This window comes from Nocardioides baculatus (genome assembly GCF_016735675.1).
Lineage (GTDB): Bacteria > Actinomycetota > Actinomycetes > Propionibacteriales > Nocardioidaceae > Nocardioides > Nocardioides baculatus.
The window spans coordinates 111,910-168,105 of record NZ_JAERSG010000005.1 but is presented as its reverse complement, the minus strand read 5'-3'; the positions used below and the strand labels follow the sequence as shown (position 1 = coordinate 168,105).

The window sequence follows — 56,196 nt, the reverse complement described above, 5'->3', positions numbered from 1 at the left end:
CGTGGTCGCGGTCAAGATCGTCCCGAAGAGGGTCAAGCTGTCCGGCGCTCCCAGCGCCGGCCTCCAGCGGTTCGTCACCAAGGCGTGCAACGACGCGTGGGGCAACGCCATCGGCGCCGGCCACAAGCAGGGCCACCTCGTCGTCTACACACGCTCGTGGTTCACCCCGACGAAGTCGCAGCTGGCCGCCGGCGCGCGCTGGGTCCGGTGTGACGTCAACGCGTACGACGACAAGCAGCTCGGCAACCTCCCGCCGGTCACGCCGTTCGTCGACGGCGGCATCGACGCAGGCGATCGCCGGTGCCTGACGGGCAAGCTCAACGTGGTCCCCTGCACGGCAAGCCACCAGTGGATCTCACGCGGGATCGTGAAGATGCCGGACGGCCGCTACTCGGTCGCGCGCCAGGACGCCTTCGCCAAGCGGCGCTGCCCCAGCGCGATCCAGAAGCGCGTGGACAAGCGGTTCCTCTGGTGGCGCGTGAGCGAGTCCTCGTGGAGGAGCGGCGAGCGCCACATCACCTGCTACGGCAACGGGGGCTGACCCTCCGGTCGCCTCGTGCGTGGCGGCACACGACACGGGGCCGCGGGTGGGTGGCGGCACACGACACGGGGGCCGCGGTGGGTGGCGGCACACGACACGGGGGCCGCGGTGGGTGGCGGCACACGACACGCGGGGCCGCGTGGGTGGCGGCACACCACATCGATTCGCCACGGATCCATGTCGTCTGCCGCCACCCAACGACGGCGGAACGTCGTCTGCCGGCACCCAACGACGGCGGAACGTCGTCTGCCGCCACCCACCGACGGCGTCACCAGGAGCCGGGGAAGCGTGACGACCCGGCGATCGACAGCAAGGAGACGCCGATACCGACGGCGACCGCGATGAGGAGCGCCTCGCCGAGGTGTCGAAGTCGCGGCACGAGAAGCAGCACCAGGCCCGTCACCGCGACGAGGAGCGGCAGCACCCAGAACGGGACGGCGTTGGCCGCCAGGACGGAGACGAAGGCGAGCACGCCGCCTCCGAGCGCGGCCTGGAGGAGCGGCACGGGGCGGGCGCCACGGGGCAGGCCGACCTCCGTGACGGCACCGGACATCGGCAGCTGGTCGGGTGCGAGCGCCCGCAGGAGCAGCGTCACCGTGGCCGGGTCGGTGACCACCACGACGTCGCGGAACCGGTCGGCCACGGCGTGGGCACGCACCAGCTGGTCGAGTCGGTGGCCGCGGTCGACGTCGGGGAACCGGACCGGCGCCAGCAGCACGTCCGGCACCGGCTCGACCCCGAGACCGCCGACGACCTGCTTCGCCTCGGCGGTCGGGGCAGTGAGGACGACGACGCTCCGCCCGAGTGACGACCTCAGGCGCGCGACCTCGTCGGCCCCCGCCTGGGAGCCCACCACGAAGATGCGCTGGTAGTCCTTCACCTGCCCGACGCTATCTGTGCCCTACTGTCCGTGGGCATGACCACCCGTGCTGGAGCCGTCGTCACCGGAGCGGGCCGCGGGCTCGGCCGGCTCATCGCCGGCCTCCTCGTCGACCGCGGCCACGAGGTCCTGGTGACCGACCTCGACGGCGAGGCCGCCGCGGCGGTGGCCGCGGAGCTCGGTCCGCGCGCCAGCGCCCGTGCGCTCGACGTACGCGACGAGGTGGCGGTCGCCGCGGCGTGCGACGAGATCGTCGAGCGCGCCGGTCGGCTCGCCGTCTGGGTCAACAACGCCGGCGTCCTCGTCACCGGCCCGGCCTGGGAGCAGGATGCGCAGGCCCGCCGGCTGATGCTCGAGGTCAACGCGCTCGGCACGGTCAACGGCACGGTCGCGGCCATCGAGGCGATGCGCGAGCGCGGCGGTCACGTGGTCAACATCGTCTCGCTCGCCGGCCTTGCGCCGGTGCCCGGCGAGGCGGTGTACGCCGCCTCGAAGCACGCCGCGATCGGGTTCTCGCTGAGCACGATCGCCGACCTGCGGCTCGCGAAGATCCGCAACATCGACATCTCGTGCATCTGCCCCGACGGGATCTGGACCCCGATGCTCCACGACAAGCTGGACGACCCGGCCGCCGCGCTGTCGTTCTCCGGCAAGCTCCTCCGACCCGAGGAGGTCGTCGAGGCGGTCGGCCGCGTGCTCGACCGGCCCCGACCGGTCACCACGCTCCCGCGCTCGCGCGGCATCCAGGCGCGGCTCGCGGCACTGTCACCTCGGGCAGCGGTCGCCGCCGCTCCCCTCGTCGTGGCGCGCGGGCGTCGTACGCAGCAGAGGATGCTGCGGGACCGCTGAGGCGGTCAGTCCTCGCGCGACTGCACGAAGCGGGTCACGAGCTGAGACAGCCCGATCACGGCGATGACCGCTCCCCCGAACGCCAGCACCTCGGCGACCGTCTGGGTCGCGGCCTCGCTCGAGTGCCGGAGGACGAGTCCACCCGCCAGGATCACCAGCCCCACCAGCACAGCCACCAGCGCCCGAGTCACGGACACCACGGTACGTCGGACTGGGTGAACCGGTGTGCACCCAGACGAGATCTTGACCGGTCCCTGACGCAAGACGGTCCCGGGCACCCATAGGGGTGTCGACGCGTATCAAAACGCCGCGCGAGAGGTACTGGCGCGGCTACGCTCGCACGACAGGTTCTCAAGCAATGGGGCTTCGACCGCGAGTAGTCACTCGACGGAGCAATGCCATGCACCCTGCCGCACGGAGAGCCAACCCGGCTCGTCACCGCCTCGAGGACCCGGTCACGCTGCGACTACGAGACGCAGGAGCCGGGGACCACGACGCGTTCGCCGAGCTGTACGACCTCATGGCCAGCCGGGTGCACGGCCTGGTCCTGCGCGTCGTGCGCGACCACCACCACGCCGAGGAGGTCACCCAGGAGGTGTTCGTCGAGATCTGGCGCAACGCTGCCCGCTTCGATCCCCTCCGCGGATCGGCCCAAGGCTGGATGCTCGCGATGGCTCACCACCGGGCGGTGGACAGGGTCCGGTCGCTCAGCTCCGCACAGCGCCGGGACGCCACCTGGCACGACGAGCAGGACAGCGCCACAGCCCTCGACGCGACGGCCGACCTCGCCACCGCGCGTCTGAACGCGTCGATGCTGGGCGAGGCGCTGGCGCTGCTTCCGGCGCCGCAGCGGCGGGCCCTGGAGCTGGCCTACCTGGACGGGCACACGTACACGACCGTGGCGCACCTGATGCAGGCGCCGGTGGGGACGACGAAGACCCGGATCAGGACAGCGCTGCACAGCCTGCGGGACCGGCTCCAGAACCCGGACCTCGTCACCGCGTGAGCCACCGGTGACGTCGAGGACCCGGCGTCAGACGGACACGGGACCGGTGGCGGCGTCCTCGCCTGCTCGGGCCAGCCACTCCAGGATCCCGGTCGTCCCGTCGGCGGCGCTCCTGCCGGGGGACTCGACCAGCATCTGGGCGATGTCGGCGACCTTGCGGTTCGCGAGCTGCGAGCACAGCCGCAGCCGCTCGAACGCCTCGTCGGCCGTGCAGCCCCCTGCCAGCATGAGCATGCCCTTGGCCTGCTCGATGACCGGGCCGGCCGCGGCCTTCCTGGCGAGGGCGACCTCCACGTCGGCCTGGGTCTCGTCGCGCCGCGCCTGCGTCAGGTCGATGTAGTAGCCCTGGATCTCGACCGTCCGGCCGTCCGGGTCGAGGAGCGACGTCCCCACGCTCACCACGGAGAGCACCTTCTTGTTGCGACGCACGATGCGGTGGTAGCAGCTGTAGGTCCCGCCGTCGCGGACCACGGCAGAGAAGACCCCTGCCGCGCGATCCCTGTCGTCGGGGTGCTTGTGGTGCATCAGGGCGCTGGTCGTGGGCGGGATCTCGCGCGGCACGTAGCCGTGGAGCTCGTAGAGCGCGTCCGACCAGTGCCACCGGTCGTTCACCACGTCGTACCTGAACGGGGCGACGATGCCGGGGGAACGTTCGCCGGGGAAGGAGTGGATGTCCACGGGCAGTCCGCGTCTCTCTCGTGGTGACCATCAGCCCGGTCCCGCGACGAGGGCTGGCTCGAGGATACAAGCGAGAGGTCCCGCCTGTCCCCGTGTCTCGAGGTCGCCGGCCGAGGACCCGGACGCAGAACCGCCCGCCGCCTGCTCTCGCAGGTGGCGGGCGGTTTCTTTCTGGTGGAGCTGAGGGGATTCGAACCCCTGACCTTCTCATTGCGAACGAGACGCGCTACCAACTGCGCCACAGCCCCAGGCGCCTCACGGCGCGACGCCAAGATACACGAGCGATTCAGGGCCGACCGAATCGGCCCTCCCCCTGATCGGTGCCGCGTCAGGCGCCGCTGGCCCGGCGGTCGTCGGCGTCGCGAGCGGTCTTGGCGGACTGCTCGGCGGAGCGGGCGAGGGCGGAGTCCTCGTCGTTGCGGCCGCTCGACCAGACGCCGGTGGAGTCGAGGTCGATCGTGGAGACCGTACGGCGCTGGGCGGCGGGCTTGCCCACGTAGGTCGGGAGCGTCGTGGGAACCATGTCCCAGCCGCCCGGGACCGGCGCAGCGGGCGGCGTGGCGACCACCGCGGGGGCCTCGACGGGCGCCTCCTCGCTGGGCTCGACCGGCGCGGCGGGGATGCGGGGCTGGGGCGGTGTCACCGGCAGCTCGCCGGTCAGGTCGCGGTCGTCGTCGACGAGCGGCGGGTAGCCGATCTCGATGGCGCCACGGGCGTCGCGCTGGCGGCGCTCGGCGCGCACGGAGACGCGGCACGCGACCAGCCACGCGACAAGGACACCGGCCGGGACGGCGACCCACGGCCAGGTGATGACCGAGGCGACGGCGAGGCCGACCACGACGGCGTTGGCGAGGGCGATGAGCGCGAGCACGTTGCGGCGGCGCTTGGCGGCACGGCGGGCGGAGGCGCGCTCGGTCGCGGGAGCCGTACGACGGGCGCTGACGGACGTCGTCACCTCGCGGCGTACGGCAGTGGTGACCGTGGCCACGGGCTCGACCGGCGCGTGCGCCTTGGTCTCGACGGGCGGCCGGAGGCGGGCGCGGATGGGCGCGACGACCAGGCGGGCGTTGCGGCGGTCGACCGGCTCTCGACGCGCGAGGATGCGCATCGTGTGCGAGAACTTCTCGACCGACCGGCTGCGGACCACCTCGTCGTGGTGCTTGAGGGCCTTGGGGATCAGGTAGACGGCCCACGCCACGGCAAGGGCGACGAAGATGAGAGCGCTCAGGTCCACGCTCGCAGCGTAGGAGCGCCGAGCACGAGCGGGGCGGATGTCAAGTGGTGTGTCGCAGAACTACTGGTGTGACTGGTGTGTTTACAGTCTCGCGGCGATCCCCTCGGGGCACTCCTCGACGGTGACCGCGAAGACCCGGTGGTCGCGCCACGCGCCGTCGATGTGGAGGAAGCGCGGCGCGTAGCCGACCTGCTCGAGGCCGAGCTTCTCCACGACGCGCAGCGAGTTGGTGTTCTCCGGGCGCACGCATATCTCGACGCGGTGCAGCCCCACCGGACCGAAGCAGTGGTCGATCACCATCGCGACGGCACGCGGCGCGACACCGCGCCCGGCGACGTCCATGGACAGCCAGTAGCCGATCGACGCCCACTGGGCCGACCCGCGCGACACGTTGCTGACCGTCACCTGCCCGACGAACCTGCCGTCGACCTCCACGACGAAAGGCAGGCACTGCCCCTGCCGGGCCTGGTGGAGCAGGGAGCGGGTGACCATCTTGTACGACGACGGGCGCGGGCTGGCGCCGGGCGGGACCGTCGCGTCCCACGGACGCAGCCAGTCGTGGTTGCGGGCACGCACCGCCTGCCACTCGTCGGCGTCCGACCGTCGAAGCGACCGGACCACGACGCCGTGCGACTCGAGTCGGGCCGGCCAGCCGGGCGCGGTCCCGCTCAGCGTGCTCAGTGGTCGCTCCCGACGACCTGCTCGACCGCGTGGCGCAGCACCGGCTCGAGGACACCCAGCCCGTCCTTCACGCCACCGCGCGAGCCGGGGAGGTTGATGACCAGGCAGTCGCCGGAGATGCCGGCGATCCCCCGCGAGAGCATCGCGGTCGGGACGCCCTTCGCGACGCCGGCGGCGCGGATCGCCTCGGCGATGCCCGGCACCTCGCGATCGAGGAGCGGCGCGGTCGCCTCGGGCGTCCGGTCGGTCGGCGTGAGGCCGGTGCCGCCGGTGGTGAGCACGACGCGGGCGCGGTCCGCGACGGCCGCCGCGACGGCCTCGCGCACCGGGTCGCCGTCGGGGACGACGGCCGGCTCGTCGCAGTCGAACCCCTGGCCGCGCAGCCAGTCGACGATGAGCGGCCCGGTCTCGTCGGCGTAGACCCCCGACGCGGCGCGGTTGGACGCGACGACCACGGCTGCCCGGAGGCTCATCGCGTCCAGTCCCCCGAGCGTCCGCCGCTCTTGGTCTCGACCCGGATGTCGGTGATCACCGCGGCCTTGTCGACGGCCTTGACCATGTCGACGACGGTGAGCGCAGCGACCGAGACGGCGGTCAGGGCCTCCATCTCGACACCGGTGCGGTCCGTCGTACGGACGGTGGCGGTGATGTCGACGGACTCGTCGGACACGGTGAGGTCGACGGTCACGCCGGAGATCGAGAGCGGGTGGCACAGCGGGATCAGCGCCGGCGTCTGCTTGGCGCCCATGATCCCGGCGATCCGCGCGACGGCGAGCGCGTCGCCCTTGGGCACGCCCTGGCCGCGGAGCAGCTCGATGACGGCGGGGCTGACGAGGACGCGGCCGGTGGCGGACGCCGTACGCGCCGTGACCGGCTTGTCGCCGACGTCGACCATGCGGGCGGCACCGGTCTCGTCGACGTGGGTGAGGCGGTCCATCAGAACTCCTCGTCCAGCTTGCGGACCCCGACCATCTCGCCCGCGGCGATGGAGGTCACGTCGGCCGGCACCTCGATGAGGCAGTTCGACGTGGCGAGGTCACCGAGGAGGTGGGAGCCGTGGCCGCCCACCGGCGAGACGAAGCTGCCGCCGCGGTCGGTGTCGAACAGCCCGCGCACCAGCTGCACCTTGCCCGCGGGCGAGGACAGGCCGTGCGTGAGCCGTGCCCGGCCGAGTGGGCGGGAGTAGGGCAGCTTGCCCATCATCCGGCGGATGGCGGGCAGCACGAACATCTCGAAGGAGACGTAGGACGACACCGGGTTTCCGGGCAGCGTGAAGACCGGGGTGTCGTCCTCGCCGATCGTGCCGAAGCCCTGGGGCTTGCCGGGCTGCATGCCGACGCCGCCGAACCACATCGTGCCGTGCTGGGACAGCGACTCCTTGACGACGTCGAAGTCGCCCTCGCTCACGCCACCGCTCGTGACGACGATGTCGGCACGCACGAGCTGGTCGCTCAGCGCCTCGGTGAAGGCGTGCGACTCGTCAGGGACGATCCCGACGCGGTAGGCGATGGCACCGGCGGCGCGGGCGGCCGCGGCCAGCAGGTAGGAGTTGCCGTCGTAGATCGAGTCGTGGCCCAGCGGCGTACCGGGGTCACGGAGCTCGGATCCGGTGGAGATCACCACGACCCGCGGTCGCGGACGGGTGCGTACGGTCGCGCGGCCCACCGCGGCCAGCATGCCGAGGTGGCGCGGCCCCAGGACGGTGCCCTCCTCCAGGAGCATGTCGCCCTCGGCGATGTCGTCGCCGGTCGGCCGGATGTGCTGGCCGACCGTCGCCGGCCGGTCGATGCGCACCTGCGCGACGCCGCGGTCGGTCCACTCGTAGGGGACGACCGTGGTCGCACCTGCCGGGACCGGCGCACCGGTCATGATCTTGACCGCGGTGCCCGGGGACATCGCGAGGATCGAGGACTGGCCGGCCCCGATCTCGCCGACGACCGGAAGCACGACGGGGGCGTCCTGGGTGGCGCCGGCGACGTCGTCGGCGACCACGGCGTACCCGTCCATCGCGGAGTTGTCGAAGCTCGGCAGCGAGATCGGCGCGACGACGTCCTCGGCCAGGGCGAGGCCGAGCGCCTCCATCAGCGGCTGCGGGAACGCCGGGAGCGGCGAGATCGTGGCGAGGATGCGCTCGACGTAGTCCTCCACCGGGAGGAGGCCGGGGTGCGGGTCAGGCATGCTGCTCCTGCTCGTCGAGGACGGTGCCGCCCTCGACCCGCTGCGCCGAGGAGGAGGCGAGCGACACGTCGCCGACGACCTTCACGTCACGACCGAAGGTCCAGTCACCCTCGACGCGGAACGCGTCGGCCTCGCGCAGCGAGGGTGCACCCTCGGGGAACCGCTTGTCGAAGTCGCCCACGAGCTTGTAGAAGTCGCCGTCGAGCGAGACGTAGGGCACCTCGTCACCGGTCCGGTCGAGCACGAAGTCCTTGCCGAGGTCGTAGACGTCGGAGCGGAGCACGAGCAGGTCGTCGGTGGTCTTCACCGGCACGAACCGCTCACGGCCGACCTCGATCGTGAGGGCGCCCTCGAAGACCTCGATCGCCGCACCCATCGCGGTCTCCACCTGGATCACCTCGGGGGTCGACCTGTCGGCCGGGTCGAGGTGCTTGACGTTCTTGATGAGAGGCAGGCCGAGGATGCCGCCGCGCGCGTCGAGGGTGTCGACCATCGCGTCGATGTCGAACCAGAGGTTGTTGGTCGAGCAGTACTTGTGGCGGTCGAGGTCGGCGAGCGCGTCCCGGTCGGCGTCGAGGGTCTGCGCGGTCTCGCGCAGCACGATGCGGCCGTCGCTCTTGCGGCGGGCGAAGTGGCCGCCCTTGCGGTCGGAGGGCGTACGGCGCACGGCCTCGATCGCGAACGGCGCACCGCTCTGGGCGAACCAGCCCGCGACACGCGCGTCGGGGACGGCGCCGAGGTTGTCGGAGTTGGAGACGAAAACGTAGCGGTAGCCGGCGTCCTTGAGCCGCGCGAGCAGCCCGGTGCCGCGCAGCGCGGTGTAGATGTCGCCGTGGCCGGGCGGGCACCACTCGAGGTCGGGCGCCTTGGGGTAGGCCGCCGGCATCAGGTTGGCGGCGAGGAGCTTGGGCTCCTTGTTCTGGAGGAACTCCAGCGGCAGGCCGTCGACGGGCAGGCCCTCGTAGCGCTCGAGCGCGGCCATGGTGTCGGCCGAGGTGCGGAAGGAGTTCATGAACAGCAGCGGCAGGGTGGCGTCGTACTGCGTGCGGAGGTGCAGCACCTGACGGGCGATGATGTCGAGGAAGCTCAGCCCGCGACGTACGCACAGCAGCGACTTCGCGCGCTCCATGCCCATCGACGTGCCGAGGCCGCCGTTGAGCTTCACGACAGCGGTCTTGCCGATCGCCTCGGCCGCGACGTCGTCGGGGACGTCGACGTCGGCCAGCGCCTCCATGTCGAGCGGCTCGATCGTGTCCTCGGCGATCATGCCGGTCTCGCCGTGCTCCAGTAGCCGGTAGTAGTGCGCGAACGTGTCGATCGCGACCGCGTCGACCCCGGCCCCGCGCATCTTCTCCCGTGCCAGGTCGAGGCCACGGGCGTTGCCCTTGCTTGCCATGCTTCGATCGTAGGCTGCTCAGGTGGACTCACCACAGTCGGCCGACAGCAGGTTCGCCAAGAGCGCACTCCGCGACCAGGTGATGGCCGGGCGCAAGCGGCGCCCCCTGGATGCCGCGGCCCGCTTCTCCTCGGCGGTCGCGGAGGTCGCGCTGGCCTGGGCGCCCGTGCGCGACGCCGCCACCGTGGCGGTCTACGTGTCCGTCGGCAGCGAGCCCGGCACCGGCCTCCTCATCGACGCGCTCGCCGCCGCCGGCAAGCGCGTGCTGCTGCCGGTCGTGGTCGCGGGCCTCGACCTCGACTGGGCGGTCTACGCCGGCCGGTCAGGGCTGGCGCCGGCTGTGCGGGGGTTGCTCGAGCCGACCGGACCGCGCCTGGGCAGGGACGCGATCGCGCAGGCCGACGTCGTGCTCGTGCCGGGGACCGCCGTCTCCTCGACCGGTGCCCGGCTCGGCCAGGGCGGCGGCTGCTACGACCGCGCCCTGCCCCGGATCACCTCCGGCACCCCGGTCGCCGTGGTGCTGTACGACGACGAGGTCGGCCTCGACGTGCCCAGCGATCCCCACGACGTACGGGTCGGCTTCGCGCTCACGTCGTCGGGGGTCGTGGCCCTGAAGTCCCCGGATATCCGGTGACTTGCCCGCTTACAGGTAGAGATCTCTACCTGTCAGCGGCTAGGTCCCCGGATATCCGGGGACTTGCATCACGGGGCCGGCGTCAGCACCAGCCGGTCGTCGGTCGCCTCCTCGACGGCGCCGCGCGAGAAGGCCCAGGGCAGGGTCTCGCCGGCGACGTAGAGCTCGGTCTGGTCGGAGTAGTGCGAGGACGCGGGGTGGCCGGAGACGCCGGTGAGGTTGATCCAGCGGGAGTCGTCGAAGTCGGCGAGCGACACGACCATCCGCATCGACGGCGCGGCCGTGACGTCGTACCCGTCGACGGCGTTCCACGACGTGGCGTCGACGATCGAGGAGCCGCCGCCGACCTCCCAGCCGTCGCGGTTGAACAGCCGCTCGACGAGCCCGACACCGGACTCGCCGAGGGTCGCGTTGTGGAGGTTCATCCGGTGGAGGTGGCCCCACGTCCAGCGGCGCGGGTCGCGCGCCTGGGCGCGGGTCAGCTCGTCGCGCGCCTGGAGCAGGGCCTGTCGCAGGATGTCGTCGCGGGTCTCGACCACGTCATCGGTCGTCACGTCGTCCCACCACGGACCGGCGGGGTCGGACAGCATCCGCCCGACCACGAGGAACCACCGGTCGCCGCCGTCGGGCCACGACCGCTCGCGCAGGTCGTCGTGGAAGGTGAGCTCGAGCAGGTTGCGCCACACCACGTTGAAGTACGCCGCCGGCGCGCTGTCGGCCGGTGAGGAGAAGTCCCAGTCGCGCAGCAGGTCCTGGGCGTTGCGGTAGTAGCGGTTGGGCAGGTCCTCGATGTCGAGCAGGTAGGGCACCAGCGTCTCGGCCATCGGGTTGGTCGAGTCGAGCTGGAGGCGCGCCATCTCCTGCACCGACAGCTCGCCCTCCTCGACCAGCGCCTCCCGGATGCGGGTCGAGCGGTAGCCGTAGTCCCAGTCCTTCGTCAGCAGGTAGGGGTAGTCCTCGCCGATGACCGCCTGGTTGGCGGTGGCGATGAAGCCCTCGTCCGGGTCGAGCACGCTGGGCAGGCCGTCGAAGGGGACGTAGTCACCCGACCAGTCGTTGGCGCTGATCCAGCCCTCGACGGGCATCGTGCCGTCGTTGCCCGAGCGCCGGATCGGGATCCGCCCCGGCGACTGGTAGCCGATGTGGCCCTCGCGGTCGGCGTAGACGAGGTTCTGCGCCGGCACCGCGAACTCGGAGGCGGCCTCGCGGAACTCGTCCCAGTCGGAGGCACGGTTGAGCCCGAGGATCGCGTCGGCCGTGGGCGCCGGGTCGAGCGCCGTCCACGCCAGCGCGACGGCGTACCCGCTGCCGCGCTCGCCGGGCTCGTCGGTCGGCGCGTTGGCACCCACCGTCGCGAACTCCGACGACACGTCGCTGATCAGTGGACCGTGGACGGTCTCGCGCACGCGCAGCTCCACGTCGTCCTCGCCCGCGACCTTGATCGTCTCGGTGCGGACCTGCATCGCGACGGTGTCGCCGTCGCGGACGTAGCGGTCGTCGCCCTCGGTCTGCTCGAGGAAGAGGTCGGTGACGTCGGGGCCGAGGTTGGTGAAGCCCCAGGCGATGTCGGCGTTGTGGCCGATGATCACGCCCGGCACGCCGGAGAAGGTGAAGCCGGAGGAGTCGAGCGTGCACTCGGGGGCGATCTCGCGGCAGTGCAGGCCCATCTGCATCCAGATGCCGGGCTGGCTGATGCCGAGGTGCGGGTCGTTGGCCAGCAGCGGCATCCCGGTCGCGCTGTGCTCGCCGTCGACCACCCACGAGTTGCTGCCGATGCCGCGACCGGAGCCGAGCATGTCGGGCATCGCGGCCACCGTGTCCTGCACCCGCTCGAGCGCATCGACGACACCGGGCGGGTACGCCGGCCGGCGGGGGTTGCGGGTGCCGTTGCCGGTCGCGTTCTGCTCGAAGACGCCGTCGACCACGCCGCCGCCGGAGACGATCGGCGGGTGCTCGTCGTAGGGGTACTCGGGCCAGAGCGAGGCGATCTGGTCGGGCGTGTGGTCGACCGACAGCTGCACCCGGTCGACCTCCGCGTCCATGTTGCCGCGCAGGTCCCACGCCATCGCCTTGAGCCAGGCGAGAGAGTCGACGGGCTCCCACTCCTCGGGCGTGTAGTCGAGCCCGGTGAGGCCGAGCACGGCGTACTCCGTCGCCAGCTCCGACCCCGAGCGCTCGTCGAGGTAGGCGTTGACCCCCTCGGCGTACGCCGTCAGCGCGTCACGGGTGGCGGGCTGGAGGAGCGCCCACTCCTGCTCGGCGACGCCGCGCCAGTCCATCGTGCGGATGAACTTGTCGGTCTCGAGGGTGTCGGGGCCGAAGATCTCCGACAGCCGGCCGGCCGTCACGTGGCGCCGGAAGTCCATCTCGAAGAACCGCTCCTGCGCGTGCACGTAGCCCTGCGCGCGCATCAGGTCGGCGTCGTTGTCGGCGTAGAGCTGGGGGATGTCGTGGTCGTCGCGCAGCACCTCGACCGACGCCGTCAGCCCGGGCAGCGTCGCCTCACCGTCGGTCTGCGGCAGCGGACGACGTACGACGCCCACCACGGCAACTGCAAGGACGAGCAGCACCAGCACGAGGCCCACCGCGGTCCACGCGCTCCACCGCACTGCGCGCGGCAGCGCCCGGAAGGCCTGCCACCGGCTGCGCCGCGGGGCGTCGGCGGGATCGGCGGCGGGGTCGGCGCCTGCGCTGGAAGAGGTGCTGGGTGACTGGTCGCTCATCGCGCGACCCATTGTGCCGTACCATTGGCAGTCGAAAGGCCCGAGTGCCAGCGCGTCCCGCCGGCCCGGCCGATCCGTCGTCAGCACCACCCTTGTCCGGAGGATCCCGCGATGCCCACCTACCAGTACGCCTGCACCGAGTGCGGCCACGCCTTCGAGCAGTTCCAGAGCTTCAGCGACGACGCACTGACCGTCTGCCCGGTCTGCGACGGCAAGCTCCGCAAGCTCTTCAACGCGGTCGGCGTGGTCTTCAAGGGCTCGGGCTTCTACCGCAACGACAGCCGCTCCACGACGTCCTCCTCGGAGCCGGCCTCGACCTCGAGCTCATCTGGGTCCGCGGCGAAGTCCTCGGACTCCTCGTCGTCGTCGAGCTCCACGTCCTCCACCACGACGACGTCCACGTCGACCTCGTCGAGCTCGTCGAGCTCGAGCTCCTCCGACTGACGTCCACCGCGGCCTGTGGAGAGGCCGAGCGGCACATGGTCGTCCCGGCCTAGCGTCGGAGGATGTTCCCGGGCCTCCCGCCGGCGCGCCGCCGGATCCGCGCCGTACGCCACCAGCTCCGGCGTCGTCGTCGGCTGATCGCGGCGCTGCTGGCCGCCGGAGCGGTCCTCGCCGGCCTGCGCGCGGTCGCGCCACCGCCGCCCGACACCGTCGCGGTCCTGGTCGCGGCCCGCGACCTCCCGTCCGGGACCGTGCTCGACGACCGCGACCTGGTCGCGCGTGACGTCCCGGCCGGGCTCGCGCCCGCCGACGCGGCGGGCGCCGCCGCCGGTCGGGTGCTGGCGGCTCCGGTGGGCCGGGGCGAGGTGCTCACCGACGTACGCCTCGTCGGGCCCGAGCTCGCCGATGCGGTGCCCGGCGAGACCGTGCTGCCGGTCCGGCTACCCGATGCGGGCATGGCGGCACTGCTCCGTGCGGGCGACGAGGTCGACCTCGTCGCGACCGACCCGGGCACCGGCGACACGACCGTCGTGGCTCGCGGTGTCACGGTCCTGGCGACCCCGACCGGCGTGCCCGACGGTCCGACGGGCGTCGCCGGCGGAGCGCTCGTGGTCGTCAGCGCCTCGGCGACCGAGGCGATCGCCATCGCCGGCGCGGCGCTGGGAGAGTTCCTGACGGTGTCGTGGACGCGCTAGCGTGCTGTGCACCAACGGCCTCTCGGGGCCAGTCACGAGGGAGACATCATGAGTGGTTTCAAGAACTTCATCCTCAGGGGCAACCTGATCGAGATCGCCACCGGTCTGATCATGGCCCTCGCGTTCGCATCGGTCGTGACCACGTTCACCGAATGGCTCACCGGACTGATCCCGGGGACCGACGACTTCTTCTCCGGCGGAGTGGGCAGCTTCGGCGCCTTCCTCAACGCCCTGGTCGCATTCCTCGTGATCGGCGCCGTCGTCTACTTCTTCATCGTCATGCCCTACACCAAGGCCAAGGACCGCTTCTTCCCTGCCGAGGAAGCCGGCACCCCCGCCGACGTCGCCCTCCTCGAGGAGATCCGCGACCTGCTCAGGACGCGCGGCGGCGCGGTCTGACCCGACGTAGCGACTGACGAACGGCTCGCCCTCCGGGGCGGGCCGTTCGCGCGTTGCGGCTCAACCGTGGTGCGGCGGCACCTGCTCGCGGTACCAGTCGTCGCCCTTGCCGGCGCGGTCCTCGCGGGCGTCGGTGTCGTCGCTGGTCTGCTCCGGTACGCCGTCACCGAACGCCGCGGCGAGGCGTCGGCGACGCTTCCACTCGGGCTCGTCCGGTTCCGGGGTGTCGTGCGGCATGGCTACGCGCAGACTCCGGGGACCGGGTCCTCCTCCGGCGCCGTCGTCTCCGACGGGGTCGTGGGCGTGGGGGTCTCGGAGGCCGTCTCGGAGGGCGTCTCGCTCGGGGTCTCGCTCGGGGTCTCCGACGGCGTTCCCGTCTCGCTCTCGCCGGCGGTCGGGGTCTCGGACGATCCGGGAGGTCCTTCCGCGCTCACCGAGGTGCCACCGATCAGCTTGGCCGGGAGCTCCTTGTCCTGCGCGAGGAGCTTCCAGATCTCGGTGGCCTGCTCGGTCCAGAAGAGCTTGCCGCTGAAGTTGGGGTCGTCCACCGGGAAGTAGTCGGTCGGCAGGGTCACGAACTTGACCTTGTCGAGGCCGATGTTCTGCAGCTGCAGGGCGACCCGGGCGATCTTGGTGACGTCGGCGAACTCCTCGTCGGTCTGGAGCGCGTTGGTCGCCGCGTTGAGGAACTTCACGACGCGGTCGGGCCGCGTCAGGGTGCCGGCCGACTTCACCTGGCGGACGAGGGCTCCGATGAACTCCTGCTGGCGGCGGATGCGGGAGATGTCGTTCTGCTGGAGCTGGTCGCCGATGTAGCGGGCGCGGACGTAGTCGAGCGCCTGGTCGCCGGTCAGGTTGGACGGGTCGCCGGCCGGCACGAAGATGCCGTGCTTGCGGTCGACGATGTCCTCCGGAACGCAGACATTGACCCCGTCGACGGCGTCGACCATCTTGCCGAAGCTGCCGAAGTCGACGACCACGAAGTGCTCGACGTGGATGCCCGTGGTCTGCTCGAGCTGCGACAGGGTGCAGATCGGACCGCCGCTGTCGAAGGCGGCGTTCCACAGCACGTCCGTGTCACCGCTGGTGCAGCCGGCCTCGGGACGGTCCACGACCGAGTCGCGCGGGATCGAGACGGCGTACGCCCGGGACCGGTCGGCGGAGATGTGCACGAGGATGGTGGTGTCGGATCCACCGCCACCCTCCTGGTCGATGTCGCAGCCCTCGCAGTCGCGGGAGTCCGAGCCCATCACGAGGATGTCGAGCGGCTCGCCGTTGCCCTTGTAGACCTCCTCCACGCGGTCGGCGTCGTCGAGGGAGTCGCTGATGGAGATGCCCTCGATGTTGCCGTTGAGGTGGCGCACGAAGTAGACGACGCTCAGCCCGGTGATGAGGGCGAGCACGACGGCGCTGATCATGATGACGCGGCCGACGGTGTGCTTGCGGGTGACCTTGCCCTTGCGCTTCGGCCCGTCCGTGGGGGCGCTCGCGGGGGTGTCCGCCGGAGGGTCCGAGGGCGCGTCCGACGGCGCCTGCGGGCGCGACTCATCCGACACGGGGCTCACCTTCGACAGGGGCGGACAGGGCTGACGGCCCTGAACTTACTTCACGAGTGCAAGATTTCACCCTCCGCGAGACGCGTTTCCGCTGGTCAGCGGATTCCCGATCGCGCGAAGCCGGCGACGAAGTAGCGCTGGAGCACGACGAAGACCACGAGCAGCGGGACGCAGGACACGAGCGCCATCGCCATCAGGCCGCCGTAGTCGGCGTCGAACTGTCCTTGCAGGTAGCTCATCGCGACGGGCAGCGTGTAGAGGTCGGGATCACGCAGGGTGATGAGCGGCCAGAGGAAGTCGTTCCACTGCGTCATGAAGGCGAGCAACGACATGACGGCCACGAGCGGCTTCGCCAGCGGGAGCACGACCCGCAGGAACGCGGTCCAGTGGTTGCAGCCGTCGATCCGGGCCGCCTCGACCAGCTCGACCGGGATGGACAGGAAGAACTGGCGCGCGAGGAAGACGCCCAGGGCGGTGGAGGCCGAGGGGAGGATGACCGCCCAGAAGAAGCCGATCAGGCCCATCCGGGCGACCAGCTCGAACTGCGGCATCATGATCGCCTGCGTCGGGACCATCAGCGTGCTCAGCACGACGATGAAGACCAGCCCGCGACCGCGGAACCGGAGCTTGGCCAGTGCGTAGCCGGCCGCGAGGTTGACCGCCACCGCCAGCAGGGTCGTGAGCGTCGCGATGACCAGTGCGTTGCCGAACCAGCGCCAGACCGGGAACGTCTCGGCCAGACCGGTGAAGTTGGCCGTGGTCCACCGGTCCGGCCAGAGCCCGGCGCCGCCGTCGAAGATCAGCTCGCGCGGCGTGAACGCGACGACCAGCATCGCCACCAGCGGGAAGACGAAGACGGCGCACACCAGCACGCACACCACGAACCTCATCGGACGTGACATCAGGACTCCTCCACCTTCCGGTTGAGCCACACCTGCACCAGCGTCACCGCGAGCGTCAGGACGAACAGGACCAGGCCGACCGTCGCGCCGTAGCCGAAGTTGCGGGCCGCGCCGAACCCCTCGTCGTACGCATAGGTGACGAGCATCGTCGTGTCGTAGCCCGGCCCCCCGTTGGTCATCACGTAGACCACGTCGAAGACCTGGAAGGACCAGATCAGGTTGATGACGACCAGGAAGAACGTCGTCGGGCGCAGCCACGGGACGACGATGTGGCGCACCCGGGCCAGCGGTCCGGCACCGTCGACCTCGGCCGCCTCCATCACCTCGCCGTCGACGTCCTGCAGGGCGGCGAGGTAGACGAGCATCCCGAAGCCGACGCGGGTCCACAGCGTCATCAGCACCACCGTCACCATCGCCAGCCGGCCGTCGGTCTGCCACGACACCGGCCCGATCCCGGCATCGCGGAGCAGGCCGTTGACGATGCCGACCGTCTCGTCGAAGAGCAGCAGGCCCACCAGCGACGTCACCAGCGTGCTGACCGCGATCGGGAGGTAGACGATCGTGCGGAAGACCCCTCGACCCGGTAGTGCGCGGTCCATCAGCAACGCGAGCGCGAGGCCCAGGCCGACGCTCAGCGGGACCGTCGCCACCGTGAAGATCCCGGTGTTGAGCAGCGCGCGCCAGAACACGTCGTCGCCGACGAGGCGGGTCAGGTTGTCGAGACCGGTCCACCTCCCGGGCCCGAAGGACCGCTTCGCCTGGAACGACATCACCAGCGCCCACACCAGCGGCACGAGCAGGAAGACGACGATCAGCAGGAGGTTGGGCGCCACCATGGCGTACGCCGTCAGCGACCCGCCGCGGCTCGGCGCGGGTGCGCGGCCGCGAACCTCGCTCGACACGTCCCGGTCGGCCGGACGCTCGACGGTCGGGGCGCTCATCGGGCACCGTCCTCGACGTTGAGGGCGGCCGACTCGGACACCTGTTCGTCCAGCGCGGCGAGGGTGTCCTCGACGGAACGACCGCCGAGGAAGCACTGCTCGAGCTCGTTGGCCAGGGCGAGGTTGACCTCGGCGAAGGTCGCCGTGGTGACGTCGGCGACGTCGCGGTCCTCGATCGTGGTCACCTGGTCGGCGAAGACCGGCATGAGGTCCGCGGCCACGGCGAAGTCGAGCTGCTGGTCCAGCAGGGACGTGCGCGTCGGCAGCAGCACCGCCGCCTCGCAGAAGGCCTGCATCTGGTCGGCCTCCCCCATGAATGCGAGGAACTCGGCGGCGAGGTCGGGGTTCGTCGCCGTCCGGCTGGCGACGAGCGCGTTGCCGCCGAGCTCGCTCGCGCGTCTCCGGTCACGCGGCAGGTACGTGACGGCGTACTCGAAGCGGTCCTTGATCGTCTCTGCGAACGCCGGCAGCAGGAAGTTGCCGGCGTAGAGCATGGCGAGGGTGCCGGAGGTGAAGAGCGCGTCCGGGTAGGTCGCGGCCTTCGTGGACGTCGAGCCGGGCACCCAGCCGCGCTCGAAGAACGACGCGGTGAACTCCAGCGCGCGCCGGCCCTCCGGGCTGTCGAGGTCGGCACGCGTGAGGTCGTCGGAGTAGACGTGGCCGCCGGCCTGGAAGAGGAAGTTGAGCCAGCGGAAGGCGCCGAGCGCCTGCCAGTTGACGCCGAAGGCGGACGACCCGTCGGGGGCGGCGTCGGTGAGCCTGTCCGCGACGTCCGCGAGCTCGTCCCAGCTCCACGCGTCCTCCGGACGGTCCGGCACCGCGGTGATCCCGGCGTCGCGCAGCACGTCGGGCCGGTAGACGAGTGCGCTCGTGTCGACGTGCTGCGGCATGCCGTAGACCCGGTCGTCGTGGCTGACCGCGCCGAGGAACGCCTCCGAGAGGTCACCCGACAGGTCGTCGAGCGCGTCGCCGACGTCGAGCAGCTGGTCGGCACTGGCGTAGACCCCCATGGTCGGGTAGTCCACGCGGAACACGTCCGGGGCGGTGCCCGACGCGAGTCCGGTGTCGATGCCGACCGAGGCCTCGGAGAACGGCACCGAGACGAGGTCGACGGTCACCCCGCGCCTGGTCTGCTCGAAGCGGCGCGCGAGCTCGTCGTAGATCTTCGCCTCCACGTCGGTGCCGTAGACCTGGACGCTCAGCAGGTCGCGTCGCCCGGCGGTGGTCGCCGACACGCGCTGCGTGAGGCCGGCGCAGCCGCTCAGCGCGGGCGCCGCGGCGACGAGGCCGCCACCGGCCAGGAGCGAGCGGCGGTTGAGGAATGGCATGCAGGAGTCCCGATCTGTCGTGAGCACAAGACCGGTGGAGGGTGCTCCACCGTGCGTCTGGGGCCGCGGGTCGGAGCGGGGCTGGTCGCGACGCTAGGGGCGCCGGACAGACGTGGGACACACCCCGACGGGCGTGGCTGCCCGTGCGCCACCGTTGCGCGACGACGTACGCGGTCGTGGCAGGATGCTGCCCGCCACGCCCCAGTAGCTCAGTGGATAGAGCAGCCGCCTCCTAAGCGAAAGGTCGCAAGTTCGACTCTTGCCTGGGGCACCACACCTGGTCCTAGCGACCCCGCAGCAACGCCAGCACGGCACGCGCCGCCGCGTCCTCGGCACCGACGTCGACGTGCTCCTGCTCGGCGTCCCGCACCCGGATGCGTACGACGTGCCCGCCGGACCGCGCGGCCAGGCTGACGAAGTCCGGACCGAGCAGCTCGAGGAGCTGGTCGAGTCGGGGCAGCCAGACCGCCTCGCGCTCGTCCACGTCGTCGAGCGCCCACTCGGTCGTCCCGTTGAAGGCGAGCGTGCGGCCGTGGGGCAGGTCGCGCACCTCGACCACCATGTCGCTCACCGTGAACACCGTGTCGTCGAGCTCGCGGTCGGGCACCCAGAAGGTGTCGCCGTTGCGCGGCGACCACGTCACGCCGGCGTCGCGCAGGCGGCGGGCGAGGTCGTGGGAGATCACCGTGCCAGTGTGCCCGGCCCGGGAAACGCCTACGGAACCGTCAGCGTCGAGCGGGCGACGTCCGGCAGGACGAGGTCGGTGCCGGAGTAGCGCACGACCAGCGGCTTGGTGCCGGGCTTCAGCTTCCGCAGGACCACGTGTGCCGTGCCCTCGACGACCGGGGCCTCGACGGTGCGCCCACCGAGGGTGACGGTGATCGCCCCGGCCGGCTTCGCCGCTCCGGGCGCCTTGACCTTGACGTCGATCGTCACCTTCCTGCGTCCGACGTCGGTGCCGACCCGGACGTCGGAGACCGCCTTGACGGCCGGCGCAGCGACGGTCTCCACGGTGTCGCGGAAGTAGCGCTTGGTCCAGGTGACCTCGACCGACAGGCCGTGCCCGACGTCGCCGCGGCGGACGGTGTAGGTGTTGCGCGTGGTCCCGGCGATCCGCTTGCCGTCGCGGAGCCACCGGTACGACGGCGTGGCGTTGGTGGGCCGGGCAGCGCCGACCTTGGCGACCAGCTTGCTCCCGACCTTGGCCTTGCCCTGCACGACGGTCGGTGCGGTGACCGTGACGGGCTTGGCGAGCACGGGTGTGGTCGCCGGTGCGGCCGAGCGCGACTTCTTGAAGCCGCCGGCGCTGGCGATCGAGCGTGCGGTGATGGTCTTGTCGATCATGCTCCGCGTCAGGACGAGGCTCGACCCGGTCGCGCCGTCGAGCGCCTGGCCGTTGGCGTACCACTGGGTCTTGACCTTGGCGGGCTGCGGCGACCACGAGGACGGGGTGAGCATCAGCGTCTGGCCGACCTGGGGGGTCCCCTCGATCGCCGGCACTGCGGTGCGCGTGAACGTGCCGGGTGCGACCGGGGCCGTGGCCAGCGACGCGTTGCCGGGCTGGTAGCCGTCGAGCTGGGCGGTGACCTCGGCGGTGAGGGTCTTGCCCTTCACGTCGGGCGTGGGGACGTACGTCGCCGCGGTGGCGCCGGGGATCTCGGCACCGTCGGCGAGCCAGCGCACGGCGACGGCGGTGGGGGTCGGCGTCCAGGCGCCGGTCTCGACGACGAGCGGCGCTCCGACTGCGGGGGTCCCGGAGATGACGGGCGGGGTCGTGGGCTCCACGACCTTGTCGTTGAAGTGGATGAAGCCGCTGGGCCAGCCGCCACCGGTCTTGGTGACGCGGCGCCAGTGGAAGTCGCCGCCCCAGTAGTCCTCCGAGACGACGATCTCGGTCTCGGAGATGACCTGCTCGACGTAGGCGACGTGGCCGTTGGAGCCCGCCGGCGACACGTTGGACTGGTACCACGCGACCGCGCCGACCCGCGGCGACTGGTCGGTGATGCTCGCCATCGCCGCGCCCCAGTTGGAGGCGTTGCCGTTGCCCTCCCAGGGCCGGGTCGTCGACATGCCCGACTGGATGAGGCGGTACGCCACGTAGTTGGTGCAGTTGTGCCCGGCGTACATCTTCCAGAACATCGCCGACGACGCCTGCCGGTAGCCGTAGTTGCCGTAGCCGGCGGCCTGGCACCCGGCGTACCCGGTGCAGAGGTAGGTCGAGGTGGTGAGGTCGATCCGGCTCGCAGTGGTCGGCGTGACGAGCAGGACGAGCGCGAGGGCGCCGACCGCCAGCCGGGTCGTCCGACCCACCCACGTCACGACAGCGCGCAGCGCTCCGCGAGCCGCGTGGGGCTGTTGTGACGAATGTGAAAGATGAGGCGGGAGGGACACAAAGAGAGATCGTAGGAGCGATCTGTCAAGGCCGCCACGCCGATGAGAGAAGAACAATTGTGTAATTCGTTCGGCCACGCTCACACGCGGCGCGCGGGGCGTCCGGTGCCCGTCCGGAGAGGGTCAGGTGCGGGTCAGGACACCGTCTCGAAGCGGATGCCCGCGGCCTGGAGCCGGGCGAGCAGCGCGTCACCCATCGCAACGACGGGGGTGACCTGGCCCGAGGTCTCCGGGTTGTCGTCGAAGGCCAGGCAGAGCGCCGCCTCCGACAACATCTTCGCCGTCTCGGTGTAGCCGGGGTCACCGCCCGACACCTTGGTGCGCACCGTCCGGCCGCCGCCCTCGCCGACGAAGTCCACGGTGAACCACGACTTGTCGCGCTTGGCCTCGTCGGGCCCGGACCCCTGCGGCACCTTGCCCTTGAGGAAGTCGCGCACCGGGGGCACCTGGGCGGCGACGGTCAGCACGCCGACACCGACCGCACCGCCGAGGGCGTAGCGCAGCGTCTTGGTGCCGGCCCAGTGGGAGTAGCGGAACTTCGGGCCGTACGCCGGCAGCGCGGCGCCGCTGCGCGCGACGATGATCGGGTCGATCGTCGGCAGCGGGAGCAGCCAGTAGCCGAGCACCGGGTCGCGGTGCGGCTTGCCACCGACCGAGCGCGACGACCGGCCGTCGGCGGGCTTGCCCTCCGCGCGGCGGCGGGCGGCGTAGGTCTTCCTCATGTCCTTGGCGCGGGCGAACTGGTTGAGCGCCGAGTGGAACGTGCCGCCGGAGAAGGTGCCCGCGGACCGGACCACGCCGCGCAGCGTGATCGGCGCGTCCGACGGCAGCTGCTGGACGGTGAAGTAGGCACCCAGGTCGTGCGGGATCGAGTCGAAGCCGCAGGCATGCACGAGCCGGGCGCCGGTCCGGACGGCCGTCTGGTGGTGGGCGAGGAAGGTCTGGTCGACGAACTCGGGCTCACCCGTCAGGTCGACGTAGTCGGTGCCGGCCTCGGCGCAGGCGGCGACCAGTGGCGCGCCGTGCTCGAGGTAGGGGCCGATCGTCGTGATCACGACGCGGGTGCGGCGCGCGATGTCGGACAGCGCGGCCGGGTCGGTCGAGTCGGCCACCAGCACCTCGACGTCCGCCCCGAGCCGGGCGCGTACGGCCTCGAGCTTGTCGGCGTTGCGCCCCGCGATCGCCCAGCGCAGACCCGACGGAGCGTGCTCGGCGAGGTAGTCGGCGGTGAGGCCGCCGGTGAAGCCGGTGGCCCCGAACAGCACGATGTCCAGGTCCCGGTGGCTGTCCCGCTCCGTGTCGCTCATCGCGCCATCGTGCCACGCGGAACCGGGGCCCCGACCGGCCCGTCCCACGGCCATGAGCCTCCGCCGTTTCACCACCACCGTCGCAGCCACGACGACCCTCGCTGCGGCCGTCGGCGTGGGCTACCTGCTGGGCGACGACAGCGGTCGCACCACGCCGCCCGCCTCGGCGCCGATCGCGCTGGCCAACGCCGACCTCGCCGTCGCCGCCAGCTGCGACGACCTCCTCGACTCCTACATCGATCGCGGCCTCGAGCAGGTCGGCCCCTACGGCTGGGGCTCGGGAATCGTCATGTTCGACGCCGCCGGCGGTGACGCCGAGATGAGCTCGCCGACGGCCTCGGGCGTCCAGCGCGCGGCCGGTTCGACGGTGAAGACCTCGCGGTCCACGAGCAACGAGTCCGGCACCAACGTGCAGGAGCTCGGCGTCGACGAGTCCGACGTGGTCAAGGTCGCCGGCCCCCTCCTCCTGCGGATGCGCGACGGCGAGCTGCTGGCGTACGACGTGTCCGGGGACGAGCCGTCGCTGCTGTCCACCACCCGCATCGAGGACTCCCGCGGCCACGGCCTCCTTGGCGACCTGGGCGGCGAGCTCCTCCTGGTCGGCGGTCGCGCGGTGGTGCTCGGCACCTCGCCGGACGGCCTCGACACCACCATCACGACGGTCGACCTGGCCGACCCGACCTCGCCGAGCATCGTCGACGCCACCACGGTCCGCGGTCGCGCGTCCGCCGTGCGGCTGCACGGCGACGTCGTACGCGTCGTGCTGCAGACCGGGCTGCCGGAGCTCGACTTCTCCTACCCGGACGGGACGTTCGGGCAGGTTCGTGCGCGCCTGCGCAACCGCGCGCTGGTCCGCGACACCACGCTCGCCGACTGGCTGCCGAGCATCGGCGGCGAGCCGGCGGTCGACTGCTCCGACGTCGCCGTCCCCGACGACGAGACGGTCGCGCTCGGCACCACCACCGTCATCGCCTTCGACCCCGCCGAGCCCACGGAGCGGTCCACGACCGCGGTCGCGACGGACAGCGACACGGCGTACTTCTCGACCGACCGGTTCTACCTCGCCGCCGGCGGCCCGCAGTGGGGCATGTGGGGCGACTGCATGGACTGCCGCATCGGCCCGGGCACGACGTCCGGCACGACGCCGCTCTACGCCTTCGCCCTCGACGGGGTCGAGACGACGTACGTTGCGTCCGGCGAGGTCGAGGGCACGATCGCCGACCGCTGGTCGATGGACGCCGTCGGCGGCTCGCTCCGGGTCGCGGTCGGGCCGAGCAGCGAGACCGGCAACTTCAACTCGGTGATCACCCTGCGCGAGGACGGCTCCTCGCTGGTGGAGGACGGCAGGGTCGACGACCTCGGCGTCGACGAGCAGATCAAGTCGGTGCGGTGGTTCGACGACCTTGCGATCGTGGTGACGTTCCGCCAGACCGACCCGCTCTACGCGATCGACCTGAGCGACCCGGCCGCCCCGCGGCTGCTCGGCGAGCTCAAGATCCCCGGCTTCTCGGAGTACCTCCACCCGCTCGGTGAGCACCGGCTCATCGGGATGGGCCAGGACGCGACGCTCGACGGGATGACCCGCGGTGCGCAGGCGGCGCTGTTCGACGTGACCGACCTGACCGACCCGCGGCAGATCGACGTCGTGCGCTACGACAGGGAGACCTGGGCCGGCGCGGCCAGCGATCCCCGCCAGTTCACCTGGCTGCCCGAGCAGCGGGTCGCGCTGACCGTCGTCTCGCAGGGTTGGAGCGGCACCACCGGCTGGGTCTCGGTGCTCTCGCTCGACGACGGCTCGATGACGAACCGGATGGTCGAGGTCGAGCACGGCAGCGACGTCGCCCAGGTGCGGCTGGTGCCGCTCTCCTCCGGCAAGGTCGCGCTGGTGACGGGCGAGGACGTCTCCTTCTTCTCCGTGTGACCGCTCTCCCGTTGGTCGAGGAGGGCGCGCTGGCGCCCGTCACGAGACCCGCCAGCCCGGGCACCCAGGTCTCGTGACGGGACTTCGTCCCTCCTCGACCAGCGGGAGGGCGTCGTACGCTCACAGCATGTGCCGCAACATCCGCCCGCTGAACAACTTCGAGCCGCCCGCGTCGCGTGACGAGGTGACGGCCGCCGCCCTGCAGTACGTCCGCAAGGTGGCCGGGACGACCAAGCCGTCGCAGGCCAACGAGGCCGCGTTCTACGCAGCGGTGAAGGAGATCGCCCACATCACCGAGCACCTGCTCGACGACCTGGTGACCACCGCGCCGCCGAAGAACCGTGAGGTCGAGGCGGAGAAGGCGCGCGCCAGGGCCCGGGTCCGGTACGGCACGTGACCCTGAGCCGCTCGGCTTACACCTCTCCCGCGGAGCACCCGGCTGCGCCCGCCGAGGCGGACCCGGCCGTGGTGGAGGCGGCACTCGACCTGCTCGCCGGCAGGCCGCTGGTCGTGCTGACCGGCGCGGGCCTGTCGACCGACTCGGGCATCCCGGACTATCGCGGCCCGGGCGCGCCGGTGCGCGCCCCGATGACCTACCAGGAGTTCGTCGCGACGCCGGAGGCGCAGCGCCGCTACTGGGCGCGCAGCCACGTGGGTTGGCAGCGGATGGGCCGCGCCGAGCCCAACGACGGACACCGCGCGCTGGCCGCGCTCGACCCGCTCCTGCTCATCACGCAGAACGTCGACGGCCTGCACGAGGCCGCCGGCTCGCAGCGACTGATCGCCCTGCACGGCCGGGTCGCCGACGTCATCTGCCTGTCCTGCCGTAGGACCTCGTCGCGGGCGGCGCTGGAGCGGGTGCTCGACGAGCTCAACCCCGGCTGGATCGAGCGGCACGGCGCGGCGCTCACCAAGCCCGACGGCGACGTCGAGCTCGACGAGACCGACGACTTCGTGGTGCCGACGTGCGACTGCGGTGGGCCGCTCAAGCCCGACGTGGTCTTCTTCGGGGAGAACGTCCCTGCCGACCGGGTGGCCCGCTGCTACGCCGCGGTCGAGGCCCTCGGCACCGGCGGCGCGATGCTGGTCGCCGGGTCGTCCCTGACGGTCATGAGCGGGCTGCGGTTCGTGAAGCGCGCGGCCGCGGGAGGGACGCCGATCGTCATCGTGAACCGTGGTGTGACCCGCGGTGATGCGCTGGCGTCGTACAAGCTCGAGGTGGGGTGCAGCGAGTTCCTGGGTGAACTCGGAGGGCGAGTCGGACACTTGTAGGCGGTTGCAACGGCCTCCAGGTGTCGGAGTCCCCGCACGTGCGGGGACTCCGACAACAGCGAACCTGCCTAGCGGCGCACGAAGATGTGCTCGGCGGCCTCGACCACGAGCTCGGCGGTCTCGCCGCCGGAGCCGATGAGGATCCCCTCGTCGGTACGGGCGATGGTGACCGTCTTGCCGGGGAGGGCACCGACGCGGCGGAGCAGGGCCATCAGCTCCTCGTCCTTCTGCATCTCCTCGGAGATCCGTCGGACGTGCACCAGCTGGTCCTCGTCGATCGCGGCGTCCGAGAGCGGCTCGACGTCGGTCATGAAGTCCTCACCCGTGGCGTCCCCGAGCTCCTCGAGCCCGGGGATCGGGTTGCCGTAGGGCGACTCGGTGGGGTGGTCGAGCAGCTCGAGCAACCGGCGCTCGACCGTCTCGGACATCACGTGCTCCCAGCGGCAGGCCTCGGCGTGCACGAGCTCCCAGTCGAGGCCGATCACGTCGGTGAGCAGGCGCTCGGCGAGCCGGTGCTTGCGCATCACGCGGGTGGCCAGCAGCTGGCCCTCCTCGGTGAGCTCGAGGTGGCGGTCGCCCTGGACCGTGAGCAGCCCGTCGCGCTCCATCCGCGCCACCGTCTGCGAAACCGTCGGCCCCGACTGGTGCAGCCGCTCCGCGATCCGCGCGCGCAGCGGGACGATGTCCTCCTCGACGAGCTCGTAGATCGTGCGGAGGTACATCTCGGTGGTGTCGATCAGGTCACTCACGCGGGCCATTGTGTCCCATCGCCGGAGTGCCGCGCTCCGCCCACCCGTGGCACAGTGAGGCCGGTGAGCGAACTCATCGTCCCGCAGCGGTTCTGCGGTCCGCCCGACTCCGGCAACGGCGGCTGGACCGCCGGCGCACTGGCCGCCCTGGACGACGCCGACGCTCCCGACGACCGGTCCGACGGGTGGCCTGCGATCGAGGTCTCGCTGCGCCAGCCGCCGCCCCTCGACGCCCCGATGCAGGTCGAGGAGGAAGCCGGCGTCCTCACCGCGTCGTTCGGCGGGACCGTGATCGCGACCGCCCACCGGGTCGACCGCGACCTGCTCGCGGTGGAGCCGGTGTCCCCGGAGGTCGCGACGGCCGCCGAGGCGTCGTACCCCGGACACGACTTCCACCCCTTCGCGACCTGCTTCGCCTGCGGTACGGCGCGCAGCGAGGGCGACGGCCTGCGGATCTTCCCCGGGCAGACCGGCGACGGACCCGACGGCGCACTCGTCGCCGCGTCCTGGACGCCGCACCCGAGCCTCCACGAGGACTGGCACACCTACGTCGACGAGACCCCGCGCGCGTCGGTCGCCACGACGTGGGCGGCGCTCGACTGCATCGGCGGCTGGGCCGGCGACCTCACCGAGCGGCTGATGGTGCTCGGCCGGATGACCGCCCGGATCGACGACCTCCCCGTCATCGGCGAGCCCCACGTCGTCGTCGGCGAGGGTCGCGGGCAGGACGGACGCAAGACCTTCACCGCCTCGACGCTGTACGACGTCGACGGCCGCGTGGTCGCGACGGCCGAGCACACCTGGATCGCGGTCGACGCGGAGCTGTTCGGCGGGCGGATGCCGGCTCGCTGAGGGTGTCCGACCGCCGACACGGGTTTGACCACCCCTCCCCCGCGGTTGAGAGGATCGACCCATGGCTGATGTGAACGATCCAAGCACCGCGTGGTGGCGCAACTCCGTCGTCTACCAGATCTACGTCCGCAGCTTCGCGGACAGTGACGGTGACGGCATCGGCGACCTGCCGGGCATCACCGCCCGCCTGCCGCACCTCGCCGAGCTCGGCGTCGACGCCCTGTGGCTCACGCCGTTCTACACCTCGCCCCAGCACGACCACGGCTACGACGTCGCCGACTACCGCGACGTCGACCCGCTCTTCGGCCGGCTGTCCGACGCCGACGACCTCGTCGCCCGTGCCCACGAGCTCGGCCTGAAGGTGATCGTCGACCTCGTGCCCAACCACTCCTCCGACGAGCACGAGTGGTTCAAGGCGGCGCTCGCCGCCGGGCCGGGCAGCCCCGAGCGCGCCCGATACCTCTTCCGCGACGGCACGGACAAGGACGGCAACCCGCCCAACAACTGGAAGTCCGTCTTCGGCGGACCGGCCTGGACCCAGGTCGAGGACGGGCAGTGGTACCTCCACCTCTTCGACTCCACCCAGCCCGACTTCGACTGGCGCAACCCCGAGGTCGCCGAGATGTTCGAGGACGTGCTGCGGTTCTGGCTCGAGCGCGGTGTCGACGGCTTCCGCGTGGACGTGGCGCACGGGCTCTACAAGGAGGCCTCGCTCCGCGACCAGGTGATCGAGGAGGACGGTGAGCCGGCGAGCGGCGCCGCCGAGATGGTGGAGCGCAAGGTCACCGACGAGCCGATGTGGGACCAGCCCGAGGTGCACGACGTCTACCGGCGCTGGCACGAGATCCTCGACGAGGCCGGCCCGGACCGGATGGCCGTCGCCGAGGCCTGGACCTCGACGGTCGAGTCGATGGCGGCCTACATCCGGCCCGACGAGCTCGACCAGACCTTCAACTTCGCGTGGCTGCTCGCCGAGTGGTCGGCCGAGACGTTCGGCGAGGTCATCACCGACACGCTCGCCTCGGTCGCGCCGACCGACGCGTCCCCGACGTGGGTCCTCAGCAACCACGACGTGACGCGCCACGTCACCCGCTACGGCGGCGGCGTCCAGGGCCTGGCCCGCGCCCGCGCTGCCACCATGACGATGCTCGCGCTCCCGGGCTCGAGCTACCTCTACCAGGGCGAGGAGCTCGGCCTCGAGCAGGTCGACGTCGCCCCGGAGTTCCGCCAGGACCCGTCCTACCTCCGCACCGGCGAGCCCGGCCGCGACGGCTGCCGGGTGCCGATCCCGTGGAGCGGCACCGAGGCGCCGTACGGCTTCGGGCCGGGTACCGACCAGCCGTGGATCCCGCAGCCGACCGACTGGGCCGCGATGTCCGTCGAGGCGCAGACCGGCGACCCGACCTCGACGCTGGAGTTCTACCGCGACGCGCTGCGCGTGCGCCGTGAGTTCGCCTGGACTGCCGGCGACGCGGTCGAGATCGTCGGGACGCACGACGACGTCCTCACCTTCCGCCGCGGCCCGATCACCGTCGTGCTCAACTGCGGCGACGCCCCGGTCGAGCTGCCCGACGGCGAGCTGCTGCTCGCGAGCGGCCCGGTCGAGGGCGGCAAGCTCGCGCCCGACACGGCCGCCTGGCTCCGCTGAGGTAGTTCAGGGCGAGGCGGTCGTCAGGAACCTGTACCCCCGACCGTCTCGCCCTGAACTATCCGGTCAGTCGTCGGAGAGGGCGGTGTTGTAGGCCGCCAGCTGGTCCGCGAAGCCGGCCAGCTCGGCGTCGCTCCAGCCCGAGAGCCGCTGGTCGAAGCGGTCGCTGCGGTGCCGGCTCATCTCCTCGAGGCGCGTGCGGCCCTCCGTCGTCGCGTCGAGCAGGATCGCGCGACGGTCCTCCGGGTCGGGCTGTCGCTGGACGAGGCCGAGGTCGACGAGCGACTGCACCTGCCGGCTGACGCCGCCCTTGTCCATGCCGAAGGCGTCGGACAGGTCCGCCCCGCGCATCGGGCCGTTGGCGGCGAGGTGGGTGAGGATGAAGTACGTCATCGGGTGCAGCTCGGGGTGCACCTCGCGGGCGCGCTCCCCGATGACCCGCTTGACGCGCCGGATCAGGCTCCCGACCTCAGCCTCGATGCGACGCAGGTCGTCGTGACGCGTCGTCATCGTGGCCTCTCGGGTGGTGGTCATGCCTGCGGGGAGGTCGGGGCGATCTCGGCCATGAGCTCATCATCGCGCTTCACCGAGGTCCGCAGCGGGACCTCCTTGATGAAGAGCACCGCGATGAGCGCACCGACCGCGAAGGGCAGCGCCACCAGGAAGATGTGACCGGTCGCGTCACCGAACGCGCTTTCGAAGATCGCGCGGATCGGCTCCGGCATCGTGGAGACGTCGGGGATGCCGCCGGTGTCGTGGCCGACCGCGTCGGCGTACTCCGGGTTCGTCCGCAGCAGTGCGGCGAGGCCCGTCTGCACCGCGTCGGCGACCTGGTGGGCCAGCACGGCGCCCAGCGCGGCGATGCCGACCGAGCCGCCGAGCGAACGGAAGAACGCGACGACGGACGAGCCGGCGCCCATGTCGGCGAGCGCGATGGTGTTCTGCACGGCGAGCACGAGGTTCTGCATGGTGGCGCCGAGGCCGAGACCGAGGACCGCCATGTAGATGCCGGTCTGCCACAGCGGCGTACCTGCATCGATCGTGGACAGCAGGCCGAGGCCGGCGATGACGGCGACCATGCCGCCGACGAGCCAGCGCTTCCAGACACCGGTGGCGGAGATGATGCGGCCGCTGATGATGCTGGAGACGAGGAGGCCGCCGACCATGCAGATCGACATCAGGCCGGCCTCGGTCGGGCTCATGTCCTTGGCGCGCTGGAAGTAGAGGCTGAGGTAGACCGTCGAGCCGAACATCGCGACACCGATCAGCACCGAGGCGATGGTGGCGAGGGTGAGGGTGCGGTCCTTGAAGAGGTGCAGCGGGATGACCGGGTCCTTGGCCACGTTGGCCTCGACGTGGATCGCGGCCGCGATGACCGCGATGGCGCCGACGACGAGCAGGCCGCTGGTCCACGAGATCCAGTCGAAGTTCTGGCCGCCGAGCGAGACCCAGATCAGCAGGATGGAGACACCACCGACGAGCAGGAACGCACCGAGGTAGTCGATCGACACGTCGCGCTTCACGACGGGGAGGCGCAGCGTCTTCTGGAGCACGACGAAGGCGAGGAGCGCGACCGGGAGGCCGGCGAAGAAGCACCAGCGCCAGCCGACGGTGTCCACCAGGACGCCACCGACGAGCGGTCCGCTGACCGTGGCGAGCGCGAAGACCGCGCCGATGTAGCCGCTGTAGCGACCGCGCTCCCGCGGCGAGACCATCGTGGCGATGACGACCTGGACGAGCGCCGTCAGGCCGCCGACGCCGAGGCCCTGCACGACGCGGGCTCCGATCAGCACCTCCATCGACGGCGCGAAGCCGGCGATGAGCGAGCCGATGGAGAAGATCACGAGGGCCGTCTGCACGAGCAGCTTCTTGTCGAAGAGGTCGGCGAACTTGCCCCAGATCGGGGTGGTGGCGGTCATCGCGAGCATGGTCGCGACGACGACCCAGGTGTAGCCGGTCTGGCTGCCCTGGAGGTCGTCGACGATCGTCGGCAACGCGTTGCTGACGATCGTGCTGGAGAGCATCGCGACGAACATCGCGAGGAGGAGCCCGCTGAGGGCCTCGAGCACCTGCCGGTGCGTCATCTCGCCGCTCTGCTCAGCGGCGGGGACGGTGGGAGCCTGGGTCACTGCGTGCCTTCGATTCTTGGTTGCGGATCGCAATAGTTGCTGAGCACAACCATACTCGCGTGCCCCGACGACCTCCACCCGAGGGCGACGAGACCTGCGCCACACCGGCGTACGACCCGGATTGCCTCGGCTTCCATAGCGAAACTGGAGCCTTGCCCGCGAAGTTTCGGGGCGGAGGCTCCAGTTTCCCCGGGTACCCGGGGATCGCAACGGCGCAGATGACACACCCCCGGACATGCAGCGACCCGCAGGCCTGCTGCTCCTCGGAGAGGAGCCCCGGCGGATGACACCGGGGGCCTGCGGGTCGGGTGGCTGCGATGGATTCGCCGGCAGCTGTCGGCGGACCGGGCTGCCTAGCGGGCAGCCACCTCACTCATCCGAAAAGAACTCATTCTTCGGATCACCTCCCTTCTGTGTACGACCAACGTACGTCGCCACCCGGAGGCACTCAACGGGATATCTGAGGACGTGGTGGACGAGTCCTGGACCGGTCGACGACCACCACGTCCTCAGGTATTTCAGACCGCGGCCTCCTCGGGCGCCGACTCGAACTGCGAGCGGTAGAGGCGGGCGTAGGCCCCACCCTCCGACAACAGCTCGTCGTGCGAGCCCTGCTCGACGATCGAGCCGTCCTCCATGACGAGGATCAGGTCGGCGTCGCGGATCGTCGAGAGACGGTGTGCGATCACGAACGACGTACGGTCCGAGCGCAGCGCCGCCATCGCCTGCTGGAGCAGCAGCTCGGTGCGGGTGTCGACCGAGGACGTCGCCTCGTCCAGGATCAGCAGCGCCGGGTCGGACAGGAACGCGCGGGCGATCGTGACGAGCTGGCGCTCGCCGGCCGACAGGTTCGAGCCGTCCTCGTCGATCACCGTGTCGTAGCCGTCGGGCAGCGAGTGCACGAAGCGGTCGACGAAGGTCGCGCGCGCCGCCTCGAGGATCTGTTCCTCCGTGGCGCCCGGCCGGCCGTAGGCGATGTTGTCGCGGATCGAGCCGGCGAAGAGCCAGGTGTCCTGGAGCACCATCCCGATCCGGCTGCGCAGCACGCCGCGCGGGATCGAGGCGATGTCGACGCCGTCGATGAGGATCCGGCCGGACTGCGGGTCGTAGAACCGCATCACCAGGTTGACCATCGTGGTCTTGCCGGCGCCGGTCGGGCCGACGATCGCGACCGTGCTGCCGGGCTGGGCGACGAGCGAGAGCCCGGAGATGAGCGGACGCTCGGGGTCGTAGGAGAACGACACGTCCTCGAAGCGCACCTCGCCGTGCGCGTCGGCCTCGGCTGCGGGTCGCCCGTCAGCCTCCTCCGTCTCCTCCGGCGCGTCGAGCAGCTCGAAGACCCGCTCCGCCGACGCGACGCCCGACTGGAGCAGGTTGATCATCGAGGCGACCTGCGTGAGCGGCTGCGTGAACTGGCGGGAGTACTGGATGAACGCCTGCACGTCACCGAGCGACATGGTGCCGCTGGCGACCCGGAGGCCGCCGAGCACCGCGATGACGACGTAGTTGAGGTTCCCGACGAACATCATGATCGGCATGATCAGCCCGCTGACGAACTGGGCACCGTAGGACGCCTCGTAGAGCTCGTCGTTCTGCTGGGCGAAGACCCGCTCGGCCTCGGCCTGGCGGCCGAAGACCTTGACGATCGAGTGCCCGGAGAAGGTCTCCTCGATGTGGGCGTTGAGCGTGCCCGTGCGGCGCCACTGCTGGATGAACATGCCCTGCGAGCGCTTCATCACCGCTCCCGTGACGAACATCGAGATCGGCACGGAGACCAGCGCGACCATCGCGAGCACCGGCGAGATGTAGAACATCATCACCAGCACGGCGACGACCGTGAGCAGCGAGGTGAGCAGCTGGCTCAGCGTCTGCTGGAGCGTCTGGCTGACGTTGTCGATGTCGTTGGTGACGCGGCTCAGCAGCTCGCCGCGCGGCTGCTTGTCGAAGTAGCCGAGCGGCAGCCGGTGGACCTTGTCCTCGACCTCGGAGCGCATCCGCAGGACCGTGCCCTGGACGACGTCGTTGAGCAGGTAGCCGCCGAGCCACGCGAGCAGCGAGGCCGCGACGTAGATCGCGAGCACGAGGAGCAGCACGTCGGCGACGGCCGAGAAGTCGACGCCGTCGGTGAGCTTCATCGACTCGAGCATGTCGGCCTGGCGCGTCTCGCCCTGCGCGCGCAGGGCCTCGATCGCCTGCTCCTGGGTCGCGCCGGAGCCGAGCACGTCACGGCCGATCAGGCCGGCGAAGATCAGGTCTGTCGCGCGGCCGAGGATCTTCGGGCCGATCGCGGTGGCGACGACGCTGACGATCGTCAGGACCAGGACGGCGTACGTCTTGTGCCGCTCCGGCCGGAGCCGGGCGAAGAGCCGCTTGAGCGAGGGCCAGAAGGTGTCGGCCTTCTGGCCGATCATCCCGCCCCCCATCGGGCCGCGCCCGGGGCCGGGGCCGGACTGGATGCGCTCGGTCTCCTTGAGGGTGCCGGGCTCGGCCGGGGCGTTCGTGTCGGTGCTCATGTTCTCGGGGTCCCCGCGGCGTTGTTCGGGGGAGCGCAGCGGAGGAGAAGAACGTCGTGGGGTGTTCATGCCACCTCCTCCGCAGTGAGCTGGGACTGGACGATCTCCTGGTAGGTCTCGCACGTGGCGAGCAGCTCGTCGTGGGTGCCGGTGCCGACGACGGCACCGTCCTCCATCACGACGATGCGGTCGGCGTGGCGGATGGTCGCCACGCGTTGCGCGACGATCACCACCGTCGCGTCGCGGGTCACCGGTCTGAGCGCGGCCCGCAGCCGGGCGTCGGTCGTGAGGTCGAGCGCCGAGAACGAGTCGTCGAACAGGTAGAGGTCAGGACGGCGGATCACGGCTCGTGCGATCGCCATCCGCTGGCGCTGGCCGCCGCTGAGGTTCGAGCCGCCCTGGGCGACGTCGGCCTCGAGACCGTCGGGCATCGCCTCGACGAAGTCCTTCGCCTGGGCGATCTCGAGGGCCTCCCACATCTCGTCCTCGGTGGCCTCCGGCCTGCCGTAGCGCAGGTTGTCGGCGATGGTCCCCCGGAAGAGGAACGCCTTCTGCGGCACCAGCCCGAGCCGCGACCACAGCACCTCGGGCTCGATGTCGCGCACGTCGACGCCGCCGAGCCGGACGCTGCCGGCGGTGGCGTCGAAGAGCCGGGGCACGAGGTTGACGAGCGTCGACTTGCCGGCGCCGGTCGACCCGACGACGGCGACGGTCTCCCCCGGCCGGGCCGTGAGCGACACCGAGCGCAGCACGGGCTCGTCGGCACCGGGGTAGGCGAAGGTGACCGCGTCGAGCTCGAGGTCCACCCGCTCCGGGAGCGACGTCACCGGGTCGGCCGGCGGCACGACGGACGAGTCGGTGTCGAGCACCTCGGTGATCCGGTCGGCGCAGACCGACGCGCGCGGCACCATCATCAGCATGAACATCGCCATCATCACGGACATGACGATCTGCATCAGGTAGGAGATGTAGGCCGTCAGGGCACCGACCTCCATGTGGCCGTTCTCCACCCGGTGCCCGCCGAACCACAGCACGCCGACGGTCGCGACGTTGGCCACGATCATCACCGTCGGGAACATCGCGGCCTGCCAGCGTCCGGCGCGGACGGCGACCTCGGTCAGCTGGGCGTTGGCGTCGGCGAAGCGGGTGGTCTCGTGCCCCTCGCGGACGAACGCCCGCACCACGCGTACGCCGGTGATCTGCTCGCGCAGCAGCCGGTTGACCTCGTCGATGCGCTCCTGCATGAGGCGGAAGTTGGGCACCATCTTGCGCACGAGCAGGCCGATGGAGACGCCGAGGACGGGGACGACGGCGAGCACCAGCCAGGACAGCCCGACGTCCTCGCGGGCGGCCATGATGATGCCGCCGACCATCATGATCGGGGCGGCGACGAGCAGGGTGCCGGCCATCAGCACGAGCATCTGCACCTGCTGGACGTCGTTGGTCTCGCGGGTGATCAGCGAGGGCGCACCGAACTGCTGCACCTCGCGGGCACTGAAGGTGCCGACCCGGTGGAAGATCGCGGCCCGGAGGTCGCGGCCGAAGCCCATCGCGTTGCGCGCGGAGAACCAGACGGCGATCACCGAGCAGATGATCTGGACGAGCGAGACGGCCAGCATCAGCCCGCCGTGGCGGACGATGTAGCCGGTGTCGCCGGTGACGACGCCCTTGTCGATGATGTCGGCGTTGAGGCTCGGCAGGTAGAGCGCGGCCATGGTGCCGACGAACTGGAGCGCGACGACGGCGGCCAGCGGGGCGGCGTAGGGCCGGAGGTAGGTGCGGACGAGGCGGAGCAGCATCTAGGAGTCCTGTTTCTTGAGTACGCCGTTGAGGACGGTGTCGACGATCTCGGCGGCACTGAGCGGGTGGCCGTCGGAGATGTGGGGGTGGGTCCCGGAGAAGGTCAGCAGCCGGACCATGTGCATCAGCTGGTCCGGCGGCACCCGCAGCGAGTCGCGGTGGCGCTCGGCCAGGCCCGTGAGGATCACGGCGACCCGCTCGCGCTCGGCCTCCATGTGGCGGCGCGCCTTCGGCGGGCCGACCATGCCCATCCGCGTCATCAGCGCGAAGACGCGGGAGAAGCGCTGCTGGAAGAGCTCGACGACCTCGAGCAGCATCGCGCCGAGCTCCTGGTCGGGCTCGACGTGCTGGAGCTGTGCGATGAAGGGGTCGAGGTCGAGCGCGTGCTCGAGCGAGGCCTGCACCAGGTCGTCCTTGGAGTCGAAGACCCGGAAGATCGTTCCCTCCGCGACGCCGGCGGCATCGGCGATCTGCTTGGTCGTCACGGTGCGCCCGTGCTCGAGGAGCAGCGGGACGGTGGCATCGACGAGGGCGGCTCGACGGTCGTCGGGGGCGAGTGGCTTGGCGCGAGGTGGCACCACGCCAGCGTAAGTGAGTGAGCACTCACTCACAAGTGGTTTTCGTTAGAGTCCGCTGGTGCGCACGCGACGGGGGCTCCAGGTCGTCGTCACGCTGCTCGTCCTGGCGGGGCTCGGCCTCGGGATCGCCGCCGGCATCTCCAGCGCCCTCGGCATCCGGGTGGAGCCCAAGGAGGTCCCGGTCGAGGAGCTGGTGGCCGCACCTGCGCGCGACGACGTACCTCCCCCGCGGATCACCCGGATCGACGCGCCCGCCACCGAGCGGGTGCGGCTCGCGCTGGACGAGCTCGAGGCGGCCACGGCCGACGCGTCCGACGACACCGCGACCCTGACCGTCACCTCCGGCGACGGCGACGAGGACGACGACTCCTACCGCCTCTCCGGCACCGCCGGCCGGCTCCGGATCACCGCCGCCAGCGAGACCGGGGCGGTGCGCGGGGTCTACGACCTCGCGCAGGCGGCGTGGGCCCACCGGCCGCTCACCGAGGGCGTCGGCGAGGTGACCTCTCGGTTGCCCTTCCGGATGGTCGACCTCGGCGCAGCCGGCGTGGACCCCGACCCCGAGCAGTGGCGTGGCGGCACCGACTACTCCCACTACTCCCGTGCCTTCGAGGACGTCTTCCTCGACGAGCCGCCGTACGTCAACCGGGCAGCCCTCGCCGACGCCCGCGCGAGCGTCCTCGCGTACGCCCACCACGTGCTGGCGCAGGGCTACACCGCGGTCGCCGTGCCGGGTTTCCTCGACTACGTCACCTTCGCTGCGATCCCGGAGATCTACGAGGACGATCCGGCGTACGTCGCCCGCGCGACCGCGGTGCGCGAGGCGTTCGGGCCGATCTGGGCCGAGCTCGACGACCTCGGCCTGGACGTCTACCTGCGCACCGACATGCTCAGCCTGAGCACGCCGCTCGAGCGCTACCTCACCGACGAGTACGACCTCGACACCACCGACCCGGAGCTGTGGGACGTCTACGAGGCCGCGCTCGACGAGGTCTGGTCGGAGCTCCCCCAGCTGTCCGGGATCGTGCTGCGCATCGGCGAGGGCGGCTCGATCTACAACACCCCGGGCCTGAGCTACTACTCGGAGATCTCGGTGACGACCGCACCGGCCGTGCGCGCGATGCTCGACGCGTTCACCGACGCGGCCGAGCGCTCGGACACCGACGTCGTCTTCCGCACGTGGAGCGTCGGCGTCGGCGCGGTCGGCGACATGCACACCGACCCGGAGTCGTACGACGAGGTGCTGGCAGGCGTCGACTCGCCGCGGCTTGTGGTGTCGACGAAGTACAGCCTCGGCGACTTCTACTCCTGGCTGCCGCTCAACGACACCCTCGAGCGGGGCGACCAGCGGCGGATCATCGAGATGCAGAGCCGGCGCGAGTTCGAGTCGTTCGGCGCGGTGCCCAACGACCTCGGCGTCCTGCACCAGCTGGCGCTGCAGCGGTTCGTCGCCGCCAACCCGCACGTCGAGGGCATCTGGACGTGGACCCAGGACGGCGGCCCGTGGCGGGCCGGACCGATGTCGCTGCTGCTGACCACGGGCTTCTGGCAGCTCTACGACCTCAACTCCGACGTCGCCGCGCGGCTCGCCCGCGACCCCGACGCCGACCCGGCCGGGCTGACGGCCGACTGGGTCCGGCGCTGGCTGTCGACGGATCCCGACACCGTCGCCAAGGTCACCCAGGCGATGTCGTACTCCCGCGAGGTGGTCACCCACGGGCAGTACGTCCCCCAGTTCGCCGAGGTGCGTGCCTTCGCGCTGGGCCTCGAGCCGCCGCCGCAGATGCTGCTCTTCGAGTGGGACATCCTCACCGGGGACAGCGCGGTGCTCGACGTGCTCAACGCGATCGCCCGCGACCACGGCGGCACCTCGACCCTGGACGGCGTCACCGCCGCGATCGACGACGGCCAGCACGCGATCGACCTCGCGACGACGATGCGTGACCTGGTGGAGCAGACGGACGCCTCCACCTATCGTGACCCGGCGATGCGCGAGCGGCTGCTCGCCTCGCTCGACTACCAGGTCGACCTCCTCGCGCTGCTCGGTTCCTACCGCGAGATGACGCTGCGGCACGCCCTCTGGCTCGACCGGGGTGGCGACCGCCAGGCGTGGGAAGGCGCCCGCCAGGGCTTCGACGCCGCGGCCGCGCGACACCAGAGGACGTACGGCGACGACCTGGCGCTCCCGGCCTACAACCTGACCGCGGCGCGCATCGGCGAGGTCCGGGCAGCCCGCGACCTGCCGATGGCGTGGCTGGCCCGCGGCGGTCTGCTGGTCCTGCTGCTCGCCCTCGGGGTGACCCGGACCGGCCGCACGCTCGTCCGGACGGCGGCGAGGCCGTGGACCGACCCCGGCCGCGTCCCACGCTTCCTCGTCGTCGCGATCCCGGTGGCGGCCGTCGTGTGGAGCCGGCTGGTGCTCACCTGGTTCCTCGCACCGAGCCACCTGCTCGCCGTCGGCCTGGGCTGGGGCGTGCTCGCCGTGGTGGTCGCGGCCGCGACCCGCTGGACGCGCTCGTGGCACGTCGCGACCGCGGTCGGTGGAGCCGTGGTCCTCCGCTCGCTGCTCCTGCTGGCGGTCCTCGCGTGGCGCGGACCCGGCGGCTACTGGTTCTCCTTCTGGGCCGAGCCGCGCGTCCGGACGGCGTACGTCGTCGTGGCTTTGGTGCTCGCCGGCTGGGTCCTGGCCGCCCTGCTCTGGTCGCTGGCGGCGCAGGTCGGGCGACGCCGGGCCACGGCCCTGGTGATCGGCACGGTCGGTGCGGTGCTGCTCGCGCTCGGCGGCCTGCTCGCCACCGTCGGCCTCGAGGACGCCCTCACCGTCTGGAACGACCAGCTCGCCCTCCTGCCCTGGGGGATGGCACGGATCCTCGGCATCACGACGTTCCTCGGGATCCCGACGGCCCTGCCGACCTGGATCCTCCTGACAGGCGGTGCGCTGCTGCTCTCAGCCTCCGCGCTCGGCCTGCCGGGGCCTCGCACCACGAAGGCAGTCCGAGCAGGCCGACCTCACGGCCACGCTCAGCCCGGCTGACTCCCGGCCGAGCTGCCTTCATGGTGCGTGGAGGTCTGCGGCCAGGCCGGCCACGGCACGGGCGCGGCCTCGTGCGTCGTCTGCGCCAGCACCTCGTGGGTCATCCAGGCGCGCAGCGTCCGCAGCTCCGGTGGCGAGGCGAGGGTCAGCAGCCGGCCGTCCTCGCAGAGCACGTCGGCGCGCGTCACCGCCTCCTGCAGCCGGACGACCAGGCCTCCGAACTCGCGGGGCATCGCCATCTCGATGTCGACCGAGTCCCGGCCCTCCGCACGCGCCCGCTCGGCGGCCCGGCGGCCCGTGAGGCGGGCGTGCGTCGGGGACACCAGGAGGCCGTGGATCTCCTCGGCCAGGGCCGCGGAGTCGTCGTTGCCGTCGTCGAGGGACAGCAGCTGCAGCTCCCGGACCAGCTCGTCGAGGTGGCTGTCCTGGTGGAGGCTCAGCTCGACCGGGCAGTCGAGCAGCCGCACGAGCGCCCAGCCCGGCGGGAGGGTGCTCGGCACGGCGTCGGTGTCGGTGTCGGTGCCGGCCACACCCTCGGGCTCCACCGGCTCGTGCCCGTCGTCGTGGTCGACGAGGTCCGCCCACACGCGCTTGCCACCAGCGGTCTCGTCGACGCCCCACCGACCGGCGACCATCGCCACGATGACCAGCCCGCGACCGGTGGCGCCCAGGTCCGGCCAGTCGGGGTCGTCGTCGAGGCGCACCCGCGGGCGCACCGCGGCGACCGGCACCGGGCCGTCGTCCTCGACGGACACCCGGACGCTGCCGGGACGCACGAGCCGCTCGAGCGTGACGTGCATGAACTCGGCCGCGGCGTGCAGGGCCGCGTTGCTCGACAGCTCGCTGGCCACCAGCTCGGCGGCCTCGACCAGGTCGACCTCACCCCACGCGGTCAGCCCGTCGACGACGAACCGGCGTACGGCGGGCACGCTGGCGGCATCAGCGGCCAGCCGCACGTGCAACCGCTCCGGCGCCTTGTGCATGGGTGGGAGGCTATCGACTCCACGGTCCCAGCGCGCCCGGGAAATCGTGGACGTCCCTCGCAGCTACGGCGCGAGCCGCTCCACGGACCAACCCGCTCCGGACCGGCGGTAGACGAGCCGGTCGTGCATCCGGCTGGGCCGGCCCTGCCAGAGCTCGACGACCTCGGGCCGCACCCGGTAGCCGCCCCACTCCGGCGGCACGGGCACCTCTCCGTCGGAGTCCTCGGTCCCGAAGCGCTCCTGCACGGCGGCGTACGTCTCGGCGAGCTCCGCGCGCGAGGCGACGGGGCGGGACTGGTGCGAGGACCAGGCACCGAGCTGAGCACCGCGCGGGCGCGAGTGGAAGTAGGCCGCGACCTCGCCGTCGCCGAGCACCGACGCGACGCCCTCGACGCGCACCTGCCGCTCGAGCGGGTGCCACGGGAAGAGCAGCGCGCAGTGCGGGTTGGCACCGAGCTCGTCGCCCTTGCGCGAGGCCTGGTTGGTGAAGAACACGAACCCGTCCGGGCCGACGCCCTTGAGCAGCACCATCCGGCTCGACGGACGGCCGTCCGGGGTCGCGGTCGCCAGCACCATCGCGTTGGGCTCGTGGACGCCGGCGTCGACGGCCTGCTGCAACCACCGCTCGAACATCTCGATCGGGTCGTCGACCAGGTCCGGGAGGTCGAGCCCGCCGCGGCCGTACTCCTCGCGCAGTCCGGCCAGGTCCGTCGTGAGGTCCATGTCGCGAGACTAACGACGCGGTGCACAATGAGCCGTTCCGTATCGACAGGGGAGTCGCATGACCGAGATCCACCACGGCCTCGAGGGTGTCGTCGCGTTCGAGACGCAGATCGCCGAGCCCGACAAGGAGGGATCCGCGCTCCGCTACCGCGGGGTCGACATCGAGGACCTCGTCGGGCGGGTGCCGTTCGAGAACGTCTGGGGCCTCCTGGTCGACGGCTCCTACACCCCCGGCCTCCCGCCGGCCGAGCCCTACAACATCTCGATCCACACCGGCGACGTCCGTGCCGACGTCCAGGCCGCCGTCGCGATGCTCGCGCCGATGCTGGGGATGGGTCAGACCTACGACATCTCCGACGAGCAGGCGCGCCTCGACCTGTCGCGCGTCGCCGTCATGGTGCTGTCGTACGCCGCCCAGTCAGCGCGCGGCCTCGGCAAGCCCGTCGTGTCGCAGGCCGACGTCGACCAGGGCAAGACGCTCGCGGAGCGGTTCCTGATCCGCTGGCGCGGCGAGGCGGACCCGAAGCACGCGCACGCCATCGACGCCTACTGGTCCTCGGCCGCCGAGCACGGCATGAACGCCTCCACCTTCACTGCGCGCGTCATCACCTCGACCGGTGCCGACGTGGCCGCCGCCTTCTCCGGCGCGATCGGCGCGATGTCCGGACCGCTGCACGGCGGCGCCCCGTCGCGCGTGCTCGGGATGATCGAGGAGGTCGAGAAGCGCGACGGCGACGCGACGACGTACGTCAAGGAGCTGCTCGACAGCGGCGAGCGGCTGATGGGATTCGGGCACCGCGTCTACCGCGCCGAGGACCCCCGCGCGCGGGTGCTGCGCCGGACCGCGAAGGAGCTCGACGCCCCGCGCTACGAGGTCGCCGAGGCGCTCGAGAAGGCGGCCCTCGCCGAGCTCCGCGAGCGCCGGCCCGACCGCGTGCTCGAGACCAACGTGGAGTTCTGGGCGGCGATCGTCCTCGACTTCGCCGAGGTGCCGGCCCACATGTTCACGTCGATGTTCACCTGCGCCCGTACGGGCGGGTGGTCGGCGCACATCCTCGAGCAGAAGACCACCGGTCGCCTGATCCGGCCGTCGGCGGTCTACGCCGGCCCGAGCACCCGCCCCGCCTCCGAGGTCGAGGGCTGGGACTCCGCCTGGGGCTAGCGTTCGCCCGGCTGCGGCAGTGCGCAGGCAGCGGTCCCGCCGGGCAGGCGCGACCGGTTGGCCGCCACCCAGTGGTAGGCCCGGCGTGCGACGGGGTCGATGGGCCGGGTGGTCATGAGCCGACCGACCACGCGCCACGGCAGCGGGCCGGTGCGCAGGATTGCGGCGAACGCGCGGTGGCCGTAGTCGACCCGACCGTCCGGGTGGACGTACGGCATCTCGACCTGCGCGCGCTCCGCGTCGACGCCGAGCGCGTCGAGGTCGACGGCCTGGATCGTGGAGGCATCGATGTCCACGCCGAGGCGCGGCACGAGCGCGGCCGTACGCATACAGAAGCCGCAGTCGGCGTCGTTGAGCATCAGGCCACGAGTCACGCGGCCAGCCTACGGAGTGACCGGTACCTGCGCGGCGTACCAGGACGTCAGGCCCTTGGCGCCCTGTCGGGTCAGCGAGATGTGCAGGTGGTCGCGGTGGCGCAGCGTCGGCGAGCAGGTGCGTCGGTTGCGGCAACCCGAGCTGAGGTAGCGCTTGGCGACGAACTCGTCGTAGGACGCATACATCGTGTCGTCCCAGATGACGTACATGATTCCCATCCGGCGCGCGAGCGCGGTGGGCTCACCGGTGTCGTCGGGGGCGAAGAGCTCGGCGAGCAGGGCCGCGGCCAGCGCCTGGTCGGTCTCGCTCGTCGCGTCGAGCACCCAGTCGAAGGCGCGCGACTCCTTGTGCTCGCTCGTGCTCGACCCGGCGCACTCGCGGAAGATCGCCCCGTAGCCACCGCCGCGGGCGACGAGCCAGTCGGCGAGCATCAGCACGCCCGGCTTGGCCTTGCGACGGCACTTCGTCTGCGGCTGGTAGCCGGCGTACGGCTCCACGGGCATGAGGTACGGCGCTGAGCTGGTGACGGTGGTGCTGGCGAGCGTGTCCTTGAAGGACGGCGCCCCCTCCTCCGCCGACGCGGAGGTCGCACCGGCCAGCAGGGTCGCCAGCAGCGCAAGGGGCGTCACGACCCTTGCGGCGACCCACGACGATGCGCGCACCCGGCGACCGTAGGTCGGTGCGCGACGTCCCGCCCGGGGTTCTCGCGAACATCAACCGTGTAGTTCGAGACGCCGCCCGAAGGTGCGACTCAGGTCCGAGCCACAGTAGTAGCCGAAGCCGGGGACCGGCTCGTAGCCGCAGGCGAGGTAGAGCGCGATCGCCTCGGGCTGCTTCAGCCCGGTCTCCAGCACCAGGGCCTCGATCCCGGCCGCGGCAGCCGTCGTCTCGAGGTGGGCAAGCATCCGCCGGGCATGCCCCTGCCGCTGGGCTGCCGGGACGACGTACATCCGCTTGATCTCGGCGGTGCGGCTCGTGCCGAACGCCTCCACGGTGCTGCGGCGCCACGCGCCCGTCGCGACCGGCACCCCGTCGAGGTAGCCGACGAAGAACCGTCCGCGGGGGTCCTCGAAGTCGCTCGCGTCGATGGGCGACTCGTCCCGCCCGCCGTAGCGCAGGACGTACTCCTCCTGCACGGCCTCGACCAGCAGCATCGCGTCGGGATGCGTGATCGGGAGCCGCTCGATGCGGAGGTCGGTGTCCATCGTGTGAGTCCCCCTTCGAGACGTCCCGGCGGCGGATGAAAGGATAGGGACTCATCTGACAGCGTCGTCAGGGCCCGCCGTTCATCGCACGTGAGGTTCCTCCATGACCGACGCCCTCAAGATCCCCGCCGAGCTCCTGCCCGCCGACGGCCGCTTCGGAGCAGGCCCGTCGAAGATCCAGACCAGCCACCTCGACGCCCTCGCCGCGACCGGCGACACGCTGATGGGCACGTCCCACCGGCAGGCGCCGGTGAAGCAGACCGTGGGCCGGGTCCGCGAGGGCCTCGCCGCGCTCTTCGACCTGCCCGACGGCTACGAGGTCGTCCTCGGCAACGGTGGCGCGACCGCCTTCTGGGACATCGCCTGCTTCGGGCTCATCCGCGAGAAGAGCCAGCACCTGGCCTTCGGCGAGTTCTCCTCCAAGTTCGCCACGTCGGCGAAGAAGGCGCCCTGGCTGGCCGACCCGACCGTCATCTCGAGCGACCCGGGCTCGCGGCCCGAGGCCGTCGCCGAGGAGGGCGTCGACAGCTACGCCTGGGCGCACAACGAGACCTCGACCGCGGTCATGGCGCCCGTACGCCGTCCGGCGGGCGTGGCCGACGACGCGATCGTCCTGGTCGACGCGACCTCCGGCGCCGGCGGCTTGCCGGTCGACCTGTACGAGGTGGACACCTACTACTTCGCGCCGCAGAAGTGTTTCGCCTCCGACGGCGGCCTGTGGGTCGCCCTCATGTCGCCGCGCGCCCTCGCGCGGGCCGAGGAGATCGCTGCGACCGACCGCTACATCCCACCGTTCTTCGACCTGCCGACGGCGATCGACAACTCCTCGAAGAACCAGACCTACAACACCCCGTCGGTCGCGACGCTCTTCCTGATGGCCGAGCAGCTCGACTGGATGAACGGCCAGGGCGGCCTCAAGGGGATGGTCGAGCGGACCACGGCGTCGTCGGACGCCCTGTACGGCTGGGCCGAGCGGACCGCGTACACGACCCCCTACGTCACCGAGGCCGCCGACCGCTCGCTCGTGATCGGCACGATCGACTTCGATGACGAGATCGACGCGGCGAAGATCGCTGCGGTGCTGCGGGCCAACGGCGTCGTCGACACCGAGCCCTACCGCAAGCTCGGCCGCAACCAGCTGCGGATCGCGATGTACCCGGCGATCGACCCGGCCGACGTGGAGAAGCTCACCGGCGCGATCGACTTCGTCGTCGAGAACCTCTGACCTCCTCGCGGGCCGTGCTCACGCAGCGAGCAGCTTGAGCACGGCACGCTCGAGGGCGGCCTGGCGCGCGTCGTCGGTGTCGTACGTCCCGCGCACCTTGATGGTGCGCCCGCGCTCGTAGGCCTCCACGACCCGCGGGTCGACGTAGGCCGTCCGCGCCAGGGTCGGGGTGTTGCCGAGGAACTCCGAGACCTCCTTCATCGCCCCCGAGACCGCACGCTTGCGCGAGGCCTTGGTCTCGCCGCTCTCGTCGGTGTCGGCGAGCACGGCCGCGGCGATGACCGTGGCGTGCCACGTGCGGAAGTCCTTGGCGGTCGCCTCGATGCCGAAGCACGTGCGGATGTAGTCGTTGACGTCGCTGGCGCCGAGGTCGCGCCAGGTCTTGCCGTCCTTCCACGCGAGGAGCTCGTCACCACCGCCGCGCCGCTTGCGCATCACCTGGAGCGCCTCAATGGCGGACTTGTCGTCGATGTCGATGGTGTGCTCGACGCCGGACTTGCCGACGAAGCAGAACCGCAACGAGTCGCCGTGCTTGGAGACGTGGTCCTTGCGCATCGTGGTCAGGCCGAAGGAGCCGTTGGTGTCGGTGTAGACGTCGTTGCCGATGCGGAAGTAGCCGAGGTCGAGCAGGCGTACGGCGACCGCGCACGCACGCTCGAGCGACATGGTCTCCGCGCCGATGTCGGTCAGCACCCGCTCCCGCGCCTTCGACAGCGCCTTGCCGAAGCCGAGGATCCGGTCGAACTTCGCGGCGTCGCGGCTGGCCCGCCACTGCGGGTGGTAGAGGTACTGCTTGCGACCGGCGTCGTCGGTGCCGACGGCCTGGAGGTGCCCATTGGCGTGGGGCGTGATCCACACGTCGCGCCAGGCGGGCGGGATGACGAGGTCCTTGCACCGCTGCACCTGCTCGGCGTCGAGGCGGCCCCCCTGCTCGTCGAGGTAGGTGAAGCCCTTGCCCGACCTGCGTCGGGTCCAGCCCGGCTGGTCGGGGAACGTTCGCCGCAGTCGGGGCATGCGGTCGAACCTACTGGCCGACCGGACACCCTTGGTCACCCGCAAGGAGGTCGATGCGCCACGACGCACGGACGGCCCGTCGCGCCGAAGCGCAACGGGCCGTACCGAGGAGAGCTCGGACGTCGGTCAGTCCGTCGTCTCGACCACGCCGAACGGCTCGAAGTCGTACGTCGTGGAGTTGATCTGCAGGGCGTCGATCGCGCCGGAGAAGGCGTAGTCGCGGCCCTTGCCGACCTGCACGGTGTAGAGCGTGGCGTCGGGCATGGCTGCCTTGACCTGCTCGAGGGTGCAGTAGGTGGTCTGGTTGCAGCCGCTGCCGGTGCCGGCGGCACCGGTGAGGTACCAGCTGGCGTCGCCGGTCTCGACCTTGGTCCACGCGTTGGCAGGCAGGTTGCGGACGACGTAGTTGAGCGTGCTGTAGCCCGAGCCGTACTTGTTCGGGTTGATCTCCATCGAGACGCTCGCGGCGTTGTCGACGTACTTGGCGCGGTTCTCGCCGGTCGTGAACTCCCAGAAGCTCACCGTCGAGATCGAGGCGAGCGCGTCACCCGCGAAGTCGACCTGGTTGCCGAAGGACGCCTTGTCCTCGGGCGAACCCGTGCGCAGCCCGAGGGAACCGATGCCCATGGGCGGCTTGATGTCGGCGCCGACGGACGGGCCCGAGCGGAGGTAGGAGTCGCCGTTGCCGATGACGTTGCGGTCGATGATGCTCCAGTCGGCGCCGGAGTAGGTCACCGAGCCGGCGTCACCCTTGGGACCCTGAGGACCGCGCGGCCCCTCCGGACCCTTGGGACCCGGGGCGCCGTCGGCACCCGCCGCGCCCACCTCGGCCTTGAGGCCGGAGCTGAGGTCCTTGAGCGTGATCGAGCCGTTCTCCACCTTGCTCGCGGTCACGGCACCGGGCGCGAGGTCCTGGGCCTCGATGGACCGGTTCTTGATGTCCTTGCCGGTGATCATGGACCCGGCGACGGCACCGGAGCCGGCACCGACGGCGAGGACGGCCGCAGCGGCCAGGACGATGACACCGCGCGAGTGCGTCGAGTTGAAAATGGGCATGCTGATAGAACCCCTGTCGGATGTCGAGCGGGCACCGTGCCCGTCTCGCGTGTGCCGCGCTGGACCACTCCCTGGTCAGATGACCACCCACAGGACCCGCGCGGCCAGCGAACAGTAACTCCGATTCACAGTTTGTCAAAGTGACCTTGACAGAGTGTTGCGAGCCGAGCGCGAGCCTTTCACCCGAGGGGGTGGAGAGGGCTCACGCCGGCGCCGTGCCGACGTCGATCACGCGCCGCGCCAGCTCGGCCTGGCCGGGAGTCAGCCGCTGCTCCGGGACCCGGACGGGCTCGCCGTCGTCGACGGTGAACGTATAGACGTACATGTCGGGCCGCGGCGGCTCGTCGGTCCCGGCCGTCGACAGGGCCGCCTGCTCGACCAGCCCGCGCAGGTCGTCGTCGAGGTCGACCTCGGCCGTCTCGGTGCGGCCGATGAAGCCGCCGCTGCGCTCGACCCGGAGCCGGCCGGGCCCGGTCGACACCGGTGACCCCGTGGCGGGCTCGACGCCCACCTGCGCCCACGCCTCGCTTACGGCCCCGGCGTGCTGCCCGGCGGCCGCGACCGTGGCGGCGGCGAAGGCTGCGAAGTCGGCGTCCTCGGCCACGTCGCCGCCGACGAGCGCGTCGTACCAGATCCGGCCGGCACCCTCGACCGCCGTGCCGCCGACCGCGACGGCGGCGAGCTGGAAGGCCTTGTTGGGGATGCCGGAGTTGAGGTGGACGCCCCCGTTGTCGTCGGTGGTGTCGATGTAGTCGTCCATGTGGCCGACCTGCGGGTCCGTGCCGAGCTCGGGGTCGTCGTAGGCGGTGCCGGGAGCGGCCATGTCGCGCAGCCCCCGCGCCGCGACCTTCGGCGTGAAGATGCCCTCCCCGATCAGCCAGTCGCCCTCGGCGGCGGCCTGGCCGAGCAGCCGCTGCTTGAGGCAGGAGGCGAAGACGTCGGCCACCGACTCGTTGAGCGCGCCGGACTGGCCCTGGTAGACCAGCCCCGCGGTGTGCTCGACGACCGCGTGGGAGAACTCGTGGGCCAGCACGTCGACCGGCTTGGTGAAGCGCTCGAAGACCTGGCCGTCGCCGTCGCCGAAGACCAGCTGGGTGCCGTCCCAGAAGGCGTTGTTGTAGCGCGAGCCGTAGTGGACGGTCAGGCTCACCGGCGCCCCGGCGTCGTCGTGGGAGTCGCGCGAGAGCACCTCGGCGAACATCGCAAGGGTCTCCTCGATCCCGACGGCGGCCTCGTCGACCGCGACGTCGCCGGACTCGGGGTCACCGGCACTGCGAACCGCCTCGCCGGGCAGCGACGTCGTCGAGCCGGCGTCGTGGACCGTCCAGGCCGGACCACCCGGCACGACGGTCCGGCGCGCGGACCGTGCCTCCACGCCGCGGCGGGTGCGCAGCGCGTCGTCGAGCGCGGCCCGCTCGGCGCCGTCGACCCGCTCGGCGAGCCAGGGCGGGATGAAGGTGCAGTGCGTGGAGTCCCGAGACGTCATGGCACAGGTCTACCCCGCGGCTCCGACACCGGGAAGGGGTCGGATCAGCAGGGCCTGTAGTCGAAGGTCATGTCGCTGACGAAGATCCGCTGATTCGTGTCGATGTTCTGGTCGTAGGCAGTCTGCCGGTTCCAGTACGTGATGGAGAAGGTCGAGATCGGTCCGGCGAACTTGATGCGCAGGTTGCCGCCGCTTCCAGCCGTGTCGTCCTGCGGCAAGTTGGCGTCGGCTCCCTGGAACCAGTTGACGGGCTGGTTGTTGTTGTTCGTGATCGCCGTGATCCCGGGCGCCTGGCTCTCCACGACGTAGCCCCCGCTGATGATGAGGGCGTCGCGGAAGTCGTCGGTCGAGGAGTCGATGTCGGTGATGGTGAACACGAGGTTGGACACGGCTCGCGAGAAGGTGAAGGTGTAGGTGCCGCGATCACCGTAACCACGGGTTGTCCCGGCAGGGGTGTTGGGCGCGCTCGAGGTGGTGGCCTGCATCAGGCCCAGCCCCGACACGTTCAGACCGCCCACCGCGGCCTGGCGCGTCATCGTCTGGCTGGTGTCTCCGCCCTCCGTGCCCGCGACCATATTTCCCACGTAGGACGCCTTGACGTCGAGACGGAGGCCGGGGATCGGGCCCGCAGCGTCCGGGTCGAGGACCGCGTACGCCTCCGTCGCGCTCGTCTTGGTGTACGCGACCGCGGAGCCGTCCCAGTCCAGGACCTGTCCCACGCGCAGGTTGCACGGCGACGCGGCGTAGGCCGGTGCGGTCGTCGCCGCCGCGATCACCGGCACGGTCCAGACGGCGGTGCGAGTGACCACCCGTCGTGTCGGTCGCACCGGGCTGAGGGTGGCGCTGTCCTGCGTCATGTCTGGCGTCCTATGTCTGAGCATGGACCCCCCCCGGATCCAGTTGATGGATCAACCGTATGAATGCACGGGTTACGCATGAGTAACACCAAGTTACGCCCCATATATCGTTCCGAAACTTCCCGTTATTGCCCGATTCCGTGGGAAGCGCGCATGTTGCGCCTGGACTGCATGTCGGCATCCGGGCGCGCCGACCCGTGGTTTCGCGGAATCAGCGTTTCGCGCGCGTCGCACTAGACTTTGACGCTGCGGCCGTGTTGGTCGCCCGGCCTTCGTGGCCACTCGTCTGTCACCGCCCGGAAGGCCCCTGCATGCCCACCCAGTCCCGCTCCGACCTGCGCAACGTCGCGATCGTCGCGCACGTCGACCACGGCAAGACCACGCTGGTCGACGCGATGCTCCGCCAGGCCGGTGCCTTCACCGCCCACCAGGCCGAGAGCGTCGCCGACCGCGTCATGGACTCGGGCGACCTCGAGCGCGAGAAGGGCATCACGATCCTCGCGAAGAACACCGCGGTCCACTACGCCGGGCCCGCCGGCGGTGGCCAGCCGATGGTCATCAACATCATCGACACCCCGGGCCACGCCGACTTCGGTGGCGAGGTCGAGCGCGGCCTGTCGATGGTGGACGGCATCGTGCTGCTCGTCGACGCCTCCGAGGGCCCGCTCCCCCAGACCCGGTTCGTGCTCCGCAAGGCGCTCAACGCCGACATGCCGGTGATCCTCGTCGTCAACAAGACCGACCGCAGCGACGCCCGCATCAGCGAGGTCGTCGACGAGTCCTACGAGCTGTTCATGGACCTCCTCGACGAGTCGCACAGCCAGGACGCCCTCGACTTCCCGGTGGTCTACGCCTCGGGCAAGGCCGGCATCGCCTCGCTGGAAAAGCCCGAGGACGGCACCATGCCCGAGGGCTCCGACCTCGAGCCGCTCTTCAAGACGATCCTCGAGACGATCCCCGCCCCGCAGTACGACGAGGGCGCGCCGCTGCAGGCCCACGTGACCAACCTCGACTCGTCGCCCTTCCTCGGCCGGCTGGCGCTCCTGCGCATCCACCAGGGCACGCTGAAGAAGGGCCAGACCGTGGCCTGGATGAAGCGGGACGGGACCGTGAAGAACGTCCGCATCACCGAGCTCCTCATCACCGAGGGCCTCGAGCGCGTCCCCGGCGAGTCCGCCGGTCCCGGCGACATCGTCGCGATCGCGGGCATCCCCGAGATCACCATCGGCGAGACCCTCGCTGACGCCGACAACCCGATCGCACTGCCGCTGATCCACGTCGACGAGCCGGCCATCTCGATGACGATCGGCACCAACACCTCGCCGCTGGTCGGCAAGGTCAAGGGCGCCAAGGTCACCGCGCGCCTGGTCAAGGACCGTCTCGACTCCGAGCTCATCGGCAACGTGTCCCTCAAGATCCTCCCGACCGAGCGCCCCGACGCCTGGGAGGTCCAGGGCCGTGGCGAGCTCGCGCTGGCGATCCTCGTGGAGCAGATGCGTCGCGAGGGCTTCGAGCTCACCGTCGGCAAGCCGCAGGTCGTCACCCGCGAGGTCAACGGCAAGGTCCACGAGCCGTTCGAGCGCCTCACGATCGACGCCCCGGAGGAGTACCTCGGCACCATCACCGAGCTCCTCGCCGTCCGCAAGGGCCGCATGGAGGGCATGACCAACCACGGCACCGGCTGGGTCCGGATGGACTTCGTCGTCCCCGCGCGTGGCCTGATCGGCTTCCGCACCGACTTCCTCACCGAGACCCGCGGCACCGGCATCGCCCACCACATCTCCGAGGGCTACCACCCCTGGGCCGGCGAGATCCGCTCGCGCAACTCCGGCTCGCTGGTGGCCGACCGCAGCGGTGCGGCGACGGCGTACGCCATGACGTCGCTGCAGGAGCGTGGCGTGCTCTTCGTCGAGCCGACCACCGAGGTCTACGAGGGCATGATCGTCGGCGAGAACTCGCGCGCCGACGACATGGACGTCAACATCACCAAGGAGAAGCAGCAGACCAACATCCGGTCCGCCACCTCCGACAACTTCGAGAAGCTGATCCCGCCGAAGAAGCTCTCCCTCGAGCAGTGCCTGGAGTTCTGCCGCGAGGACGAGTGCGTCGAGGTGACCCGCGAGACCGTACGGATCCGCAAGGTCGTGCTCGACGCCAACGCCCGTGCCAAGACGGCGTCGCAGGCGCGCAAGGCCAACAAGGGCTGACGCAGCACCTCAGACACGGGAACAGCCCGGCTCCGCGATGCGGAGCCGGGCTGTTGCCTGTGCGGTGACGATCAGGCCGGGTGGGTGTGCTGCTTTCCGGCATCCCAGGTGATGGGACCGACCGTCTGCGAGACGAACGTCGTCGAGCCGACGTACTTGATCTGTGCCGTCGCCTGGACCGTTCCGGCGGCGTTGTCACCACCGGCGAAGTCGGTGTGGAGCCGGTAGGTCGAGTTGGCCGCGATGTCGGGCAGGTGCGTCGCCGTGAGCGTCGAGGTCGGCGTCGAGATCGCCGGATAGGTCCACGACGTGTCGCGGGCACCGGAGGTCGCCGCGTAGCCGTAGATCTCGAACGACGTGAACGGCCCCGTGCTGGTCGGGTTGTAGGTGAAGGTGATCCGGATCTCGTCGATGGCGACCGGGCCATTGGTGAGCTGCAGGTCCCACGACACGTGCTTCTCGTTGCCGTTGCTCCACTTCTCCGCCGTGCCGGCCACGCCGGTGAAATCGGTCGATGCGGTCGACGCGGCGAACGCGGGCGCCGTGGCCGCGAGGGCGACGACAGGCACGCTCCAGGCAGCTCCGCGCACCAAGGTGCGCCGTGTCGGTCGGGCAGCAAACATGGTTGTACTCATCGGTTCTCCCCTTGATCTCCCCCACAGGAGAATTGGTTAAGTCTTCGACGAGACTAGGGAGTAACAAGACCCCCGCTTGCCACCGAATTGCCACTAGACGGTGACACCTGCTAGTGGTCTAGAGCAGCGCGAAACCGCTCGTCGGCAGGGTCCCGTACAGTCGATTCCCGTGCCCGAGTCCCGCGATGCCCCCGCTTCTCCTGCCTCCCGCACTCTCGGCAGCGAGCTGGCGGAATGGCTGGAGGGCCTCGGCCTGGCCGACCACCTGGCCACGGCCGGCCTGCCGACGTACGACCGCGGCCCCGAGGGCGTGACGTGGCGCGACCCCGCAACCGGCGACCCCGTGTCCGACGAGCGGCTTGCCGAGCTCGACGCCCTGCTCCGCTCGGTCGGTGACGACCCGACCCACGCCGTACCGGTGGAGCTGGTCCGGCTGCGTCGGGAGAGCCGGGCGCGGTCAGCGCTCCTCGACGGTGGCTGGGTCGACTACGCCGAGGTCGGGCGTCGGCGTGGGGTCTCGGAGAACGCCGCCCGGTTCGCGCTGCACAAGGCGGCGGAGCGGCGGGCCTGCCTGCTGGTGCCCCACGACGGCGCCACGCTCGTCCCGACCTTCCAGCTCGACACCGAGGGCCAGGTGCGCGACGAGCTCCTGGTCGTCCTCGAGACACTGCTGGCATCCGGGGCCGACCCGTGGCGGACCTGGATCTGGCTCACCTCGCCCGCTGCCCTTCTCGGTGGGGCTGTGCCGCACGAGGCCGCGCGCGACCCCGAGGAGCTGCCGGTCGTCGAGCGCGCGGCGGTCGCGCTCGCCGAGCGGACGCGGACCTGACCCTCAGCTCGGGTCGCGGCGCAGCGTCGGCCTGAGCACGACGAGGCCGAGCAGCGGCAGCACGGCGAGCACCAGCAGCGCGGCAGGCATGCCGAGGGGGCCGCTGATGCCGGCCACGACGGCGGAGCCGATGCTCCCGCCGATGAGGAACAGCAGCGTCGACACCCCGAGCGCCACCCCACGCACCTCAGGCTGCACCGCATCGCCGACGACCGCGCTCAACGCCGGCTGACCGAGGCCGAAGGCGAAGGTGACGAGGACGATGCCGACCACCAGCACCGGTGCGCTCGTGGCCCACGCGCCGACCGTCGCCACGACGAGCGCGACCGACGCGACCACGCCGGCGATGGCCAGGGCGCGCGCCGACCCCACGCGGTTGAGCAGCGGGCCGGTGAGCTGCGGGACTGCGAGCGCGACGACGGCGCTCGGCACCATCGCCAGGCCGACCTGCCACGCCTCCCAGCCGTCGGACAGCAGCACGGCGGGGAGGGCGATGAGCATGGCGAACCACGACGCCGGCACGGCCGAGGCAGCGACGGCGCTCCGCACCACGGTCGCGTTGCGGATCACCTCCACCGGCAGGAACCCGTCGGGGCGTCGGCGTACGGTCGCGCGGACGGCGGGGACGCCGAGGACGAGCAGCGTGGCGCCGACTGCGGCGACGACCAGGCCGCCCGAGGGCGACTGCACGAGCAGCACTATCCCGGCAGCGGTCAGTGCGACGAGCACGGCGCCGACGATGTCGAGTCGTGCGCCCGTGCCGTCGGTGGACAGCGCGCGCCAGAGGAACGGGATGACGAGCGCGCCGAGGATGGGGAGAGCCATCACCGCGCGCCAGCCGAAGGATGCCTCGACCAGGCCACCGATGAGGGGACCGAGACAGCTCACCGCCGCCGCGACTCCCGCCAGGCGGCCGAACGCCACCCCCCGGACCTCGCCGGTGTAGCGCGCCGACAGGATGGCGACGCCCAGGGTAGGGACTGCCGCAGCGCCCGCACCCTGGAGCACCCGGGCGCCGAGCAGGACCCCGAAGGTCGGCGCGAGAGCCGCGACGAGCGCGCCCACCGACATGAGCACGAGCCCGGCCAGCAGCGGCGCCCGGACTCCCACGAGGTCGGAGATCCGCCCGTAGAGCGCCGTGGTCACGGCGAGCATCAGCACGTAGAGGCTGATCGTCCACGCGGCGATCCCGGCGCTCACGCCGAGGTCCGGGCCGAGCAGCGGCAGCGTCACGGCAGCACTCGAGGACCCCATCCCCGCCAGGCCGAACAGCAGGCCCAGCAGCATCGAGATGCGTCGGGAGTCGTCGGGCGCGTCGGCGGCGGCCGGGATGTCAGGGCGGGTTTCGGCTGGGGAGGTCATCGAAGGACGACAACCCCGTCGGCACGCGCTCCATTCCGCGCGAGCGTCGGACGATAAGGGGGTGCGGCGCCGGCGGGCTGTCAGGCGCAGGTGCGGAACGACATCTGCCTCAGTCGCAGGAGGTGTATTGCCGACGTCGCGGTCTGGGTGGTCGACCAGAACTTGAGTCGCACCTGGGTGACGCCGACGGCGCCGTTCGCGTACGTCACGGCGACGGACTGCGACGCAAGGTTGTCACCCCCCGTGGTCACTGTGGTGCGCCAGGGACTCGTATCGGTCCCGGCGCCCGTGATCGTCGTCGGGTTGCCGTAGCCGGCCGACGGCGTCTGGCTCGGAGTGGCGGTCAGGCTCACGTAGTCCCAGTAGCCCGTACCCCGGTCGATGTCGTCGATCGAGAACGTCAGTCCGTAGACGGGCTGCAGGAAGGTGAACGTCACCGTCTGGAAGTTGGTCGCCGGGTCGCCGAGGAGGGTCGCCGGCGAGTTGTTGACGATGGCGAAGGAGTCGCGGGTGCTGGCTGCGGTCTGCGCGCTGAGGTTGTTCGTCCCCAAGGAGCCCGGAGCGGCACCCGCCTGCGTGTAGGCAGCACTGACGGTGACCGTCGCTCCGGTGGTCGTGGTCCCGCTCTGGCTGGTCGTGGTCGAGGTCGCCGACCACGTCACCGGGAGCAGGGCGGTCCTGTTCGGACAGGCGGAAGCCGCGAAGGCGGGAGCGGCCGTGGCTGCCGCCACCACCGGGAGGGTCCAGGCTGCGCCTCGCACGACCGTGCGACGGGTGGCTGCGCGCTCCGAGATACCGACGTCGTTCACTCTCCACATCCCGAGATCGAAGAATTATCCAAGGTTCATCGAAGTCAAGAGTAAAGGATCTTGATGCAGCGTGTGAGTACGTTCGTTCACTCACCGATGCGACGTGGGTCACGGTGCAGCCGCGGCAGGCCGAAGAGCCAGGTCCAGCCCAGCCGCTCGGCCACGCTCGCCACGGCCAGCGGTACGACCAGGCCGAGGACGGTCCCAACCAGCAGGTGCACCCAGAGATCGGTCACCTCGAGCCTCACCAGTGCGACGCGCGTGCCTGCCGTGACCACGATGTGAGCCAGGAAGATCTCGAGCGACCGGCGGCCGACGAGGGCCAGCAGCCCCGCGGCCGGTGACCTGCTGAGCAGCGCCGCGCAGGCCAGCACCGCCACGGTGCCCGCCGTGCAACCGACGACCCCCAGGGCCACGGTCGCGGTCGTCCGCACGTCCCCGCCCGTCGTGGGCGTCGTGGCCACGGTCGTCAGACCGATCCACAGCCAGACCGCGGTGCCCACGACTGCCGCTCCGGCGACGAGCGGCAGGTGTCGGGCCAGAGCCGCGTGTCGTGACTGCGTCACGACGCACCCGATCAGGAAGGGAAGGAGGAGGGCCCAGCCACGGGTGAAGACGTACAACGGCTCGAAACCCCACACGGCGACGGCCAGCACGGCCGCCACCGTCAGGACGACAGCACCGCGCAGGACGCTTCGCCATGGCTGGGCAACTGCTGCGATGCCGGTCACCGCGATCAGCCACGGGAGGAACCAGAGCTGTCCTTCGGGCACCCAGAGCTCGAACACGTCGCTCACCGTGATCGCTGTGTTGGATGCCGACGACGCCGCGACGCGGGTGAAGCCCTGGATCAGCGACCAGAGCAGGTAGAGCCACACCAGCAGTGTGGTGCGGCGCACCATCAGGAGCCGCGGACCGTCGCGCACGACGGACCGCCGGACGAAGAGTCCCGACAGGTAGGCGAACGTCGAGAGGTGGACGAGGTAGACGACACGATCCAACGTGACGG

At 71.2% G+C, this 56,196-nt stretch carries 54 protein-coding genes and 2 tRNA genes (2 of these 56 cut by a window edge); 18 read left to right on the top strand and 38 right to left on the bottom strand.

The features are described from left to right. Nucleotides 1-541, top strand: the 3' portion of a protein-coding gene (locus JI751_RS16375) for a septum formation family protein (RefSeq protein ID WP_201938976.1). The gene continues 221 nt to the left of window position 1, outside the view; only the last 541 of its 762 coding nucleotides appear in the window; the start codon falls outside the window, past its left edge; it ends in the stop codon at nucleotides 539-541. A gap of 268 nt (nucleotides 542-809) precedes the next feature. On the opposite strand, the gene JI751_RS16370 is transcribed toward JI751_RS16375, so the two are convergent. Beyond that, nucleotides 810-1,421, bottom strand: coding sequence for a hypothetical protein (locus tag JI751_RS16370; RefSeq protein WP_201938975.1), 612 nt, complete (start codon nucleotides 1,419-1,421; stop codon nucleotides 810-812). Nucleotides 1,422-1,457: 36 nt separating this feature from the next. Between JI751_RS16370 and JI751_RS16365 the strand changes: the two genes are divergently transcribed. After that, nucleotides 1,458-2,270: an SDR family oxidoreductase gene (locus JI751_RS16365; RefSeq protein WP_201938974.1), complete on the top strand. Its 813-nt coding sequence runs from the start codon at nucleotides 1,458-1,460 to the stop codon at nucleotides 2,268-2,270. Between the two features lie 5 nt (nucleotides 2,271-2,275). On the opposite strand, the gene JI751_RS16360 is transcribed toward JI751_RS16365, so the two are convergent. After that, the gene (locus JI751_RS16360) at nucleotides 2,276-2,461 is read right to left on the bottom strand and encodes a hypothetical protein (protein WP_201938973.1); all 186 of its coding nucleotides are present in this window, start codon (nucleotides 2,459-2,461) and stop codon (nucleotides 2,276-2,278) included. Between the two features lie 209 nt (nucleotides 2,462-2,670). Between JI751_RS16360 and JI751_RS16355 the strand changes: the two genes are divergently transcribed. Next, nucleotides 2,671-3,276 carry a sigma-70 family RNA polymerase sigma factor gene (locus tag JI751_RS16355; protein WP_201938972.1) on the top strand — a complete coding sequence of 202 codons (606 nt, stop codon included), beginning with the start codon at nucleotides 2,671-2,673 and terminating at the stop codon, nucleotides 3,274-3,276. 27 nt (nucleotides 3,277-3,303) lie between these two features. Here the strand turns inward: JI751_RS16355 and JI751_RS16350 are convergent, their stop codons facing one another. The 8 genes from JI751_RS16350 to JI751_RS16315 form a co-directional block, all read right to left on the bottom strand. Beyond that, nucleotides 3,304-3,954, bottom strand: a complete 651-nt coding sequence (locus JI751_RS16350; protein WP_201938971.1) for a PAS and ANTAR domain-containing protein — start codon at nucleotides 3,952-3,954, stop codon at nucleotides 3,304-3,306. A gap of 172 nt (nucleotides 3,955-4,126) precedes the next feature. Further along, a tRNA-Ala gene (locus tag JI751_RS16345) sits at nucleotides 4,127-4,202 on the bottom strand. Nucleotides 4,203-4,282: 80 nt separating this feature from the next. Then, nucleotides 4,283-5,188 carry a divisome protein SepX/GlpR gene (gene sepX, locus JI751_RS16340; RefSeq protein ID WP_201938970.1) on the bottom strand — a complete coding sequence of 302 codons (906 nt, stop codon included), beginning with the start codon at nucleotides 5,186-5,188 and terminating at the stop codon, nucleotides 4,283-4,285. 81 nt (nucleotides 5,189-5,269) lie between these two features. Continuing rightward, nucleotides 5,270-5,809 (bottom strand): GNAT family N-acetyltransferase, encoded by a 540-nt coding sequence (locus JI751_RS16335; RefSeq protein ID WP_307814306.1) that lies wholly within the window; start codon nucleotides 5,807-5,809, stop codon nucleotides 5,270-5,272. A gap of 56 nt (nucleotides 5,810-5,865) precedes the next feature. Further along, nucleotides 5,866-6,342: a MogA/MoaB family molybdenum cofactor biosynthesis protein gene (locus JI751_RS16330; RefSeq protein ID WP_201938969.1), complete on the bottom strand. Its 477-nt coding sequence runs from the start codon at nucleotides 6,340-6,342 to the stop codon at nucleotides 5,866-5,868. Continuing rightward, the gene (gene moaC, locus JI751_RS16325; protein WP_201938967.1) at nucleotides 6,339-6,806 is read right to left on the bottom strand and encodes a cyclic pyranopterin monophosphate synthase MoaC; all 468 of its coding nucleotides are present in this window, start codon (nucleotides 6,804-6,806) and stop codon (nucleotides 6,339-6,341) included. Before moaC ends, JI751_RS16330 begins: the two co-directional genes overlap by 4 nt. Further along, nucleotides 6,806-8,047, bottom strand: coding sequence for a molybdotransferase-like divisome protein Glp (gene glp / locus JI751_RS16320; RefSeq protein ID WP_201938965.1), 1,242 nt, complete (start codon nucleotides 8,045-8,047; stop codon nucleotides 6,806-6,808). The genes moaC and glp overlap by 1 nt, the downstream gene beginning before the upstream one ends. Beyond that, on the bottom strand, nucleotides 8,040-9,443 hold the full coding sequence (locus JI751_RS16315; RefSeq protein ID WP_201938964.1) for a UTP--glucose-1-phosphate uridylyltransferase: 1,404 nt from the start codon (nucleotides 9,441-9,443) through the stop codon (nucleotides 8,040-8,042). Before JI751_RS16315 ends, glp begins: the two co-directional genes overlap by 8 nt. 22 nt (nucleotides 9,444-9,465) lie before the next feature. On the opposite strand from JI751_RS16315, the gene JI751_RS16310 reads away from it, so the two are divergent. Then, entirely contained in the window at nucleotides 9,466-10,077 is a 612-nt protein-coding gene (locus tag JI751_RS16310) for a 5-formyltetrahydrofolate cyclo-ligase (RefSeq protein WP_307814304.1), read from the top strand. 68 nt (nucleotides 10,078-10,145) lie between these two features. Here the strand turns inward: JI751_RS16310 and JI751_RS16305 are convergent, their stop codons facing one another. Further along, entirely contained in the window at nucleotides 10,146-12,800 is a 2,655-nt protein-coding gene (locus JI751_RS16305; protein ID WP_201938963.1) for a penicillin acylase family protein, read from the bottom strand. 111 nt (nucleotides 12,801-12,911) lie between these two features. Between JI751_RS16305 and JI751_RS16300 the strand changes: the two genes are divergently transcribed. From JI751_RS16300 to JI751_RS16290, 3 genes are all read left to right on the top strand, one after another. Continuing rightward, nucleotides 12,912-13,244: an FmdB family zinc ribbon protein gene (locus tag JI751_RS16300; protein ID WP_201938962.1), complete on the top strand. Its 333-nt coding sequence runs from the start codon at nucleotides 12,912-12,914 to the stop codon at nucleotides 13,242-13,244. Between the two features lie 62 nt (nucleotides 13,245-13,306). Continuing rightward, nucleotides 13,307-13,939, top strand: a complete 633-nt coding sequence (locus JI751_RS16295; protein WP_201938961.1) for an SAF domain-containing protein — start codon at nucleotides 13,307-13,309, stop codon at nucleotides 13,937-13,939. Between the two features lie 48 nt (nucleotides 13,940-13,987). Further along, the gene (locus JI751_RS16290; RefSeq protein WP_201938960.1) at nucleotides 13,988-14,338 is read left to right on the top strand and encodes an MscL family protein; all 351 of its coding nucleotides are present in this window, start codon (nucleotides 13,988-13,990) and stop codon (nucleotides 14,336-14,338) included. A gap of 60 nt (nucleotides 14,339-14,398) precedes the next feature. Here JI751_RS16290 and JI751_RS16285 read toward each other — a convergent pair whose 3' ends face one another. From JI751_RS16285 to JI751_RS16265, 5 genes are all read right to left on the bottom strand, one after another. Beyond that, nucleotides 14,399-14,575 carry a hypothetical protein gene (locus JI751_RS16285; RefSeq protein ID WP_201938959.1) on the bottom strand — a complete coding sequence of 59 codons (177 nt, stop codon included), beginning with the start codon at nucleotides 14,573-14,575 and terminating at the stop codon, nucleotides 14,399-14,401. Nucleotides 14,576-14,577: 2 nt separating this feature from the next. Beyond that, a complete protein-coding gene (locus JI751_RS16280; RefSeq protein WP_307814303.1) occupies nucleotides 14,578-15,894 on the bottom strand; it encodes an LCP family protein in 1,317 nt (438 codons plus the stop codon). A 95-nt stretch (nucleotides 15,895-15,989) separates the two neighbouring features. Next, nucleotides 15,990-16,796 (bottom strand): carbohydrate ABC transporter permease, encoded by an 807-nt coding sequence (locus JI751_RS16275; RefSeq protein ID WP_201938958.1) that lies wholly within the window; start codon nucleotides 16,794-16,796, stop codon nucleotides 15,990-15,992. Next, on the bottom strand, nucleotides 16,796-17,737 hold the full coding sequence (locus JI751_RS16270) for a carbohydrate ABC transporter permease (protein WP_201938956.1): 942 nt from the start codon (nucleotides 17,735-17,737) through the stop codon (nucleotides 16,796-16,798). Before JI751_RS16270 ends, JI751_RS16275 begins: the two co-directional genes overlap by 1 nt. Next, nucleotides 17,734-19,065 (bottom strand): ABC transporter substrate-binding protein, encoded by a 1,332-nt coding sequence (locus tag JI751_RS16265; protein ID WP_201938955.1) that lies wholly within the window; start codon nucleotides 19,063-19,065, stop codon nucleotides 17,734-17,736. Before JI751_RS16265 ends, JI751_RS16270 begins: the two co-directional genes overlap by 4 nt. Nucleotides 19,066-19,263: 198 nt before the next feature. Between JI751_RS16265 and JI751_RS16260 the strand changes: the two genes are divergently transcribed. Continuing rightward, nucleotides 19,264-19,339: transfer RNA gene (locus JI751_RS16260), tRNA-Arg, on the top strand. A 9-nt stretch (nucleotides 19,340-19,348) separates the two neighbouring features. On the opposite strand, the gene JI751_RS16255 is transcribed toward JI751_RS16260, so the two are convergent. The 3 genes from JI751_RS16255 to JI751_RS16245 all read right to left on the bottom strand — a co-directional run bounded on the left by JI751_RS16255 (nucleotide 19,349) and on the right by JI751_RS16245 (nucleotide 22,763). Then, entirely contained in the window at nucleotides 19,349-19,750 is a 402-nt protein-coding gene (locus JI751_RS16255; protein ID WP_201938954.1) for a pilus assembly protein CpaE, read from the bottom strand. Nucleotides 19,751-19,779: 29 nt separating this feature from the next. Then, entirely contained in the window at nucleotides 19,780-21,375 is a 1,596-nt protein-coding gene (locus tag JI751_RS16250) for a CHAP domain-containing protein (protein WP_201938953.1), read from the bottom strand. Between the two features lie 215 nt (nucleotides 21,376-21,590). Next, a complete protein-coding gene (locus JI751_RS16245; protein WP_201938951.1) occupies nucleotides 21,591-22,763 on the bottom strand; it encodes a saccharopine dehydrogenase family protein in 1,173 nt (390 codons plus the stop codon). A gap of 52 nt (nucleotides 22,764-22,815) precedes the next feature. Between JI751_RS16245 and JI751_RS16240 the strand changes: the two genes are divergently transcribed. The 3 genes from JI751_RS16240 (at nucleotide 22,816) to JI751_RS16230 (ending at nucleotide 25,956) form a co-directional block, all read left to right on the top strand. Continuing rightward, nucleotides 22,816-24,684 carry a beta-propeller domain-containing protein gene (locus tag JI751_RS16240; protein ID WP_201938949.1) on the top strand — a complete coding sequence of 623 codons (1,869 nt, stop codon included), beginning with the start codon at nucleotides 22,816-22,818 and terminating at the stop codon, nucleotides 24,682-24,684. Between the two features lie 127 nt (nucleotides 24,685-24,811). Further along, nucleotides 24,812-25,081, top strand: coding sequence for a DUF2277 domain-containing protein (locus JI751_RS16235; protein WP_201938948.1), 270 nt, complete (start codon nucleotides 24,812-24,814; stop codon nucleotides 25,079-25,081). Further along, the gene (locus JI751_RS16230) at nucleotides 25,078-25,956 is read left to right on the top strand and encodes a Sir2 family NAD-dependent protein deacetylase (RefSeq protein WP_307814302.1); all 879 of its coding nucleotides are present in this window, start codon (nucleotides 25,078-25,080) and stop codon (nucleotides 25,954-25,956) included. Before JI751_RS16235 ends, JI751_RS16230 begins: the two co-directional genes overlap by 4 nt. Nucleotides 25,957-26,024: 68 nt before the next feature. Here the strand turns inward: JI751_RS16230 and JI751_RS16225 are convergent, their stop codons facing one another. Further along, nucleotides 26,025-26,705, bottom strand: coding sequence for an iron-dependent transcriptional repressor DtxR (locus JI751_RS16225; RefSeq protein WP_201938947.1), 681 nt, complete (start codon nucleotides 26,703-26,705; stop codon nucleotides 26,025-26,027). 63 nt (nucleotides 26,706-26,768) lie between these two features. On the opposite strand from JI751_RS16225, the gene JI751_RS16220 reads away from it, so the two are divergent. Both JI751_RS16220 and JI751_RS16215 read left to right on the top strand, forming a co-directional pair. Further along, the gene (locus tag JI751_RS16220; protein ID WP_201938946.1) at nucleotides 26,769-27,557 is read left to right on the top strand and encodes a hypothetical protein; all 789 of its coding nucleotides are present in this window, start codon (nucleotides 26,769-26,771) and stop codon (nucleotides 27,555-27,557) included. 61 nt (nucleotides 27,558-27,618) lie between these two features. Further along, a complete protein-coding gene (locus JI751_RS16215) occupies nucleotides 27,619-29,205 on the top strand; it encodes a glycoside hydrolase family 13 protein (protein WP_201938945.1) in 1,587 nt (528 codons plus the stop codon). A 66-nt stretch (nucleotides 29,206-29,271) separates the two neighbouring features. On the opposite strand, the gene JI751_RS16210 is transcribed toward JI751_RS16215, so the two are convergent. The 5 genes from JI751_RS16210 to JI751_RS16190 all read right to left on the bottom strand — a co-directional run bounded on the left by JI751_RS16210 (nucleotide 29,272) and on the right by JI751_RS16190 (nucleotide 36,225). Beyond that, on the bottom strand, nucleotides 29,272-29,739 hold the full coding sequence (locus JI751_RS16210; RefSeq protein ID WP_201938944.1) for a MarR family winged helix-turn-helix transcriptional regulator: 468 nt from the start codon (nucleotides 29,737-29,739) through the stop codon (nucleotides 29,272-29,274). Then, complete coding sequence (locus JI751_RS16205) at nucleotides 29,736-31,334, bottom strand: MDR family MFS transporter (protein ID WP_307814301.1); 1,599 nt, start codon at nucleotides 31,332-31,334, stop codon at nucleotides 29,736-29,738. Before JI751_RS16205 ends, JI751_RS16210 begins: the two co-directional genes overlap by 4 nt. Before the next feature lie 518 nt (nucleotides 31,335-31,852). Continuing rightward, a complete protein-coding gene (locus JI751_RS16200; RefSeq protein ID WP_307814299.1) occupies nucleotides 31,853-33,847 on the bottom strand; it encodes an ABC transporter ATP-binding protein in 1,995 nt (664 codons plus the stop codon). A gap of 65 nt (nucleotides 33,848-33,912) precedes the next feature. Beyond that, a complete protein-coding gene (locus JI751_RS16195) occupies nucleotides 33,913-35,646 on the bottom strand; it encodes an ABC transporter ATP-binding protein (protein WP_201938942.1) in 1,734 nt (577 codons plus the stop codon). Further along, entirely contained in the window at nucleotides 35,647-36,225 is a 579-nt protein-coding gene (locus JI751_RS16190; protein WP_201938940.1) for a TetR/AcrR family transcriptional regulator, read from the bottom strand. It lies immediately after the preceding gene. Between the two features lie 58 nt (nucleotides 36,226-36,283). Here JI751_RS16190 and JI751_RS16185 point away from each other — a divergent pair, with 58 nt between their 5' ends. After that, the gene (locus tag JI751_RS16185) at nucleotides 36,284-39,259 is read left to right on the top strand and encodes a hypothetical protein (protein ID WP_201938938.1); all 2,976 of its coding nucleotides are present in this window, start codon (nucleotides 36,284-36,286) and stop codon (nucleotides 39,257-39,259) included. On the opposite strand, the gene JI751_RS16180 is transcribed toward JI751_RS16185, so the two are convergent. Next, nucleotides 39,247-40,242: an ATP-binding protein gene (locus JI751_RS16180; RefSeq protein ID WP_201938936.1), complete on the bottom strand. Its 996-nt coding sequence runs from the start codon at nucleotides 40,240-40,242 to the stop codon at nucleotides 39,247-39,249. The genes JI751_RS16185 and JI751_RS16180 overlap by 13 nt on opposite strands. 63 nt (nucleotides 40,243-40,305) lie before the next feature. Then, a complete protein-coding gene (gene pdxH / locus JI751_RS16175) occupies nucleotides 40,306-40,965 on the bottom strand; it encodes a pyridoxamine 5'-phosphate oxidase (protein ID WP_201938935.1) in 660 nt (219 codons plus the stop codon). A gap of 58 nt (nucleotides 40,966-41,023) precedes the next feature. On the opposite strand from pdxH, the gene JI751_RS16170 reads away from it, so the two are divergent. Further along, nucleotides 41,024-42,127, top strand: coding sequence for a citrate synthase 2 (locus JI751_RS16170; protein WP_201938932.1), 1,104 nt, complete (start codon nucleotides 41,024-41,026; stop codon nucleotides 42,125-42,127). Here the strand turns inward: JI751_RS16170 and JI751_RS16165 are convergent. From JI751_RS16165 to JI751_RS16155, 3 genes are read right to left on the bottom strand one after another with little or no spacing between them, the layout of a single operon-like run. Then, nucleotides 42,124-42,501, bottom strand: coding sequence for a thiol-disulfide oxidoreductase DCC family protein (locus JI751_RS16165; RefSeq protein ID WP_201938931.1), 378 nt, complete (start codon nucleotides 42,499-42,501; stop codon nucleotides 42,124-42,126). The two genes, JI751_RS16170 and JI751_RS16165, sit on opposite strands and share 4 nt — an antisense overlap. Nucleotides 42,502-42,510: 9 nt before the next feature. After that, entirely contained in the window at nucleotides 42,511-43,164 is a 654-nt protein-coding gene (locus tag JI751_RS16160) for a VldE C-terminal domain-containing protein (RefSeq protein ID WP_201938929.1), read from the bottom strand. Nucleotides 43,165-43,215: 51 nt separating this feature from the next. Further along, entirely contained in the window at nucleotides 43,216-43,707 is a 492-nt protein-coding gene (locus JI751_RS16155) for a GNAT family N-acetyltransferase (protein ID WP_236666403.1), read from the bottom strand. Between the two features lie 103 nt (nucleotides 43,708-43,810). On the opposite strand from JI751_RS16155, the gene serC reads away from it, so the two are divergent. Beyond that, on the top strand, nucleotides 43,811-44,932 hold the full coding sequence (gene serC, locus JI751_RS16150) for a phosphoserine transaminase (RefSeq protein ID WP_201938928.1): 1,122 nt from the start codon (nucleotides 43,811-43,813) through the stop codon (nucleotides 44,930-44,932). Between the two features lie 18 nt (nucleotides 44,933-44,950). Here the strand turns inward: serC and JI751_RS16145 are convergent, their stop codons facing one another. The 4 genes from JI751_RS16145 to JI751_RS16130 all read right to left on the bottom strand — a co-directional run bounded on the left by JI751_RS16145 (nucleotide 44,951) and on the right by JI751_RS16130 (nucleotide 49,345). Next, a complete protein-coding gene (locus JI751_RS16145; RefSeq protein ID WP_201938927.1) occupies nucleotides 44,951-45,946 on the bottom strand; it encodes a DNA topoisomerase IB in 996 nt (331 codons plus the stop codon). A 126-nt stretch (nucleotides 45,947-46,072) separates the two neighbouring features. Next, a complete protein-coding gene (locus tag JI751_RS16140; RefSeq protein WP_201938926.1) occupies nucleotides 46,073-47,002 on the bottom strand; it encodes a hypothetical protein in 930 nt (309 codons plus the stop codon). A 202-nt stretch (nucleotides 47,003-47,204) separates the two neighbouring features. After that, the gene (locus tag JI751_RS16135) at nucleotides 47,205-48,488 is read right to left on the bottom strand and encodes a protealysin inhibitor emfourin (protein ID WP_201938925.1); all 1,284 of its coding nucleotides are present in this window, start codon (nucleotides 48,486-48,488) and stop codon (nucleotides 47,205-47,207) included. A 44-nt stretch (nucleotides 48,489-48,532) separates the two neighbouring features. After that, on the bottom strand, nucleotides 48,533-49,345 hold the full coding sequence (locus JI751_RS16130) for a hypothetical protein (RefSeq protein ID WP_201938919.1): 813 nt from the start codon (nucleotides 49,343-49,345) through the stop codon (nucleotides 48,533-48,535). A 311-nt stretch (nucleotides 49,346-49,656) separates the two neighbouring features. Between JI751_RS16130 and typA the strand changes: the two genes are divergently transcribed. After that, nucleotides 49,657-51,552: a translational GTPase TypA gene (gene typA, locus JI751_RS16125; RefSeq protein ID WP_201938917.1), complete on the top strand. Its 1,896-nt coding sequence runs from the start codon at nucleotides 49,657-49,659 to the stop codon at nucleotides 51,550-51,552. 71 nt (nucleotides 51,553-51,623) lie between these two features. Here the strand turns inward: typA and JI751_RS16120 are convergent, their stop codons facing one another. Then, complete coding sequence (locus JI751_RS16120) at nucleotides 51,624-52,121, bottom strand: hypothetical protein (RefSeq protein ID WP_201938915.1); 498 nt, start codon at nucleotides 52,119-52,121, stop codon at nucleotides 51,624-51,626. Between the two features lie 235 nt (nucleotides 52,122-52,356). Here JI751_RS16120 and JI751_RS16115 point away from each other — a divergent pair, with 235 nt between their 5' ends. After that, entirely contained in the window at nucleotides 52,357-53,016 is a 660-nt protein-coding gene (locus JI751_RS16115) for a hypothetical protein (protein WP_201938914.1), read from the top strand. 3 nt (nucleotides 53,017-53,019) lie between these two features. On the opposite strand, the gene JI751_RS16110 is transcribed toward JI751_RS16115, so the two are convergent. The 3 genes from JI751_RS16110 to JI751_RS16100 form a co-directional block, all read right to left on the bottom strand. After that, complete coding sequence (locus tag JI751_RS16110) at nucleotides 53,020-54,378, bottom strand: MFS transporter (RefSeq protein ID WP_201938912.1); 1,359 nt, start codon at nucleotides 54,376-54,378, stop codon at nucleotides 53,020-53,022. 80 nt (nucleotides 54,379-54,458) lie between these two features. After that, on the bottom strand, nucleotides 54,459-55,187 hold the full coding sequence (locus tag JI751_RS16105; protein WP_201938910.1) for a hypothetical protein: 729 nt from the start codon (nucleotides 55,185-55,187) through the stop codon (nucleotides 54,459-54,461). 86 nt (nucleotides 55,188-55,273) lie between these two features. Further along, nucleotides 55,274-56,196, bottom strand: partial view of an acyltransferase family protein gene (locus tag JI751_RS16100; RefSeq protein ID WP_201938908.1) — the 3' portion only. It continues 130 nt past the right edge of the window; the window shows 923 of its 1,053 coding nt (coding positions 131-1,053); its start codon lies off the right edge, out of view — the gene reads right to left on this strand; its stop codon occupies nucleotides 55,274-55,276.

Bases quoted from the DNA above. Each gene is read 5' to 3' on its own strand.
- JI751_RS16365 (WP_201938974.1), top strand. From the start codon at position 1,458: ATGACCACCCGTGCTGGAGCCGTCGTCACCGGAGCGGGCCGCGGGCTC.
- JI751_RS16355 (WP_201938972.1), top strand. From the start codon at position 2,671: ATGCACCCTGCCGCACGGAGAGCCAACCCGGCTCGTCACCGCCTCGAG.
- JI751_RS16330 (WP_201938969.1), bottom strand. From the start codon at position 6,342: ATGAGCCTCCGGGCAGCCGTGGTCGTCGCGTCCAACCGCGCCGCGTCG.
- moaC (WP_201938967.1), bottom strand. From the start codon at position 6,806: ATGGACCGCCTCACCCACGTCGACGAGACCGGTGCCGCCCGCATGGTC.
- glp (WP_201938965.1), bottom strand. From the start codon at position 8,047: ATGCCTGACCCGCACCCCGGCCTCCTCCCGGTGGAGGACTACGTCGAG.
- JI751_RS16315 (WP_201938964.1), bottom strand. From the start codon at position 9,443: ATGGCAAGCAAGGGCAACGCCCGTGGCCTCGACCTGGCACGGGAGAAG.
- JI751_RS16305 (WP_201938963.1), bottom strand. From the start codon at position 12,800: ATGAGCGACCAGTCACCCAGCACCTCTTCCAGCGCAGGCGCCGACCCC.
- JI751_RS16300 (WP_201938962.1), top strand. From the start codon at position 12,912: ATGCCCACCTACCAGTACGCCTGCACCGAGTGCGGCCACGCCTTCGAG.
- JI751_RS16295 (WP_201938961.1), top strand. From the start codon at position 13,307: ATGTTCCCGGGCCTCCCGCCGGCGCGCCGCCGGATCCGCGCCGTACGC.
- JI751_RS16290 (WP_201938960.1), top strand. From the start codon at position 13,988: ATGAGTGGTTTCAAGAACTTCATCCTCAGGGGCAACCTGATCGAGATC.
- JI751_RS16285 (WP_201938959.1), bottom strand. From the start codon at position 14,575: ATGCCGCACGACACCCCGGAACCGGACGAGCCCGAGTGGAAGCGTCGC.
- JI751_RS16275 (WP_201938958.1), bottom strand. From the start codon at position 16,796: ATGTCACGTCCGATGAGGTTCGTGGTGTGCGTGCTGGTGTGCGCCGTC.
- JI751_RS16270 (WP_201938956.1), bottom strand. From the start codon at position 17,737: ATGAGCGCCCCGACCGTCGAGCGTCCGGCCGACCGGGACGTGTCGAGC.
- JI751_RS16265 (WP_201938955.1), bottom strand. From the start codon at position 19,065: ATGCCATTCCTCAACCGCCGCTCGCTCCTGGCCGGTGGCGGCCTCGTC.
- JI751_RS16245 (WP_201938951.1), bottom strand. From the start codon at position 22,763: ATGAGCGACACGGAGCGGGACAGCCACCGGGACCTGGACATCGTGCTG.
- JI751_RS16240 (WP_201938949.1), top strand. From the start codon at position 22,816: ATGAGCCTCCGCCGTTTCACCACCACCGTCGCAGCCACGACGACCCTC.
- JI751_RS16235 (WP_201938948.1), top strand. From the start codon at position 24,812: ATGTGCCGCAACATCCGCCCGCTGAACAACTTCGAGCCGCCCGCGTCG.
- JI751_RS16215 (WP_201938945.1), top strand. From the start codon at position 27,619: ATGGCTGATGTGAACGATCCAAGCACCGCGTGGTGGCGCAACTCCGTC.
- JI751_RS16210 (WP_201938944.1), bottom strand. From the start codon at position 29,739: ATGACCACCACCCGAGAGGCCACGATGACGACGCGTCACGACGACCTG.
- JI751_RS16200 (WP_307814299.1), bottom strand. From the start codon at position 33,847: ATGAGCACCGACACGAACGCCCCGGCCGAGCCCGGCACCCTCAAGGAG.
- JI751_RS16195 (WP_201938942.1), bottom strand. From the start codon at position 35,646: ATGCTGCTCCGCCTCGTCCGCACCTACCTCCGGCCCTACGCCGCCCCG.
- JI751_RS16180 (WP_201938936.1), bottom strand. From the start codon at position 40,242: ATGCACAAGGCGCCGGAGCGGTTGCACGTGCGGCTGGCCGCTGATGCC.
- pdxH (WP_201938935.1), bottom strand. From the start codon at position 40,965: ATGGACCTCACGACGGACCTGGCCGGACTGCGCGAGGAGTACGGCCGC.
- JI751_RS16170 (WP_201938932.1), top strand. From the start codon at position 41,024: ATGACCGAGATCCACCACGGCCTCGAGGGTGTCGTCGCGTTCGAGACG.
- JI751_RS16155 (WP_236666403.1), bottom strand. From the start codon at position 43,707: ATGGACACCGACCTCCGCATCGAGCGGCTCCCGATCACGCATCCCGAC.
- serC (WP_201938928.1), top strand. From the start codon at position 43,811: ATGACCGACGCCCTCAAGATCCCCGCCGAGCTCCTGCCCGCCGACGGC.
- JI751_RS16145 (WP_201938927.1), bottom strand. From the start codon at position 45,946: ATGCCCCGACTGCGGCGAACGTTCCCCGACCAGCCGGGCTGGACCCGA.
- JI751_RS16140 (WP_201938926.1), bottom strand. From the start codon at position 47,002: ATGCCCATTTTCAACTCGACGCACTCGCGCGGTGTCATCGTCCTGGCC.
- JI751_RS16135 (WP_201938925.1), bottom strand. From the start codon at position 48,488: ATGACGTCTCGGGACTCCACGCACTGCACCTTCATCCCGCCCTGGCTC.
- JI751_RS16130 (WP_201938919.1), bottom strand. From the start codon at position 49,345: ATGACGCAGGACAGCGCCACCCTCAGCCCGGTGCGACCGACACGACGG.
- typA (WP_201938917.1), top strand. From the start codon at position 49,657: ATGCCCACCCAGTCCCGCTCCGACCTGCGCAACGTCGCGATCGTCGCG.
- JI751_RS16110 (WP_201938912.1), bottom strand. From the start codon at position 54,378: ATGACCTCCCCAGCCGAAACCCGCCCTGACATCCCGGCCGCCGCCGAC.